The following is a 56,373-nucleotide window of genomic DNA, read 5'->3' as shown; positions in this document are numbered from 1 at the left end:
ACGGCCAGTTCGAGAACACCTTCATGATGTACCTGCCCCGCCTGTGCGAGCACTGCCTGAATCCGGCGTGCGTGGCGTCATGCCCCAGCGGCTCGATCTACAAGCGCGAGGAAGATGGCATTGTGCTGATCGACCAGGACAAATGCCGTGGCTGGCGCATGTGCGTCAGCGGTTGCCCTTACAAGAAGATCTATTACAACTGGCAGTCGGGCAAGGCCGAGAAGTGCATCTTCTGCTACCCCCGCATCGAGGCGGGCCAGCCCACGGTGTGCTCGGAAACCTGCGTGGGCCGCATCCGGTATCTCGGCGTGCTGCTGTACGACGCGGACCGCATCCAGGAAGCCGCCAGCGTGGAGCGCGACCGCGACCTGTACCAGGCCCAGCTCGACATCTTCCTGAACCCGAACGACCCGGACGTGATCAGGCAGGCCCGCATCGACGGCATCCCCGACAGCTGGATGGAGGCCGCCCGCAACAGCCCCGTCTACAAGATGGCGGTGGACTGGAAGGTGGCCCTGCCGCTGCACCCCGAGTACCGCACGCTGCCCATGGTCTGGTATGTACCGCCCCTGTCGCCCATCACGGCCGCTGCCAATGCCGGCCATGTGGGCGTGAATGGCGAGATCCCCGACGTGTCGCAGCTGCGAATTCCTGTGCAGTACCTGGCCAACCTGCTCACCGCTGGTGACACCGGGCCCGTGGTGCGGGCGCTGGAGCGCATGCTGGCCATGCGCACCTACCAGCGCGACAAGCATGTGGAGCAGCGCCAGAACCTGTCGGTGCTCAAGCAGGCGGGCCTGTCGATGGCGGAGGTGGAGGAGATGTACCACGTGATGGCGATTGCCAACTACGAGGACCGCTTCGTGATCCCGTCGGCCCACCGCGAGTACGCCGAGAACGCGTTCGACATCCGAGGTGGCTGCGGCTTCTCGTTCGGCAATGGTTGCTCGGATGGCGCGACGGAAGTCAGCATGTTCGGGGGCAAGAAGCCCCGCACCATCCCGATCAAGGCCACGGTCTGATCGCACACAGGAAGGAATCACAATGTTCAAGAAGAACCCGACCTCCGTGCGCCTGACCCTGCGCGCCCTGGGCTACCTGCTGAGCTACCCCGATGCGCAACTGCGCAGCGTGATGCCGCAGCTCATCGACGCACTGCAGGCCGAGCAGGCCCTCACCGCCGAGCGCATGGACGAGCTGAAGGCCGTGTGCCAGCACCTCGCGGCACTCGACCCGCTCGAAGCCGAAGCCCGCTACGTGGACCACTTCGACCGGGGCCGCCAGACCTCGCTGCACCTGTTCGAGCATGTGCACGGCGATTCGCGTGACCGGGGCCCGGCGCTCATCGACCTGTTGCAGACCTACGAGAAGGCAGGCCTGCAGTTCCAGGCAGAGGAGCTGCCCGACCACCTGCCGGTGGTGCTGGAGTTCGCCTCTACCCAGCCGCCCGAAGTGGCCAGGGAGTTCCTGGGCGAAATGGCCCACATCCTCAACGCCTTGTTCAGCGCCTTGGTGGCAAGGAGCAGCCCCTACGCCAGCGTGGTCGCCGCCGTGCTCGAAGTCTCGGGCCGGCGCGTGCAGTCTGTGGCGCTCACGCCCGAGCCTGCCATGGACGATGTCTGGGCCGAGCCCGAAGCGTTTGGCGGCTGCAGCACCCAGGGCCAGGGCAAGCCTGACCAGCCGCAACCCCTGCATTTTGTTCGTACCCCCCGCGCCGAGCGGGCATCCGAAGGAGTCTCAGCATGACCGCCACCTGGCTCGATACCCTGCTGTTTGGCATCTATCCCTACATCTGCCTGGCCGTTTTCTTCATCGGCAGCTGGGCGCGTTTCGACCGCGACCAATACACCTGGAAGAGCGACTCGTCGCAGCTGCTGCGTACCGGCAGCCTGCGCTGGGGCAGCAACCTGTTCCACATCGGCGTGCTGTTCCTGTTCTTCGGCCACACCGTGGGCATGCTCACGCCGCACTTTGTGTATGAGCATTTCATGAGTGCGGGTGCCAAGCAGATCATGGCGATGGTGACGGGCGGTATCGCGGGCGTGCTGGGCTTCATTGGCCTGTCCATCCTGCTGCACCGGCGCCTGTCGGATGACCGCATCCGCGCCGCATCCAAGACCAGCGACATCCTGATCCTGGTGCTGCTGTGGCTGCAGCTGGCGCTGGGCCTGGCCACCATTCCGCTGTCTGCGCAGCACCTGGACGGCTCCATGATGATGAAGCTGGCCGAATGGGGCCAGCGCATCGTCACCTTCCGCAGCGGAGGGGTGGAACTGCTGGCCGAGGCCGGCTGGATTTTCAAGGCCCACATGTTCCTGGGCATGAGCATCTTCCTGGTCTTCCCGTTCACCCGCCTGGTGCATGTGTGGAGCGGCTTCGGCACGCTGGCCTATGTGCTGCGCCCCTACCAGGTGGTGCGCGCGCGCCGCTTGAACCTGCCGGCAGGCCATATGCAGTCGCAAGACCGCCGCGGCTGAGGCCCACTGTTTACTCTGGATACCAAGGAGCACACCATGAGCGGATGTGGAACCGGGGGCTGCGGCTGCAGCTCCACCGACAAGAGCACAGCGGCCACTGCCAGCACGCTGACCCCCTCGCAAAATGCGGCCTACGAGGCCCTGGCGGCAACGATGGAGGCGGCCCTCCCGCAGGCCGCCCAGGCACCTGTGGCATGCGCTCTGGTGCCCAAGGAGAGGGCCGAGGTGGCGCGCGTCAATGGCGTGGCCCTTCATGCGCCGCACGAGCTGCTGGACGAAGAGACCCTGCGCCAGCGCGCGTGTACCGAACTGCTGCGCCAGGCAGCTCAACAGGCCGGGCTGCTGCCTGCCAGCGATGTGCCAGGTGTTGAAGGCGCGATCAGCGTGGAGGCATCCAACGCCATCGAGCAGTTGCTGGAGCGTGAGCTGGACCTCCCTGACCCTTCCGAAGAAGCCTGCCGCCGCTACCACGAGGCCCACCCTGCGGCCCACGCCCAGGGCGAGCGCGCATTGTTGCGCCACGTGTTGTTCGCGGTCACGCCGGGTGTGGATGTGAAGCAGCTGCGTCTGCGTGCCGAGGCCCTGTTGATCGAGCTGCGCTGCGCCGACGATGGCGGCACCCAATTTGCCAAGGCGGCCGCTCAGTGGTCCAACTGTCCCAGCGGCCAGCGGGGCGGCGACCTGGGTTGGCTCACCCGCGCCGATTGCGCGCCCGAGTTCGCTCGCGAAGTGTTTGGTGGTGGCGCCGAGATCGGCGTGCTGGCGCGCCTGGTGCACAGCCGCTTCGGCCTGCATGTGGTGGAGGTCGTGGCCCGCGAGGCAGGGCAGCAGCCTTCGTTCGAAGAGGTGCGCCAGGCTGTGTCGCTCACCCTGCGCCAGCAGGCCTGGGTGAATGCCTTGCGCCAATACCTGCAACTGCTGGCGGGCGCGGCCCTGGTCGAAGGTGTCTCGCTGGACGCGGCGGATTCGCCGCTGGTGCAGTGACGGGGTGCTCAGGTAACTCCCGTCACAAATCGCAAGTGCCTGCCCATGCCCGACGAGCTACTTGACCGGCTGCGCCGTTTCCATGACGATGCCTTTCCGCAGTACCGGCAAACCTTCAAGGCGCTGGTGGACGAGGGGCAGCACCCGACCACGCTGTTCATCGGGTGCTCCGATTCACGCCTGGTGCCCTACCTGCTGACGGGGGCGGGGCCCGGGGAGCTGTTCCTGGTGCGCAACGTGGGTGCCTTCGTGCCGCCGTACGATGGATCGCACGGGCACCATGGCACCACGGCGGCGATCGAGTTCGCGGTGCTGAACCTGCAAGTGCGGCGCATCATCGTGTGCGGCCACAGTCACTGTGGGGCTATCAAGGCGATGTATGGTGAAGTGTCGCCCGAGGCCCCCAACCTCGACCGCTGGCTGGACCTGGGGCGCGAGGCTTTGCTGCCCGTGCAGCCGGGGCCCGAGGCCCTGCGCCGCACGGAGCAGCGCGCGGTGGTGCTGCAGCTCGAGCGCCTCATGGAGTACCCCATGGTGCGCAGCCGGGTGCAGTCGGGGCAGGTCAGCCTGCATGGCTGGCACTATGTGATCGAGGAGGGCGAAGTCCATGTCTTTGATGTCCAGAGTGGTGGCTTTGTGCCGGCGTCCCGCGCCGACAACAGCGGCACCGGCCCGTACCACCCCTATGTCGAGCACGACGGCCAGATATTGCTCGACGAACCCTGACGGCGGCGCACCGGGGCCTCGGCGCTTCTCCGTGCTTCTCTTGACCGAGCGCAAGACCCTACTGCCATGAACCCCTAACCATCAGTACCCATGAAGCGCGAACCACAGCACCCCCCGGCCACCACCTCACCCCTGCAGCCCATCAGCCTGGATGTGCTGCGCGAAAAGTACCTCAAGCCCGGCGAGACTTCCGTGGACGAGCTGTACGCGCGCGTGGCGCGCGCCCTGGCTTCGGTGGAAGCGCCGCAGCTGCGCCAAAAGTACGAAGCCCTGTTCCTGTCCAACCTCCAGGCCGGCGCCATCGGGGCGGGCCGCATCATGAGCGCGGCGGGCACCGACATCCAGGCCACGCTGATCAACTGCTTCGTGCAGCCCGTGGGCGATTGCATCCAGGGGGTGGACGACGAGGGCTTCCCGGGCATCTACGAAGCACTGCGCGAAGCGGCCGAGACCATGCGTCGCGGCGGCGGCGTGGGCTACGACTTCTCGCGCATCCGCCCCAAGGGCGCGCATGTGAAGGGCACGGCCTCCATGGCCTCGGGGCCCTGCAGCTACATGAACGTGTTCGACCAGTCCTGCTCCACGGTGGAGAGCGCGGGTTCGCGCCGGGGCGCGCAGATGGGCGTGCTGCGCATCGACCATCCCGACGTGCAGGAGTTCATCACCGCCAAGCGCACCCCGGGCCGCTGGAACAATTTCAACGTGTCCGTGGGCGTGTCGGACGCCTTCATCGAGGCCGTGCAGAACGGCGCGCCGTGGGAGCTGGTGCACAAGGCAGCCCCGGGCGCCGCGCTGCAGGCGCAGGGCGCGCACCAGCGCGCCGACGGACAGTGGGTCTATGCCACCGTCCCGGCCCGGCAGCTGTGGGACACGATCATGAAGTCGGCCTACGACTTCGCCGAGCCGGGCATCCTGTTCCTGGGGCGCATCAACGAAGACAACAACCTGCATTACTGCGAGGACATCGCGGCGACCAACCCCTGTGGCGAGCAGCCACTTCCCTCCTACGGTTGCTGCGACCTCGGCCCTGTCATCCTGACCCGGTTCGTGCGCCACCCCTTCGGCTTTGGCGGTGTGGCGGCGTTCGACTTCGATGCGTTCAGCCAGGCCGTGGCGCTGCAGGTGCGGGCGCTCGACAACGTGCTCGATGTGACCTTCTGGCCGCTGCCGCAGCAGCAGGACGAGGCCATGGCCAAGCGGCGCATCGGCGTGGGCTTCACCGGCATGGGCAACACGCTGGCCATGCTGAGCCTGCGCTACGACCAGCCGGAGGGCCGTGCCATGGCGGCGCGCATCGCCGAGCGCATGCGCGATGCGGCCTATGCCGCGTCGGTGGAACTGGCGCGCGAGAAAGGGGCTTTCCCGAAGTTCGATGCGCGGGGCTATCTGGCGGAAGGCACCTTTGCCAGCCGGCTGCCCGCATCCATCCAGGCAGCGATCCGCGAGCATGGCATCCGCAACAGCCATCTGCTGTCCATCGCGCCCACGGGCACGGTGAGCCTGGCCTTTGCCGACAATGCCTCCAACGGCATCGAGCCGCCTTTCTCGTGGATGTACAAGCGCAAGAAGCGCGAGTCGGACGGCAGCACCAGCGAGTACGCGGTGGAGGACCATGCCTGGCGGCTGTACCGCGACCTGGGCGGCGACGTGAACGCGCTGCCCGACTATTTCGTCTCGGCCCTGGCCATGTCCGCGCAGGACCACATCGCGATGATGGAGACCGTGCAGCCCTTCGTGGACACGGCCATCTCCAAGACCGTGAACATCCCGGCCGACTACCCCTACGAGGACTTCAAGGACCTGTACCTGCAGGCCTGGCGCGCGCGGCTCAAGGGGCTGGCCACCTACCGGCCCAACAGCATTCTGGGCTCGGTGCTCGAAACGCATGCGGAGCCTGCGCCCGATGCCGCTGCGGCCGCCCAGCCCGCGCCGGCCGTCCCCGCCGCTGCACCCGTGGACCCGATGCGCACAGTGATCGAGAGCCGGCCACAGGGCGGCCTCTCGGCGGTGGCCGAGAAGCTGGAGTACTGGACGCAGGAGGGCCACAAGACCCTGTACCTCATCGTGTCCTTCCTGCCCGTGCCCACGGGCGTCGGCGCAGGCACCGTGGACCGCGCCATCGAGTTCTTCATGCCCGTGGGGCAGAGCGGCGAATCGCAGCAGTGGATCACCTCCAGCATGCGCATGCTGTCGCTGGCGGCACGCGGCGGTTTCCTGGAGCGTGCGCTTTCCGATATGCGCAAGGTGGCCTGGGACCGAGGCCCCGTGCGGCTTGGGCAGCACCGCAAGGATGACGGCACGCTGGTGCCCATGTGGCACGACTCCGAAGTGGCGGCCATGGCCTATGCCATTCAGAACATCCTGTCGCGCCGCGTGGCCGACCCGGTGCAGCAGCAGCTGCCTCTGGACGAGCCCGCGCCGCCGCCCGTGGCCGTGCCGCAGGCCATGGCGGGCAAGAAGTGCAGCGAATGCGGCGCCCATGCAGTGATCCGCAAGGATGGCTGCGACTACTGTACGCAATGCGGCCATCTGGGGACCTGCGGATGATTGCGCACCGCGGGCGGCAATCTGCTGCAGGGTAGGCACATGCCATGAGCAAGGTCATTCCGGTCGCCGCAGGCAAGCCGTCGGCACAGGCCGTTGCGCAGCAGGACAAGCGCTGGCGCTGGCAGTACCTGGTGCTGGCCCCGCATCGCCTGGGGTTCTTCCTGGCGATGGTGGTGCTGGTGTCCTCGGGGGCCTGGTGGGCGCTGGTGCAGGTGGCGCGCTCCACAGGCTGGTGGGGCATGTACTACGCGATGTCACCCACCATCGTGCACGCGGCGGTGATGGCGTTCGGCTTCATTCCGTTGTTCTTCTCGGGCTTTCTGTTCACCGCGGGGCCCAAGTGGCTGGGCGTGGAGCCGCTGCCCGCGCAGGCGCTGCGCGCGCCGCTGCTGGCGCAGGCGGTGGGATGGCTGCTGTGGCTGGTGGGCGCGCACTGGCGCATTGGCGCGGCATTGGTGGGGCTGGCGCTGGCGAGCGCAGGGCTGGCATGGATGACGGCGCTGTTCTGGGGCCGCATGCGATTGAGCCGCGCCGAGGACCAGTTGCACGCCCGCGTCATCGGTGTCGCATCCGTGCTGGGGTGTGTGTGCATGGTGGCGTTGTGGCTCAGCCTCGCCATCGGCACGCATGCGCTGGCGCGGGCCTTTGTATACACGGGGCTGTGGGGCTTCGTGGTGGTGGTGTATGTCACGGTGGCGCACCGCATGATTCCGTTCTTCACCTCCAGCGCCATGCCCATGGTGCAGGCGTGGCGCCCGTTCTGGGTGCTGTGGCTCATGCTCGCTGCGGCGGGGCTGCAGGTGCTGGCGACCTGGCTGGAATGGGCGGGTGTGCCGGCGAGTGCCGCAGGCCCTGCCTGGATGCTGTTGCACGGCGGCCTGCAATTGGCGGTGGGGGGCGTGCTGGTGTGGCTGGCCTGTGTGTGGGGGCTGGTGCAAAGCCTCAAGAACCGGCTTCTGGCCATGCTGCACATCGGTTTCGTGTGGCTGGGGCTGGCCTTTCTGCTTGGCGGACTGTCGCAGTGGCTGGCCTGGGCGTTTGGCATCGGCACGCTGGGGCTGGGCGCGCTGCATGCGCTCACCATGGGGTGCCTCGCATCGCTGATGCTGGCCATGGTCACGCGTGTCTCGTGCGGCCACAGCGGGCGTGCGCTGGTGGCCGACCGCACTGCCTGGACGCTGTTCTGGCTGCTGCAGGCCGCGACGCTGCTGCGCATCGCGGCCGCGATGCCGGGCGTGTTCGGCGTGGCCTGGGCCTGGCTGTTGCCTGTAGCGGCTGCGCTGTGGGCCGTCACCATGGGTGTCTGGGGCGTGCGGCTCGGCGGCTGGTACGGCCGCTTGCGGGCCGATGGCCGTCCGGGCTGAAGCCTTCTGTCTACCTGTCGAGGATCTGCCATGTCTGTCATTCCCTGGCCCCTGAATCCGCGAGGCGTGGCCAAGCCGACCACGGTGGCGCCTGCCGCACGCGCCAGCGGCATCGATGACGTGGCGGCCATCGCGGCCACGCTCATCCAGTCGCGCCAGACCATCTTGCCCAAGCGCCTGGGAGACCCCGGGCCTGGGGCCGATGAACTGGCGCAGATCCTCCACGCGGCGGCCCATGCGCCGGACCATGGGCAACTGGTGCCCTGGCGTTTCGTGCTGGTCCCGCAGGCGGCCCGGTCGGCCCTGGCCGATGTGTTCGCGGCTGCGCTGCTGGAGCGCGACCCCGCTGCCACGCCCGAGCAGGCTGCGCAGGCGCGTGAGAAGGCGCACCGCGCCCCGGTGCTCATGCTGGCGGTGGTGGACGCGCAGCGCGGCGACCCTGGCATCGACCTGGCCGAGCGTCTGGTGTCGGCCGGCTGCGCAGTTCAGAACATGCTGCTCATGGCCACGGCGCAAGGCTACGGCTCGGCGCTCACCAGTGGCAAGGCGCTCAAGGCGCCGGGCTTGCGGGCTCTGTTCAGGCTGGCGGACTCCGAGCAGGCACTGTGCTTCATCAGCATCGGCACCGTGCAGTCGCGCAAGTCGGTGCGGTCTCGGCCTGCGGCGCGCAGCTATGTGAGCACGCTGGATGCGCAGCAGGGCGTGGTGCCGGGTTTTTGATCCAGGGCATTGCGCACCCTCTTCGCTTTCTTCCTTTCCTTTCTTTTCAACTGCTTTTCTCGTCCATGGACATTTCAAGTTTCGATGACCTGCTGCAGGCCGCGCGCCAGCAGCCCGAGCCGCAGCGCCTGCTGTTCGTGTTTGCGGCGGTGGAATTGCCGGACGACGCCAGCCCGGCCCAGCGGGCACGCTTCGACGCAGGGCAGGGCGGCGCGCTGGTGCCGCTGATGTGCGTGGACAAGACGCCGCAGGAGCTGCCATCGTTCGCCGCGCTGGTGGACGAAGCCCGCCAGTTCACGGCCCCGGGCCGCGACTGGGCCATGGTCTTTGCCGCCGCGATGTCGGGCACCTTGAACAAGGCGCCCACCACCGAGGACGCCGAGGCGCCGCTGCAGCGCATGGTGGATGCCATCAAGCAAGGCGCGCTGGGCGCGTACATCCCCTTTGACCGCCAGGGCCGGCCCGTGCGGTTTGGTTGAGTTGGCGGCCCGCATGACGACCCCACCCGCCCTTGCACGCCAGATCCCGGGTTTCAATGCGCCGGGCGTGGGGTTCGAGCAGCCCTTTGCCATGCTCGAGGCCTGCCACGAGCGCGTTCAGCGCACGCTCGCGTTGCTGGGGCGGTTGCGCGATCATGTGCGGGACCATGGCGCCGACGAGCCCGCCCGCCAGGCCGCCCGCGACGTGCTGCGCTACTTCGACATCGCGGCGCCGCTGCACCACGAGGACGAAGAGCGGCATGTGTTTCCCCCGCTTCTGGCACGGGGGGCGGCCGACGTGGTGGCGCTGGTGCAGCGGCTGCTGCAGGACCACCACCACATGGTGGCCGACTGGGCCGCCGCGCGGCAGCCCCTGCAGGCGCTGGCGGACGGGCGGTGCGATGCCTTGAGTGCCGCCGATGCGGCGGTGCTGGACCGCTTTGCCGAGCGCTATGCCCGCCACATCAAGGACGAGGAGCACGTCGCCTATCCGGCCGCCAGCCACCTCCTGCCCGACGCCACGCTGCAGGCCATGGGGCAGGAGATGGCAGGCCGGCGCCAATCCCCGGTGGCCGGGCGCTCTGGGCCCGTCAGTCCGCGGTAGCTTGCGCCGCGCCTTCGCGCAGCGCTGCCAGGGATAAGCGCTGGCTGCCGTCTCCGGTGAAGTTGCCGGGGGCGAGCCAGCGCTCGAACCCTGCCTTGAGCGCGGGCCATTCGCTGTCCAGGACCGAGAACCAGGCCGTGTCGCGGTTGCGGCCCTTGTAGACGATGGCCTGGCGAAAGACGCCTTCGAACTGGAACCCCAGGCGCGCCGCCGCCTCGCGCGAAGGCGCGTTCAGGCTGTCGCACTTCCACTCGTAGCGCCGGTAGCCCAGGTCGGCGAACACGTAGCGCATCAACAGGTACTGCGCCTCGGTCGAGATCGGGGTGCGCTTGAGCAGCGGCGAAAACATCACATGCCCCACCTCGACCACACCATGGGCCGGGTCGATGCGCATCAGCGACAGCGTGCCCACGGCGCGGCCCGTGCGCAGGTCCATGACGGCGTAGTGCAACGGGTCGTTGCTGGCGGCGGCCTGCTCGCAATGGGCGCGGTAGCTGGCCTCGTCCGCGAACGGACCCACGCCCATGTAGGTCCAGTCGCGGCCATCTGGTGCCTGCGTGTAGGCCGCGTGCAGGTCGGCGGCATGGTGTTCGGCGTTGAGCGGCTCCAGCCTGCAGTAGTGCCCATCCAGGGTATCTCTGGCCGGGCGCGGCCGGGGGCTCCAGCCGGGCTGTGGCGCGCCCACAGGTTGCTGGAAGTCGTTCAGAACAAAAGACGGCATGTGCGAATTCCTTGAAATGCAAATGAATGAAAAGCCGAAGGGGGAAATAGAAGAGCGACAGGAACAGCCGAACCTTAGCTGTGCCGTGGTGTTGTGAAAAGTGCCAGAATTGGTGTTTTTGAAGGTGCCACGCATGCCCGACGCCGGAATCGGCCGCCCCTTTCCTGCTGTCGCGCACAAGCCGGCCGCCGGCGCGCGCGAAGACATGCCAGTCGCGCAGACGCTGCTCGAGCGCGCCCTGAACCGGGGGCCCGGCGCCGAGCCTTTGCGGCGGCAGCTGTTCCAGCGGTTGCGCCAGGCGATCTTCGACGGCCGGCTGGCAGCGGGCAGCGCACTGCCGGGGTCGCGGGCGCTGGCCGAGGGGCTGTCCATATCCCGCAACACCGTGACTGCAGCTTATGAGCACCTGGCAGCCGAGGGCTATGTGGTGTCGGACCGGCAGGGCACGCGGGTCGCTGCGCTCGCGCAAGGGGCGCCGGGGTCATCGGGTGCGCAATGCGCGGCTGTGGCCGTGTTTCCAGCTGCGTGCGCAACGGCTACGGCGGACCGCCTGGCTCTCATCCAGCCGCGTGCCCCCCGTCCCGGCGCTGCCATGGCGCTGAGCCCCGGCATGCCGGCGCTTTCACAGTTCCCTTTGGCCGCCTGGCGCCGTGCGCTCGATCGTGCGGTGCGCGGCGGCGGCCCGGCGGCGCTGGGCTATGGCGATCCGCTGGGCGAGATGGCCCTGCGAACGGCCATCGCGCGTCACCTGGCCGTGGCGCGCGGCGTGCGCTGCACGCCCGCGCAGGTGGTGATCACCGAAGGCGCGCAGGAGGCGCTGGCGCTGTGCGTGCGCCTGCTGTCGAACCCTGGCGACCTGGCCTGGGTGGAAGACCCTGGCTACCGGGGCGCGCGCTCGGCCCTGCAGGGGGGCGACCTGCGCGCCGTGCCGATGCGGGTGGACGCGCAGGGGCTGGTGGCGCATGAGTCCGACTGGGCAGGGCGCACGCCCCGCCTTGTCTACACCTCGCCGTCGCACCAGTACCCGGGTGGCGCGGTGATGTCCGTCGCGCGCCGGCTGGCGCTCATCGACCAGGCTCGGCGGCATGGCGCGTGGATCATCGAGGACGATTACGACAGCGAATTCCGCCATTCGGGCGAGCCGATCGGCGCCATGCAGGGGCTGGTGGACGGCGCGCCGGTGCTCTACGTAGGCACGTTCAGCAAGACGATGTTCCCCTCGCTTCGCCTGGGCTTCCTGGTGCTGCCTGCGGCCGTGCTCGAGGCGGTGCGCCTGCCGCTCGGGGAGATGCTGCGCGGCGGCCAGCGGCACGCGCAGCTGGCGCTGGCGCATTTCATGGACAGCGGCCAGTTCAGCCGCCACCTGGGCCGCATGCGCCGCCTGTACCGCGAGCGCCAGCAGGCGCTGCGGGCCGCGCTGGATCGGCACTTTGCCATGCCCCACCGCATCGAGGGCGGCCACTGCGGCATGCACCTGCTGGTGCGCCTGCCGGAGGATTGCCCGGACCACGCGATCGCGAATGCGGCGCGCGACCACGGCATGGCCCCCTCGCCGCTGTCGGCGTTTGCCCTGCATCCGCTGCCGCAAGACAACGGACTGGTGCTGGGTTACGGCAATACGCCGGTGGAACTCTTCGACCCGCTGGTGCAGAGGCTGTCGCTGCTGGCCGGGGCGTGCAGGCTTTGACGACTGCGGCACCAGACCACCGTCCCGTGCCCTGTCTTTGGCGATGCCTGCCATGCCGGGTGGGCAAGGCCCGGCGGGCAGGCATGCGCAGGGGCGGCGCGATACTTGGCGTTTAGCCTTTGCAAGTGCCTGCTGTCCCTGTGTTTCCGCCGCCGATGTCTCCCCGCTGGAAATTCGCCGTCCGCGTGCTGGCCACGCTGCTGCTGGCATGGGCCGCAGCTGCTGCCTGCGTGGCGATGCGCACACCGCTGCCGTGGATGATCGGCCCGCTGCTGGCCACATCGGTGGTGTCCATCCTGGGCGGCCCTACAGAGAGCTGGGGGCCGCTGCGCAATGCCGGGCAGTGGACCATTGGCGCGGCACTGGGCCTGTACTTCACGCCGCAGGTGGTGGCGCTGATCGGCGGCCTGTGGTGGGCGATTGCGCTGGGCATCGTCTGGGCGCTGTTTCTGGGGTGGCTGTTCGGCGCCTGGCTGTACCGGGTGCATGCCCCGCGCATGCACGGTGTTCCTGCCCCCATGATGCGGGCCACAAGCTACTTTGCGGGCGCCATCGGTGCCGCGTCGGAGATGACGCTGCTGGCCGAACGCGAGAACGCCCGCACCGATCTGGTGGCCGCCAGCCACAGCCTGCGGCTGCTCATCGTCACCGTCACGATTCCGTTCGCGCTCCAATGGAGCGGACTGCACGGACTGGACGTAATGCCGCCCACGGCGGCACGCGTGGTCGACTGGCCTGGCCTGGCGCTGTTGGCGGTACTCACGGGCGCAGGTGCCCTGCTGATGGACAAGCTCGGTCGGGCGAACCCCTGGTTCATGGGGGCGATGCTGGTGTCGATGGGCGTCACGATGGCTGGCATCAGCCTCTCGGCGGTGCCGCAGGCGCTGGTGAATGCGGCGCAACTGGTGATCGGGGTCAGCCTGGGGGTGCGCTTTCGCGCGCAGTTCCTGCACACCGCACCGCGCTGGATGGTGTCGGTGGCGCTGGGCACGCTGGTGTTGATGGGTGTGTGCGCCCTGTTTGCAGGCGCGCTGGCCTGGGCGACCGGGCTGCCATGGGTCACGCTGCTGCTGGGCTCGTCGCCCGGGGGAATCACCGAGATGGCCATCACGGCCAAGGTGCTGCAGCTGGGGGTGCCGGTGGTCACCGCATTCCAGGTGTGCCGGCTGATCGCGGTGCTGATGCTGGTGGACCCGCTGTACCGGAGGATCTATCCGCCCGGTGAGGCCCCGGCCAACGCTTGAGCCCCTGCGGCGCCAGCGCCGCAGGTGACGTCAATGCACAACGACGGGGTTCTGCGCCAGGCCCGCGTAGCGGTCGAGCGCATCTTCCACTTCTTCCTGCGTGGGCGTGTCACGCTGCCAGGCCAGGATCTGTTCCTGGAACATCTCGGCCCAGGAGCCGTCCAGGTACACCTCCTTGCCGGAGCGCTTGTCCACGATCTCAAAACCGTGGCGGGCAAGCTGGGGGGCGGCGGGAGCGGTGTCGTTGAGCACCGGGCCTGTGCTTTTCTCCACGGCGTCGGGCAGCATGTGGACCACCACGAAGGATTCTGAGTCGTAGAGCATGTGCATCGTGTTCCCCTTGTCGATATAAATGTCAGATGACAGCGGGTTGGCAGAGTTCAAGGCCCGAGACGGCTTCCTAGGAGCGCTGGCAAGCTCGTAACGCCTTGTCCAGCACACCGGTTATCAGGGGAAGCCCGCCCCGGGGTGCGGCCCCGGAGCTGCAGTCCAGTATTTCATGAAAAAGTGACGCTGCCGGGCTCGTTCGGCTTTTTTACCCTTGCGGGATGCCGGTGGCGCGAGGACGCAACACCTTTGCTGCGTAGGCCTGGGCGCACGGCGCGCGGCGCCGCTGCGTCCCGCGCTGTTGGGTCCGTCAGGGCGCGCTGCTGCTGCGCAGCAGCAGGTCGGCGAAGTCGCCGTTGGCCTGGGTGAGCTTGATGCGCACTGGCAGGTAGTTGAGGGACGGGGCCACCCACAGCTCGGCCTTCTGGTCGTAGTCCTTGCGGGGCAGGCGCAGCAGCTTCAGGGCGGGGGTGGGGCCTGCGGGCAGGTCCAGCGTTTCCTGCCCTTCCACGGTAAAGGTCCAGCGGTCGGCGTTGCGGGCGCTCACGGTGGTGAGCGTGATCTGCGTGCCGGGCACGAAGCGCGCGGGGTCTGCGGCCAGCATGGCGCCCAGCTGGACGAACAGGCTCAGCCGGTCCTGCGCACCGGGGCCTACGGCGGCCTCTGGCGTGTTGGCGCTGAAGGTCACGCGGCCCTTGGCGTGGTCGAAGTGCGCGGCCTGCTCGCTGCGGGATTTGTCGGAGAACTTCTCGGGCAGCAGCCCCTGGGCCGTGATGGCGCCCACGCTGCGCTGGGTGCGTGTGCCCACCAGGAAGGCGCTGACTTCCTGCCGTGCCTCGTAGCGGCTGCCGTCGTGCTGCCAGAGCAGCTCGGCGCGGGCGTTGTACGCGAATTTCTTGGCCTGGCCGCTCACGTCGAAGGCCAGCCGGGTGGGCGCGGGAATGCGCACGGGTGGCGGAGGAGCGCCCGCGTTGCGGCCGGTGCCGGAGCCGGGGGGCGCGATGTCGATCCCGGCAGCGGTGGTGGTGGGTTCTTCGGCCGGCGGCGCGGAGGCCACGGGCGCTGGCGGTTCGGCCTGGGGGGCCGAGGCAGGGGCTGCCGGGACGGGCGGGGTGGTGTCAGGGACGGGCGCTGCGATGGCGGCGGCCGCGTTTTCGTCGGCACCTGCCACCTGCACGGGGGGCTCGGGCGCGGCCAGTGGCGGATCCACTGCCGGAGCGGTTTCGGCCGTGGCGGGCTTCTTCTTGCGCACCGGCGGCTTGGGCCTGGCGGCCGCAGGCGCAGGGGCGGCGGCCGCTGCGGTGGGCTCCGGGGCCGGTGCGGGCGGAGGCCCGGGTGGGGTGAGCACGCTGCGCGTGCTGAAGATGCGGCCGGCAGCTGGCTGCTGGGGGCTGTCCCAGGCCAGGGGCACGCCGTGCAGCACCAGCCAGTGCAGGGCCAGTACCAGGGCGGTGATGAGGACCAGGGCGCGCCGTGGCATGCAGTGCGTTGTTGCCGGACCGGGGTGAGGCGTCAGGCGCTGCCCGCGCCCAGGTCGCTCGACAGCTGGGCGGCGGCCGCGCGCAGGGGCGCGTCGATGGCGCCGCCCCAGTCCGGGTCGAACGTGGCGATGGAGCCCAGCGTGGTGATGCCCAGCTCCAGGTGGCCATCGGCATCGAACACGGGGGCGCAGAAAGCCACGATGCCGGGCAGCAGCGTATCCACCACGCGGGCGGCGCCGCGTTCGCGCACCTCAACCAGCAGGGCGTTCACCTCGGCCATGGTGGCGGGCAGGTCGGCGCGGCGCATCTTGACGGCCCGTGCCAGCTCGTCTTTCAGCAGCGGGGCCACCACCTCGGGCGCCATGTGTGCTGCAAAGCAGCGGCCCGTGGCGGACGAGAGCAGCGGCATCACGTCGCCCAGGCGCAGGTTGGCGGTCACGGCCTGGGGCGACTCTTCCCAGTGCACGATGGTCGGCCCGTGGTTGCCCCACACGGCCAGCGCCAGCGTGTGGCCGATGCCTTCCATCAGCGCGGGCATGCGCTCGCGCGCCAGGCGCACGGCGTCGAGCCGCGCGAGGGACGCCAGCCCCAGCTTGAGTGCGGCCGGGCCCAGGTCGTAGCGGGCGGTGCGGCTGTCCTGCGTGACCAGCCCCAGGCGCTGGAAGCTCACCAGATACCGGTGCGCCTTGGCCGCGCTCATGCCGGCCGAGGCCGCCACATCCTTGAGCATCAGCGGCCCGCGCGAGCGGGTCAGCCCCTCCAGCAAGGCAAAACCGACCTCCACGGACTGAATACCTGCACGTTCTTTGTCCATGTGCACTAAAATTCGCTAGTTTTGTTTAGTTAAATCAATTTACCCCAGCGTAATTTTCGCTAGGGACCCCTCCACCACCCTGAGACAAAGGTCCTGCCACCATGAAACTTGCTACCTACAAAGATGGTTCGCGCGACGGCCAGCTGGTTGTCGTCTCCCGCGATCTGGGCACGGCCCATTATGCGACCGGCATTGCCAGCAAGCTCCAGCAGGCGCTGGACGACTGGGGCTTCATTTCGCCCCAGCTGCAGGACCTGTACGACCAGCTCAACAGCGGCCGCGCGCGCCACGCCTTCCCCTTCGACCCCGCCCAGTGCATGGCCCCGCTGCCCCGCGCCTACCAGTGGGCTGACGGCTCGGCCTACATCAACCACGTCGAACTGGTGCGAAAGGCGCGCAACTCCGAAGTTCCGGAGAGCTTCTACACCGACCCGCTGATGTACCAGGGCGGCAGCGACGACTTCATCGGCCCCCGCGACGACGTGGTGGTGCCCAGCGAAGCCATGGGCATCGACTTCGAGGCCGAGATCGCCGTCATCACCGGCGACGTAAAGATGGGCACCAGCGCCGACCAGGCGCTGGACGGCATCCGCCTGGTGATGATCGCCAACGACGTGTCCCTGCGCAACCTGATCCCGGCCGAGCTGGCCAAGGGCTTCGGCTTCTTCCAGTCCAAGCCCGCCACCGCCTTCGGCCCCGTGGCCGTGACGCTGGACGAGTTGGGTGACGCCTGGGACCATGGCCGCGTGAACCTCACGGTGCAGTCCACCTGGAACGGCCGCAAGGTCGGCATGTGCGACGCGGGCCCCGAGATGACGTTTCATTTCGGCCAGCTCATCGCCCACGTGGCCAAGACGCGCAACCTGCGCGCCGGCTCCATCATCGGCAGCGGCACCGTGAGCAACAAGGGCATCACCGACGCGAACGGCCGCACCGAGTGGCCCAAGGGCTATAGCTGCATCGCCGAAAAGCGCTGTATCGAGACCATCCAGGACGGCAAGCCCAGCACGGACTTCATGAAGTTCGGCGACACCATCCGCATCGAGGTCAAGGGCAAGGACGGCGCGAGCATCTTCGGCGCCATCGACCAGACGATTGCAGCGCCTGAAGCCTCAGCCTGAGCCGCGACGGCCATTGCCACTGCAACCTTCGCCACGGCCAGCGGCTGTTGGTAGCGGTGGTGGTAGCGGGCGCATGTGCAGCGGCCTTGCTCAGCAGGGCGCACCGCGCGTCCTTCGCGTCGCGCCTGATGGCCCACCCTTCACCCGTTCGGGCTGAGCCTGTCGAAGCCGGGGCCGAGCGATCGAGCCCCGTGTGCAGCCCCCCGGCGGCCGCAGCAGGTGCAGAATATCAATAAAAACAGCCTCTCATGCTTGATAGTCAAGCGTTGATAGCTATCAAATCAATAGTCACCACAAGGAGACAACCCCATGCAACGCAGAACCCTCTTGTCCGCCCTGGCCGCCGCAGGCGCCTCCACGGCCGCCCCCTGGGCCGCCGCACAGCAGGCCGCCTGGCCCGACCAGCCCCTGCGCTGGGTCGTGCCCTACCCGGCCGGCGGCGGCACCGACGTGCTGGCCCGCACCGTGGCCGAAGCCATGCGCCAGACGCTGGGCCAGCAGATCATCGTGGACAACCGCCCCGGCGCGTCCACCAACATCGGCGCGCAGATGGTGGCCACGGCCAAGCCCGATGGCAACACCTTCATGTCGGCCGACAACGCCGTGCTGGCCTACAACGAGCACCTGTTCACCAAGCTGCCGTTCAACCCTGAAAAGGACTTCACCTACGTGGGCGGCATCAGCCGCTTCCCGCTGGCGCTGGTGGTGAATCCGGCGTTCGAAGCCAAGACGGTGAAGGAATTCCTCGCGTATGCGCGCGCCAACCCCGGCAAGCTCAACTACGCATCGCCCGGCAATGGCTCGCCGCACCATCTGGCGATGGAGATGTTCAAGAACCGCACCAAGACCTTCCTCACCCACATCCCTTACCGGGGCGCTGCGCCTGCGCTGCAGGACGTGATGGGCGGGCAGGTGCCCTGCATGTTCCTGGACCTGGCCGCCGGCCTGCCGGTGATCACCTCGGGCAAGGTGCGGGCGCTGGCCATCGGCTCGGCCAAGCGCGTCGCCGCGCTGCCCGACGTGCCCACGCTGGCCGAGGCCGGCGTGCCCAACACCGAGGTGTTCGCGTTCCAGGGCATTCTTGCGCCCTCCGGTTTGCCTGCGGCCATCACGGCCCGCCTGAACGGCGACCTGAACAAGGCCCTGATCAATCCCGCCGTGGTCAAGCGCATGGCCGACTTCGGCATGGAAGCCCTGCCGGGCACGCCCGAGCAGTTCCGCGCGATGGCGCGGGCGGAGTCCAAACGCTGGGGCGAGATCATCAAGGCAGCCGGGGTGAAGCTGGACTGACGGCCTGACCGGCCTTTCTGCGCTGACCGGATCCCGTCTTCCGGTCCGCAGGCAAAAGCACCGTGCCAATCAGGGGGGAGGGCCAGGTGGCGCGGCAGCCTCGCCCTCAGTCTTTCAGGTTGTCGTCTGCGTCCGGGTCCAGTGGTGCATAGAAACCCGCGAACGGCCGGGTGAAGGGGGTGCCATTGAAGGTGTGCGTGCAGCACTTGCACCGGGGCACCAGACTGGACGGGCCGACCACCGGGTCCACCAGTTGCAAGGTGCCGGTATCGTCCACGTACAGGCCGCTGAAATAGCTCGACTCCCCGATCAACACGTAACGCCGCCGCTCATCGCTGCGCAGCGCCACCAGCCAGAAGATGGGGTCGGCGCGATCCAGCCGGGCCACGGCCTCGCTGTACACGCTGGCCCACTCTGCGCCGACTTTCGAGATCAGAAACCTGAAAAGCGGGGTGTAGTCCAACCCCAGCTGGCGCCGCCCGTGCATGGGGCTGCGCACCGCTTCATCCGACCGGGTGGCCCGCGCATTGCGGTCGTCGCTGTAGTCGCCACCTCGCCCGTGGTGCACACGGTGCGCGGTGGTGTTCACCTTGCGGTAGAGCGGCTCCTTCCTGAGTGGACGCCTGTTGGTTCGCTCGTCGGGGTTCATCGGGTGGCGGTTTCCTGTTCGGACTGGGCTGTGGACAACGCTCATTGTCACCGCGTTGCGGTGCGGCGCTCAATGGGATGCCTGGGTGCGACACATTAGCGCAATGCCGGTACTCACTTCAGCGGAAGGTGGCACACCGCTTCCACATTGTTGCCTTCAGGGTCGATGACGAAAGCGCCGTAGTAATGCGCATGGTAGTCGGGCCTGAGGCCCGGGGCGCCGTTGCCCTTGCCGCCCGCAGCGATGGCCGCTGCGTAGAAGGCGTCCACCTGGGCGCGGTTTTGAGCCCGCCATGCCAGGTGGCAACCCGAGGTGGTGGGCGGGCCGCCGTAGGGCGAGGGGCCGTCGATGAACCACACATCGGCCTTCTTGCCATCCGGCTCGGACGCATCCGGGTAGGCAAAGCCCAGCATGTTCGAGCCGTAGTTGCCTTCAAAGCACAGGCTGTAGCCCAAAGGTGCAAGGGCGGCGGTGTAGAAGGCCTTGGCGCGGCCAATGTCGGCAACGCGGAAAGTCATGTGGTCCAGCATGGGGGGCTCCTGAAGTGGTGGGGGTGGGCGTGCGGCTTGCACGCGTCAAATACTGTATTTAAATACAGTATCGATGGCAAGGTTTTATTGCGTCCCCGCGAACCCGATGTCGGGGACCGCCTGGGGGCCCGTTGCCTTCAGTCCCACCCCTGCAGCACCAGCTTGCCGCGCGCCTTGCCGCTCTCGATCAGCGCGTGCGCGCGCTTGAGGTTCTCGGCATTGATGGCGCCGAACCGCTGATCCAGCGTCGTGCGAATCAGCCCGGCGTCCACCAGCTGCGCCACCTCGGTCAGCAGCCGATGCTGGCCGACCATGTCCTCGGTGCCGAACAGCGCGCGGGTGAACATCAGCTCCCAGTGCACCGACACCGACTTGCGTTTGAACTTCGTCACGTCAAGCGAGACGGGGTCGTCGATCAGCGCGAACTGGCCCTGCGGCGCGATGGCCTCGACGATCTGGTCGAAGTGCGCATCGGTCTGGGTGAGGCTCACGATGATGTCCACCGTGGGGTGGCCGATGCGCGCCAGCTCCTGCGCCAGGGGCTTGCTGTGGTCGATGACGTGGTGGGCGCCCAGTTCGCGCACCCAGGCCTGCGTCTCGGGGCGCGATGCGGTGCCGATGACCGTCAGGCTCGTCAGCCGCGCCGCCAGTTGGGTGAGGATGGAGCCCACGCCGCCGCTGGCGCCGATGATGAGCAGGGTCTTGTTCGTCGGCTGCTTGCCGGGTGCCACGCGCAGACGGTCGAACAGCAGCTCCCAGGCGGTGATGGTGGTCAGCGGCAGCGCGGCGGCTTCGGCGAAGTCCAGCGATTTCGGGGCGTGGCCCACGATGCGCTCGTCCACCAGGTGCAGTTCGCTGTTGGTGCCGGGACGGGCGATGGAGCCCGCGTACCAGACGCGGTCGCCGGGCGCAAAGAGCGTCACGTCCGGGCCCACGGCGCGCACGATGCCGCTGGCGTCCCAGCCCAGCACCTTGTACGCCTGGCCTTCGGCGGGTCCGCTGCCCTTGCGCACCTTGGTGTCCACGGGGTTCACAGAGACGGCATGCACCTCCACCAGCAGGTCGCGGCCGGTGGCCACGGGGTCGGGCTGGGTGATGTCGGAGAGGGCGTCCGGGCGGTCGAGGGCGCCGGGGTGGGTGTAGCCGATGGCTTTCATGGCAAAGATCCTGAGTGGTGGTGAAGCAATGACCAATGGTCGGATTTATCGAGTCATTTGCAAATAGGGTGGTGGTTGAATCCATATTCAAAGAAAATTTGCAAATAACCGCCGCGTTCGACTTCGTTGCCTCCCCATGAAAAGTCTGCAGGACCTTGATATCTTCGTGCGCACCGTGGACAGCGGCAGCCTGTCGGCCACCGCGCGGGCGCTCAACCTCACGCCCGCCGCTGCCAGCGCTGCGCTCAAGCGGCTGGAGGCCGAACTGGGCGTGGCCCTCTTCGTACGGTCCACCCGCAGCCTGCGGCTGACGCAGGAGGGCGCGCTGTTTCTCGAGCACTGCCGCCCCGCACTGGCCGCGCTGCACCAGGTGCGTGGTCAGTTGCAGGGCGGGCGGGCCAGTGCCTTTCAGGGCTCGCTGCAGCTTGCGGCACCGTCCGACCTGGGGCGCAACCTCATCCTGCCGTGGCTGGATGCGTTCCAGTCCGAGCACCCGGGCGTCGATATCCGCCTGCAGCTGTCCGACCGAGTGGCCAATGTCTACAGCGAACCGGTGGACGCCGCCTTTCGGTACGGCAAACCGCAGGACTCCGGCTTGGTGGCGCTGCCGCTGGCGCTCGACCACCGGCGCGTGCTGTGTGCCGCGCCGGCCTATGTGCAGGCCCACGGTGCGCCCGACTCTCCGCAGGCGCTGGCCGACCACGCCTGCCTGTGCTTCATGCTCGGCGGTGACGTGCACGACCGCTGGCGCTTCTGGGACACGGCGGGCCAGGAGGTGCTGGTGCGTGTGCGCAGCCGCAATGTGGCCAACGACGGCGACGCCGTGCGCCGATGGGCCGTGCTCGGGCGGGGCATCGCCTACAAGTCGTATTTCGACGTAGCGGATGACCTGGCCGCAGGGCGCCTGGTGCCGCTGTGTGCGGACTTTGTGACCGAAGCCGTGCCGCTGTACCTCGTGGCGCCCAGCCGCCACCAGATCACGCCACTGGTGCGCGCACTGCGCGACTTCATGGCCGCGCGGCTGCAGGCGCTTGCGCGGCAGGCGCCCGGCGCGCAGGGCTAGGGGCGTGTGCTCAGCGGTGTGCCGGCCGGCCCAGGGGCTGTCCGGCTCGCGACGTGCACGCTGGCGGCCATCGCAGCACAATGGCCCGCTCCTGAACGCAGCCCTTTGCGAGCCCACGAACCTACTCTTGCCATCATGCTGAACTTCGACTTCCACAACCCCACCCACATCGCCTTCGGCCAGGGCCGCATCGCCGACCTGGCCAAGCTCGTTCCCGCTGCCGCCAAGGTGCTCATCCTCGTGGGCGGCGCCAGTGCCGAGAAGACCGGCACGCTCGCCGAGGTGCGCACCGCCCTCGGCAGCCGCCAGCACGCCACGTTCAGCGGCATCGAGCCCAACCCCAGCTACGAGACCTCGATGAAGGCCGTGGCGCAGATCCGCGAAGGCGGGTTCGACTTCCTGCTCGCCGTGGGCGGCGGCTCGGTGATCGATGCGGTCAAGTTCATCGCAGCGGCCGTGAAGTTCGAGGGCGCCGACCCCTGGGCCATTCTGGAGCAGCACGGCCGCAACGTCACCGCCGCGCTGCCCTTCGGCGCCGTGCTCACGCTGCCCGCCACGGGCTCCGAGATGAACAACGGCGGCGTGATCACCCACCGCGCCAAGGGCGCGAAGCTGGCTTTTGGCAGCGTGCACACCTATCCCGTGTTCTCGGTGCTCGACCCCACCAAGACATACACCCTGCCGCCCCAGCAGCTCGCCAACGGTGTGGTCGACGCGTTCGTGCACACGGTGGAGCAGTACCTGACCTACCCGGTCAACGCACCCGTGCAGGACCGCTTTGCCGAGGGCATTCTGCAGACGCTGATCGAGATCGGCCCGCGCCTCTTGACCGCGCCCGAGCCCGTGTACGACGACCGTGCGAACCTGATGTGGGCCGCCACCATGGCGCTCAACGGCCTGATCGGCGCGGGTGTGCCGCAGGACTGGGCCACGCACATGATCGGCCATGAAATCACGGCGCTCCACGGCATCGACCATGCGCGCACGCTCGCCATCGTGCTGCCCGCGCTGCTGCACGAGCGCCGGGGCGCCAAGCGCGCCAAGCTGCTGCAGTACGGCGAGCGCGTGTGGGGCATCACCACCGGCACCGACGACGAGCGCATCACCGCCGCCATTGAGCGCACGCGCGCCTTCTTCGAGGCCATGGGCATCGCCACGCGCCTGTCTGGCTACGGCCTGGGCGCCGACACCGTGGGCGCCGTGGTGGCGCAGCTGGAGGCGCACGGGATGCTGCAGCTGGGCGAGCAGCGCGAGATCACGCCCGCCGTGAGCCGGCGGATTCTCGAAGCGGCGCTGTAAGCCAACGCCGCGAACTGCGCTCTGGGAGGGCGCAGCCGAGGGGATTGCGGGTACGGTGAGGGGCTCCACATTTTTCAACCGCACCCAGGAAAGAGACGCCTATGCCCCGCATCCTCATGGTTCTCACGTCGCACGACCAATTGGGCGACACGGGCAAGAAGACAGGCTTCTGGCTCGAAGAGTTCGCCGCCCCGTACTACGTGTTCAAGGACGCGGGCGCCTCGGTCACCCTTGCGTCCCCGCAGGGCGGCCAGCCTCCGCTGGACCCCAAGAGCGACGCGCCCGATGCGCAGACCGATGCCACGCGCCGCTTCAAGGGCGACGCAGCGGCCCAGGCGCAACTGGCCAGCACCTTGAAGCTGTCCGAGGTGGATGCGGCATCGTTCGACGCGGTGTTCTACCCCGGTGGCCACGGCCCGCTGTGGGACCTGGCGCAGGACGCGCGCTCCATCGCCCTCATCGAATCCACGCTGGCAGCCGGCAAGCCACTGGCTGCCGTGTGCCACGCCCCCGGCGTGCTGCGCGATGCCAAGGCGCCCGACGGCACGCCCCTGGTGCGCGGCAAGAATGTGACGGGTTTCACCAACAGCGAGGAAGCCGCCGCCGGCCTGACGCATGTGGTGCCGTTCCTGGTGGAAGACATGCTCATGGCCCACGGTGGCCTGTACACCAAGCAGGCCGACTGGAAGCCGCACGTGGTCACCGACGGGCTCCTGATCACCGGGCAGAACCCCGCGTCGTCGGAGCCTGCGGCGCAGGCCCTGCTGCAGGCGCTGGCGTGATACGGCAGCCCTGACGGGGCACCGCCCGCGCCTTTTGCCCACCGTTTCGCGTCGCCCACGGGCATTTCGTCGCATGCCGCTCCCCGTGCAGTGGGGCCGCGCCTACAGTGCCGCCATGCCGCCACCACACTCCTGCACGGTGGCGGCTTCTGGCACACCCGACGAAAGGCGCACCGTGACCATCCTGCTCCTCCTCCTGGCCCTGCGCTTCGCGGCGCGGCATATCCGCCCCTTCACCGCTGCTGCGTTCGTGGCGCTGGCCACGCTGTCCGGCGCCGCATCGGCCCAGAACGCAGGCCTGCGCACCCTCGTCGTGCCCGGAGACGAGCCGGTGAACGTGGCGCTGTTCTATCCCACCGTGCGCAGCGCTGGCGTGGTGCAGCTGGGCCCCTGGCGGCCCGTGGTGAGCCTGGGCGCACCGGTGTCGGCCGAGCCGCTCAAGGGGCTGATCCTGGTGTCGCACGGCACGGGTGGCAATGAACTCGCGCACCACAACCTGGCCACGCGCCTGGCGGCGGAGGGCTACCTCGTGGCCGCCGTGCGCCACCCGGGCGACAACTGGCAGGACCGCTCCATGATCACCTCGGGCCGCTACTTCGGCGAGCGCCCGCGCCAGGTCAGCCGCGTGCTCGACGCGCTGCTGGCCAGCCCCGAATGGGGTGCCCGCATCCCCGCCGGCCGCATCGGCGCGCTGGGCCACTCTGCCGGCGGCTACACCGTGCTGGCCCTGGCCGGCGCGCAGGCCGAGCCCGCCCGCGCCGCCCAGCACTGCCGCAGCGTGTTGGACGACCCCGGCTTCTGCAGCCTGGCCCAGGGCCCCAAGGCGGCGCAGCCGGCCGCTGCCGCCCCTGCCAGTGCGGCGCCTGACGGCGCATTGGTCTCCGTGCCCGACCCGCGCATCCGCGCCGTCGTCGCCCTGGCGCCCATGGCCGTGGTGTTCACCCCCGAGAGCCTGAAAGCCGTGACCGTGCCCGTGCTGCTGCGGGTGGCCGAGCAGGATGCCGTGCTGACAGGCCCGTACCACGGCGGGCTGGTGGCCGCGAATCTGGCCACCGCCCAGGCGGCCACCGTGCCGGGCGCGGGCCACTTCGCTTTCATGGCCCAGCCCAGCCAGAGCCTGCCGTCCGACGCGGGCGATGCCGCCGCCAACCCTGCGGGCTTCGACCGCGTGGCCTACCACGCGGTGCTGGAAGCGCAGGTGGTGCAGTTCTTCGCGCAGCAGTTGAAGTGAGCGACAAGGGTGGGGCGGCAGGGGTTTGAATGTAAATGGCATCTACCGCTTGTTGGCCATTCTCCTTGTGCTATAAAAATGATAGTGAATGGAGTGAAGTCAAGCAGCGTCCACGGCGGTAGCCACCACGTAGCACCGCTTCAGTTGTCCACTGCGCAGTGCGCCACCGGTGACGCATGAAACGGGCGCGGCCAAGGCCAGTGCGCCCGTGGAACTGGCTTTGCCAGGCCACCGGGTGCGTCCCCCTCCCGTAGCGCGCAGCGCGTAGAGAGAGGGGGAAGGCGCGAAGCGACTCAGGGGGTGTTTCATCTCAATACGGCAGGATTCCCGGGAGTAGCGGCCGGGCTAGCCGCTCGCACCACCACTTGAGCGCCTCGCCCCGGTGCTCGGGCTTCCAGGCCAGCCAGAAGGTCTCATCAGCGCGGGGCTCCTCCACCGGCACCTCCACCAGGATGCCGTTTTCCAGCTCCACCCGCACGCAGGCGCGCGGCACGAAGCCGTGGCCCAGCCCGGCGGCCTGGCAGGCGATCTTGGCCTGCATCGACGGCACGGTGATGCGCCGCTGGCCCGACAGCAGGCCCACCGTGCGGTCCGACAGCGTGCGCGCCCCGTCGCCCACCACCACGGCAGTGTGCTCCAGCAGGTCGCTGCGCGTGAGCGGCCGGCCCATGCGCGCCAGCGGGTGCGACGCGGTCACGCAGAACACGAAGTCCAGGCTGCCCACCGCCACGGCCTTGTAGCCGCCGCCGGCGGGGCCTTCGCCCGCCGCCACGATGACGTCCGCGCGGCCGTCGCGCAGCGCCTCCCACGTGCCGGTCAGGGCCTCGCAGCCGACGCGCAGGCGCGTGCCGCAGTTCAGGTCTTCAAAGGCCGCGATGTCGTCGTTGAACGCACTGGTGGGTATCAGCGAGTCGTGCACCAGCCGCAGCTCGGACTCGAACCCCGTGGCGATCTGGCGCAGGCGCGATTCGAGCTGCCGCGCCGAGGCCAGCAGCCAGCGGCCCTCCTTGAGCAGCTCGTGCCCTGCGGGCGTGAGCGCCACGCGCGGCCCGTTGCGGGTGAACAGGGCCAGGCCCAGCTGCTCTTCGAGCTTGCCCACGGCATAGGAAATGGTGGACGGCACCTTGTGCAGCCGCTCCGAGGCGCCCGCGAACGAGCCGTAGCGGGCAATCGCATCCACCAATTCGATGGCTTCGAGGGAGAGTTTCAGCATGGCAACAGGCCCGGAATTTCGATCATCGAAATTATCGATGATGAATGGCAAAACCTTTCAACCTGCTGCCTTCTCATGCGCCGGATACTTCATCCATCGCAGCACTGAAGCCCAATGAAATACAGCAAATTTCAAACCGGACGCCCAGTGTGAAATTCATCGACAGACATTGAAAGGAAGACACCATGCTCGACATCCGCAAGGCCCAACACCGCGGCAACGCCAACCACGGCTGGCTCCATTCGCGCCACACCTTCTCCTTCGGCCACTACCACGACGCCAACCAGCAAGGTTTTTCCGACCTGCTGGTCATCAACGACGACCGCGTGGCCCCGGGCAAGGGTTTTGGCACCCATCCGCACCGCGACATGGAAATCTTCTCGTACGTGCTGGAAGGCGCGCTGGAGCACAAGGACTCCATGGGCACCGGCTCGGTGATCCGCCCTGGCGACGTGCAGATGATGAGCGCCGGCACCGGCGTGCGCCACAGCGAGTTCAACCACTCGGGCGTTGAGCCGGTGCACTTCCTGCAGATCTGGATCGTGCCCGGCCACCGCGGCGCCGAGCCCCGCTACCAGCAGGTGCACTTCAGCGAGGCCGACAAGCGCGGCCGCCTGCGCCAGATCATCTCGCCCGAAGGGGGCGACGGCTCTCTGGCAGTGCACCAGGACGCCAGGGTCTATGCCGGCTTGTTCAACGGCAGCGAAGAAGCCGCCGAACTCAACGTGGGCCCGGGCCGCAACGTGTATGTGCACGTGGCCCGCGGCAGCCTGGAGGTGAACGGCGAGCGGCTGTCCGAAGGCGACGGCGCCCGCATCCGCGACGCCGGGGCCCTGCGCTTTGCCCACGGCGAAGACGCCGAGGTGCTGGTGTTCGACCTGCGCCCCAACGAGCTGCCCACGATGCCGCACTGAGCGAACGCGGGGTCTGAGGAATGGGTGGGCGATACCGTCCATCCCTGCCTCTCGCCGCGCCCCGGCCGCGCCCCGGCCCGCCGCATTTCCTTTCTCGCGTTTTTTTTGTTCTTCTCGATCTACTTCATCTTCAATTTCCAGGGAGCTCACCATGACCAACGCCCAAACCGCCACCGCAGCCAACGCCACCGCCCGCCCCGTCGCCTACGCCAAGCCTGGCGCCACGCTGCTGAACGCCGGCGACCACACCCTCGTCATGATCGACTTCCAGTCGCAGATGGCCTTTGCCACGCACTCCATCGACGCGATCACGCTGCGCTCCAACGCCGGCCTGGTGGCCAGCGCAGCCGCCGGGTTTGGCGTGGACACCATCCTCACCACGGTGGCCGAGAAGAGCTTCAGCGGCCCCATGTTCGAGGAAGTGACCGCACCGTTCCCGGGCCAGGCGCTGCTGGACCGCACCTCCATGAACACCTGGGAAGACGAGGCCGTGATTGCCCGGGTCAACGCCATCGGCAAGCCGCGCATCGTGCTGGCCGGCCTGTGGACCAGCGTCTGCATCGTGGGCCCGGCGCTGTCGGCCCTGGACCAGGGCTTCGAGGTGTATGTGATCGCCGACGCCAGCGGCGACATCTCGGCCGAAGCCCACAACCGCGCCATGGAGCGCATGGTGCAGGCCGGCGCGCGGCCCATCACGGCATTGCAGTACCTGCTGGAGCTGCAGCGCGACTGGGCGCGGGGCGAGACGTACGACATGACGACGGGCATCGCCAGGAAGTTCGGCGGCGGCTATGGCCTGGGCATCACCTACGCCAAGACCATGTTCAACGCCCAAGAAGCCTAAAAAATGGGTGCATTGGCCTACTGCGCGACCCGATCCCGCACCTGCGGTTCTCGCCGTACGCTTGTACGGCTGCGGTCCTCGGCGCAGGCTCGGGCCGCTCGCTACGGCCACTGCACCCTTTTTTGCGCTCTGCCATTGCTCAAATCTTTGAAGTCCGAACACCATGAATTCACCCGCCCAAACCCCTGACCTCATCCTGCGCAATGGGCGCTTCACCACGCTGGACCGCGCCAACCCCACGGCCAGTGCGGTCGCCATTGCGCAAGGGCGCTTCACGCACGTTGGCGACGACCGCGAAGTGATGGCGCTGGCCGGTGCGGGCACGCGGGTCATCGACCTGGGCGGGCGCAGCGTGCTGCCGGGGCTCATCGACAACCACCTGCACATCATCCGCGGCGGCCTCAACTTCAACATGGAGCTGCGGTGGGACGGTGTGAAGAGCCTGGCCGACGCCATGGCCATGCTCAAAGCGCAGGTGGCGGTGACGCCCGCGCCGCAGTGGGTGCGCGTGGTGGGCGGCTTCACCGAACACCAGTTTGCGGAAAAGCGCCTGCCCACGCTGGCCGAGCTGAACGCCGTGGCGCCCGACACCCCGGTGTTCATCCTGCACCTGTACGACCGCGCGCTGCTCAACGGCGCCGCGCTGCGCGCCGTGGGCTACGGCAAGGACACGCCCGCACCACCCGGTGGCGAGATCGTGCGCGACAGCGCGGGCAACCCCACGGGCCTGCTGCTGGCCAAGCCCAACGCGGCCATCCTGTATGCCACGCTGGCCAAGGGCCCCAAGCTGCCGCACGACTACCAGGTCAACTCCACGCGCCACTTCATGCGTGAGCTCAACCGCCTGGGCGTGACCGGCGCCATCGACGCGGGCGGTGGCATGCAGAACTACCCGGACGACTACGACGTCATCCAGGAGCTGGCCGATGCCGACCAGCTCACCATCCGCCTGGCCTACAACCTGTTCACGCAAAAGCCGAAGCAGGAAAAGGAAGACTTCCTGAACTGGACGGCCACCTCGCAGTACAAGCAGGGCACGGACTACTTTCGCCACAACGGCGCGGGCGAGATGCTGGTGTTCTCCGCCGCCGACTTCGAGGACTTCCGCCAGCCCCAGCCCGAGCTCGCGCCCGGCATGGAAGGCGAGCTGGAAGAGGTGGTGCGCATTCTCGCGCAGAACCGCTGGCCCTGGCGCATGCACGCCACCTACGACGAGACCATCGAGCGGGCGCTCAACGTGTTCGAAAAGGTCAACCAGGACACGCCCCTGGCCGGCCTGAACTGGTTCTTCGACCACGCCGAAACCATTTCGGAAAAGTCCATCGACCGCATCGCCGCCCTGGGCGGCGGCGTGGCCGTCCAGCACCGCATGGCCTACCAGGGCGAGTACTTCGTCGAGCGCTACGGCGCTGCCGCGGCCGAGGCCACGCCCCCGGTCAAGCGCATGCTGGAGAAGGGCGTCAACGTGTCCGCCGGCACCGACGCCACCCGCGTGGCCAGCTACAACCCCTGGGTGTCGCTGTCCTGGCTCGTCACCGGCAAGACGGTGGGCGGCCTGCAGCTCACGCCGCAGCGCAACTGCCTCACCCGCGACCAGGCCCTGCGCATGTGGACCGAGAACGTCACCTGGTTCAGCAACGAGCAGGGCAAGAAGGGCCGCATCGAAGCGGGCCAACTGGCCGACCTCGTCGTGCCCGACCGCGACTTCTTTGCCTGCCCCGAGTCCGACATCGCCGACACGACCGCCCTGCTCACCGTGGTGGGCGGCAAGGTGGTCTATGGCGCGGGCGACTTCGCGCGCTTCGACGACGCGGCCCCGCCGCCCGCCATGCCTGACTGGTCACCCGTGCGCACCTTCGGCGGCTACGGCGCCTGGGGCGCCCAGGGAGGGCCGGACGGCGCGCCGCTGCAGGCCGTGCTGCGCAACGCTGCCGCGAACTGCGGTTGCGCCAGCAACTGCAACCTGCACGGCCATGCCCACGCCACGGCCTGGAGCAGCAAGCTGCCGGTGTCCGACCTGCAGGGCTTCTGGGGCGCCCTGGGCTGTGCCTGCTGGGCGGTGTGACGGTGCAGCACGCATTGCAATCGGCCGCCACCGCGCCCTGGGTGCAGACGCTGGCGCTGCTGTGCCTGTGCGCCGCCTACCTGCAGGGCGGCATCGGCAAGGCCCGCAACTTTGCCGGCGCCGTGGCCGAAGTGCGCTCGCTCGGCCTGGCGCCCGCCGCGCCCATCGCGGCCGCCACGCTGGTGCTGCAGCTCTCGGCCTCGGCGCTCATCCTTTCGGGCTGGTACCGCTGGCTCGGGGCGCTGGCCCTGGCGGGCTTCACCGTGCTCGCCGCTTTGCTGGCGGACCGCTTCTGGGCTGCACCGCCCGCCGATCGGCAGCGCAGCGCCAACGCATTTTTTGAACACTGGGGCCTGGTGGGCGGCATGCTGCTCGTCGCCTGGCACGACCTCGGAGGCCACCATGCCTGATCACAGCCCAATCAAACCCGACACCACCACCACACCGGGCAGCTTTGCGCCGCTGGCCATTCCCGTCTTTGCGGTGCTGTGGACCGCCACGGTGCTGGGCAACATCGGCAGCTTCATGCGCGACGTCGCCAGCGCCTGGATGGTGACCGAGCTCTCGTCCAGCCCCACCGCGGTCGCGCTGATCCAGACCGCCGCCACGCTGCCGGTCTTTCTGCTCGCCATTCCCGCGGGTGTGCTGTCGGACATCCTGGACCGACGCCGTTTCCTCATCGGCGTGCAGGTGCTGCTGGCCGCCGTCAGCGGTACGCTGCTCATCCTGGCCAACACCCACACGCTGACGGTGGAGTGGCTGGTGGCGCTGACCTTCGTGGGCGGCATCGGTGCCGCGCTCATGGGCCCCACCTGGCAGTCCATCGTGCCCGAGCTGGTGCCGCGCAGCGAACTCAAGAGCGCCGTGGCGCTCAACTCGCTGGGCATCAACATTGCACGCGCCATCGGCCCGGCGGCGGGCGGCCTGCTGCTGGCCAGCTTCGGCGCGGCCATGGCCTACGGCCTGGACGTGCTGAGCTATGTGTTCGTGATCGCCGCGCTGCTGTGGTGGAAGCGCCCCAAGGCCGAGGCCTCAGGCCTGAACGAGCAGTTCTTCGGCGCCTTCCGCGCCGGCGTGCGCTACGCCCGCGCCAGCCGCGAGCTGCATGTGGTGCTGCTGCGCGCGGCCCTGTTCTTCCTGTTCGCCAGCTCCGTCTGGGCGCTGCTGCCACTGGTGGCGCGCCGCATGCTGGGCGGCACGGCCGGCTTCTACGGCGTGATGCTGGGCGCCGTGGGCGCGGGCGCCATCCTGGGCGCCGTGCTGCTGCCCCGCTTGCGCCAGCGGCTGGATACCGATGGCCTGGTGCTGCTGGCCTCGCTGCTCACGGCTGCCGTCATGGGCGTGCTGACGGTGGCCCCGCCCCAGTGGGCCGCCGTGGCGCTGATGCTGGTGTTGGGCCTGGGCTGGATCATCGCGCTGACCACTCTCAACGGCGTGGCCCAGGCCGTGCTGCCCAACTGGGTGCGCGGCCGGGGCCTGGCCATCTACCTCATGGTCTTCAATGGCGCGATGGCCGCCGGCAGCCTGGGCTGGGGCCTGATCGCGGGGCAGGCCGGTTTGCCCGCCACGCTGCTGATGGGCGCGGCCGGGCTGGTGGTGGCGTCGCTCATCTTTCACCGTGTGAAGCTGCCCACCGGCGAGGCTGACCTGCAGCCGTCCAACCATTGGCCCGAGCCCCTGCTGGCCGAGCCCGTGGCGCACGACCGGGGCCCGGTGATGGTGCAGATCGAATACCGCATCGCCAAGCCCGACCTGCCCGCCTTCCTGCAGGCCATGCAGCGCCTGTCGGCCGAGCGCCGCCGCGACGGCGCCTATGCCTGGGGCGTGGCCGAACACACGGGTGAGCCGGGCCGCGTGATCGAGTGGTTTCTGGTTGAATCCTGGGCCGAACACCTGCGCCAGCACCACCGCGTGTCCAAGGCGGATGCGGACCTGCAGGCCGAGGCGCTGCGGTTTCACCAGGGGCCGGGGCGGCCGGTGGTGCATCACTTTCTGGCGCTGGGGGCCGAGGATGCCGAAGCTGAAGCAGGCAATGGCGATGCCCGTGCAGCCCCAGTGTCATGACTCTCTGGTCAGCGTCGAATGGTTGCGCGCGCGGAGGGCTCACTGGTTGCTGACAGAACGCTCATAATTCTCCGTCCATCAGCCTTGAGAACCCCCTTGCTTCCACAACATTTGCCCCGCCTGCACCAGCCTATCTCCTGGCTGTCGTTGCGGCCAGGGGGGCACACAGCCCCTGAAGTATTGGCTCAACGCCCAACCTTCGCCGACGGCGAGTCTGCTGGCGAGAACGCCCTATGACGGCTCTGCAAGCGCCATCCGAGCTGCTGACACGCATTCGCCAGATCTGGGAGTCTGCGCGCACACAGGCGGCCCGCTCGGTCAACACGGCGCATGTGTGTGCCAACTGGTTGATTGGCCAGCAGATCGTCGAGGCCGAGCAGGGCGGCGCCAAGCGTGCAGCGTATGGCAAGGCATTGCTCAAAGCGCTGTCATCGCAATTGATGGCGGACTATGGGGACGGGTTTTCCGTCAGCGCGCTGCAGTACATGCGCAGTTTCTTCCTGGCTTACCCCGACCTGCTGGCAAAACAACACGCACTGCGTGTTGTTTTGGATGTGGGACAGATTCAGCACGCAGTGCGTGGTGAATTGGGTGCGGATACCGATGGCGATTGGCGGCCCGGAGCCCTGCACCCGGGCTTGTCATGGACGCACTACCGCACGCTGCAGAAGGAGGGGCGCCGCGCAGTGCGTGACTTCTATGAAATCGAGGCGGTGAACAACGGCTGGTCTGCCCGCCAGTTGGAGCGGCAGATGCACTCTTTCTTGTTCGAGCGGCTGGCCAAGAGCCGCGACAAGCAAGGGCTGCTTGCGCTGGTCAGCGAAGGGCAGATACTGGCCCAGCCTCACGATGCCATCAAAGACCCCTATGTGCTGGAGTTTTTGAATCTGCCGGAATCACACCGCTTGGTGGAGTCGCGCATCGAAGAAGCCTTGATCAACCAACTGCAATCGTTCCTGCTGGAGTTGGGCAGCGGCTTTGCTTTCGTGGGGCGGCAGCGCAGGCTGACGCTGGACGGAGACCATTTCTACCCCGACCTGGTGTTCTATCACGTCAAGCTTAAGTGCTATGTCGTGATCGACTTGAAGGTGGGCAAGCTCACCCATGGCGACTTGGGCCAGATGCAGTTGTATGTGCACTACTACGACCGCGAAGTCACCGGCCCGGGCGACAACCCAACGATCGGGCTGCTGTTGTGCAGCGAAAAGAACGACGCGGTGGTGCGCTACGTGCTCGGTGACCAGAGCGAGCAGATATTTGCGAGCCGCTACCAGTTCGCCCTGCCCAGCGAGGACGCCTTGCGCGCAGAAATTCAGCGCGAGCTCGAACAGTGGGAGCAAGCGGCTCCCAAAGCGACGCGCAAAGCGAGCGTGCCCCGTACGTCGAGCCAGCCAGCAGATGCGGGTGAAGCCGTCCAGCGAGTAAAACCCGCGAAGGCAACCGAGGCGGAGGTCAAGCCCAAGGTACCGGTCAAACCGGTGAAGGTTGCAAAGCCCCGCACAAAAACCTCAGGGTCAAAGAGCCGACTCCAGTGATTCGGAGCGGGTCTGGCGCTTCTACGCAGCCGGTGCCCAGATCTGCTGCATCCGCCGGCTGCATTGTCGGGGCACTCAGGAAGACACCGCCGGTTCAGCGCAAGTCTCCACCTCCACCAAGCAGTCATAGAACGTCGGCGCCCGCCCCAGGTCCGTCAGTGCCTGGCTCGTCACCTCGTTCACATTCGTCCCGTCAAGCCCCAGCTTGCGCCACCAGATGCCCAGGCCGTTGACCACGCCGGGCCGTGCGCGGCGGGAGACGGTGGCGTGGCACTGGTAGCTGCCACGGTCGTTGAACACGCGCACCACGGCGTCGTTGGCGATGCCGCGGGCTTCGGCGTCGTCGGGGTGGATCTCCAGGATCGGGCGGCCTTCGATGTTGCGCAGGCTCGTCACGTTCACGAAGGTGGAGTTCAAGAAGTTGCGCGCGGGCGGCGAGATCATGGCCAGGGGGTAGCGTGCGTCGGTGCCCTGCAGCTCGTAATTGGGCAGGTGGTCGGGCAAGCCATCCAGGCCCTGGGCGGCCAGGCGGGCGCTGTAGAACTCGCACTTGCCCGACGGTGACGGGAAGTTGCCTTCGGCAAACAGCGCATCGGGAATGGCCACCGTGGCAAAGCCCTGGGATTGGAGCAGCGCGTAGTCCACCGCATCGCCAAACGCCTGGCGGCACAGGGCCTCGTCGGTGTCGGCAAAGCAGGGGTCGGCAAAGCCCATGCGCGCGGCGAGGTCGCGGAAGATCTGGGCGTTGCTGCGGGCTTCGCCCAGCGGCTGGATGGCAGGGCGGTTGAGTACCACGTCGGTGTGGCCGTAGGACAGGTGCACGTCCCAGTGTTCGAGCTGCGTGGTGGCGGGCAGGATGTAGTCCGCGTAGTCGGCGGTGTCGGTCTGGAAGTGCTCCAGCACTACGGTGAACAGGTCTTCGCGTGCGAAGCCGCGCACGACCTTGCCCGAGTCGGGCGCCACGGCCACGGGGTTGCTGTTGTAGACCACGATGGCTTCCACCTTCGGGCCGAAGGTGGGCGAGGCCTCGCGCAGCAGGTCGTCGCCGATGGTCGTCATGTTGATGGTGCGCGGTGTCTTGGCGGGCAGCAGGTCGGGCCGCTGCAGCACGGCGCGCTGCGCGGGAAACTGCCCCGAGCTGGACAGCAGCATGCCGCCCGCGCGGTGGCGCCAGGCGCCGGTAAGAGCGGGCAGGCAGGCCACGGCGCGCACCGCGTTGCCGCCGCCGCGCACGCGCTGCATGCCGTAGTTCAGGCGGATGGCGGCGGGCTTGGTGGTGCCGTAGTCATGGGCCAGCTGGCGGATCTGCTCGACCGGAATGCCGCAGATCTCGGCGGCGCGCTCTGGCGGCCACTGCAGGGCACGCTCGCGCAGTTGCTCCCAGCCGAGCGTGTAGCGGGCGATGTAGTCGTGGTCCAGCCAGTCGTGCGCGATCAGCTCGTGCATCAGCGCCAGGGCCAGCGCGGCGTCGGTGCCGGGGCGCAGGGCGATGTGCTCGTGGCACTTGTCGGCCGTCTCGCTCTTGCGGGGGTCGATGCAAACGAGCCTGGCGCCATTGCGTTTGGCCTGTTGCGCGTAGCGCCAGAAGTGCAGGTTGCTGCCGATGGAGTTGCTGCCCCAGATCAGGATGAGCTGCGATTCGGCGAAGAACTCCACCTTCATGCCCACCTTGCCGCCCAGGGTTTGCGTCAGGGCCTCCGCACCTGCCGATGCACAGATGGTGCGGTCCAGCAGCGACGCCCCTAGCTGATGGAAGAACCGGCGGTCCATGCTTTCGCCCTGGACCATGCCCATGGTGCCGGCATAGCTGTAGGGCAGGATGGCCTCGGGCGCGCGGGCGGCGATGGATTGCAGGCGCTGCGCGATATCGGCCAAGGCGTTGTCCCAGCTGACAGGCTCGAACAGGCCGCTGCCCTTGGCGCCCGTGCGCTTGAGCGGAGTGAGCACGCGCTCAGGGTGGTAGCTGCGTTCGGTGTACTTGCTCACCTTGGCGCACAGCGCGCCGTCGGTGTGCCGGTGGTCGGGGTTGCCCTGCACGCGGATGGCCACCCCGTTGTCGTCCACGGTGGTGATCAGGGCGCAGGTATCCGGGCAGTCGTGCGGGCAGGCGCCCCGCACCTGAATCGGGCTGGAGGGTAGGGGATTGGCGGCAGAAGGCGTGGACATGGGTGGGGCGATCGTTAAACTGCCAGAGGGTTGGAAACAGCGTGCATATACAACCAACATCCATCAAACCGTGCGCCGTTTCCCTGGCAGGCTGCTTGGGAAAAATTTCCGGCGGCAGCGTCGAGGAGGTCAACCTCGTGATTTTTGACAAGAAGAGGGATTTCACCATGAAGCAAATGGCATTGGGGCGCAGGCAGTTTTCCATCGGGGTGGGGGTTGCTGCGCTTGGAGGCTTTCACACGGCGCAGGCCCAGAGCGAAGGCCGCATCGTGCTGGGCCAGTCCGCAGCGTTCACCGGGCCGGCCGCCCAGTTGGGCGTGCAGTTCAACCAAGGCGCCAAGCTCTTTTTTGACCAGCTCAACGCCCAGGGCGGCGTGGGCAAGCGCCCCATCGAGATCCGCACGCTGGACGACGGCTACGAGCCCGAGCGCTGCGCGGAGAACACGAAGAAGTTCATCGCCGACGACGTGTTCGCTCTTTTCGGCTACATCGGCACGCCCACCAGCCTGGCCGCGCTGCCGTTGTTCACGCAGGCCAAGCTGCCGTTCTTCGGCCCGTTCACCGGAGCCGAGGCGCTGCGCCAGCCGTTCAACCGGCTCGTCTTCCATGTGCGTGCCTCGTACTATGACGAAACCGCGCTCATCGTGCGCCAGTTGACCAATCTGGGTCTCAAGAGGATCGCGGTGTTCTACCAGAACGATGCCTATGGCAAGGCGGGGCTTGACGGCGTGAACAAGGCGCTGGCCGATCTGAAGCTGGCGGCCGTGGCCACAGCCACGGTCGAGCGCAACTCGGTGGAGGTCAAGGCCGCCACCGACAAGCTCATGGCCGCCAAGCCCGATGCCGTGGTGCAGATCGCTGCGTACGCTGGCAGCGCGGCTTTCGTGCGCTCTGCGCGCAAGGCAGGGTTTGGCGGCACGTTCTACAACGTCTCCTTCGTGGGCACGCAGGCCCTGGCCGACGAATTGGGCAAGGACGGCGCGGGCGTCGTCATCTCGCAGGTCGTGCCCTCGCCCTACCAGCCCTCGCGCCAGATCACGCGCGAGTTTCTGGAGGCGATCAAAAAGGGCGGCGACAAGGTGCAGGCCAACTACTCCAGCATGGAGGGCTACCTGGCCGCGCGGGTGTTCGCCGAAGGACTGCGCCAGGCCCAGGCCAGCGGCAAGATCACGCGCGAGAGCTTCATCACCGGCACCGAGGCGATCGGCAGCCAGACGATCTCGGGTTTTCCGGTGGCCTTCAGCGCCACCAGCCATGCGGCGTCGAAATTTGTGGAGATGTCGATGCTGACCGGCGACGGAAGAGTGAGGACTTGAGCTCGGATGGATGCGGGTTCGCGCCCCGTCATTCAATACCCGGAACCGTTCGGGCTGAGCCTGCCGAAGCCTTGCGCGGCGCTTCGACAGGCCTGTCCTGAGCATGTCGAAGGGCTCAGTGTGAACTGCTGAGTATTTTTGAAAGTAGGGCTTCCCGGATTTGACTAGTCGATCGACGTAGTGCGCGCCAGCCCCTGCATGAAAGCTTCGCAGCGGCCGAGCTGTTCCAGGCTCACATACTCGTCGGGCTGGTGGGCCTGGCGGATGCTGCCGGGGCCGCAGACCACGGTGGAGATGCCGGCGTTCTTGAAAAGGCCGGCTTCGGTGCCGAAGGCCACGAGGGTGGTGCTCTTCTCGCCCGAGAGAGCCTGCGCCAGGCGCGTGACCGGGTCGTCCTTGCTGCCCAGGAAGCTCGGGATCTCGCAGATGGTCTCGAATGAGAAACCGGCTGCGGGCGCAATCTGCTGCATGCGCGGCTCCAGCGATTTGGCATACGCCACCACCTCGGACTGCATCTGCGCGGCGTTGGCCGTGGGCAGGTCGCGGAACTCATAGCGGAACTCGGCATCGCGCGGCACCACGTTGTCGGCGATGCCGCCGTGGAACTGGCCCACGCTGGTGGTGGAGAACGGAACGTCGAAGCCTTCGAAGCGGGGCTCTTCGCGCTCGAAGCCTTCACCCATGTCGCGCAGGCGGCCGACCACGCGGGCCGCCATCTCGATGGCGTTGACCGAGTGCGGCGTGAGCGAGGAGTGCGCCTCCTTGCCGCGCACGCAGCACTTGTAGCGGTACACGCCCTTGTGGGCGATGGCGGGCACCATGCTGGTGGGTTCGCCCACGATGCAGGCCAGGGGCTTGATGTCGGCGTCGCGCAGGTCGGCAATCAGCTCCTTCACGCCGAAGCAGCCGATCTCTTCCTCGTAGCTGAAGGCCAGGTGCACGGCGAATGGCGCGCTGCTGTTCAGGAATTGCTCGGCCTGCGATACGGCGATGCCGATGAACGCTTTCATGTCGGCGCTGCCACGCCCGTACAGGCTCGGGCCCTCGGGGCCGTCCTTGATAAGTGCACTGAGCGGATCCATCGTCCAGTCCTGCCCATCCCACGGCACGGTGTCGGTGTGGCCCGACAGGATGATGCCCGCCGGCTTGCCCTCGCCCAGGGTGGCGAACAGGTTGGCCTTGGTCTTGTCGTCGTTGAAGGTGAGGCGGCTCTTCACGCCCAGGCGGGCCAGGTGGTCGCGGATGAAATGGATCAGCTCCAGGTTGGAGTTGTGGCTGACGGTGTTCATGCGCACCAGGGTTTGTGCAAGTTCGAGGGCGTGGGGGGAAAGCATGGTGTGGACTGGTGATTAACCCGGGTTGGCACGTGAGTTGCTCTCGGGCTAGACTGTGAGATCGTAAGGATACATATCATGAACGTTATTGATTCCATCGTCACGCAGGCGGCCAGTATTGCCGCCGTGCGCCGGGACATCCACGCACATCCCGAGCTGTGCTTCGAAGAGGTGCGCACCGCCGACGTGGTGGCGCACAAGCTCACCGAATGGGGCATCCCGATCCACCGGGGCCTGGGCAAGACGGGTGTGGTGGGTATCGTCAAGGGGCGTGACGGCGGCGCCAGCGGCCGGGCCATCGGACTGCGTGCCGACATGGACGCCCTGCCGATGCAGGAGTTCAACACCTTCGCGCATGCCAGCAAATACCAGGGCAAGATGCACGCATGCGGCCACGACGGGCACGTGGCCATGCTGCTGGCCGCGGCGCAGCACTTCGCCAAGCACCGCAACTTCGATGGCACCGTGTACCTGATCTTCCAGCCTGCGGAAGAGGGCGGTGGCGGTGCCCGCGTGATGATCGAAGAGGGCCTGTTCGAGCAGTTCCCCATGCAGGCCGTATACGGCATGCACAACTGGCCTGGCATGCCCACGGGCACCTTTGCCGTGAGCCCCGGCCCGGTGATGGCGTCGACCAGTGACTTCAAGATCACCATCCGCGGCAAGGGCGGCCATGCGGCCCTGCCGCACACCGGCATCGACCCGGTTCCGATCGCATGCCAGATGGTGCAGACCTTCCAGACCATCGTCAGCCGCAACAAGAAGCCGGTGGATGCGGGTGTGATCTCGGTCACCATGATCCATGCCGGCGAGGCCACCAACGTGGTGCCCGACAGCGTGGAGCTGCAGGGCACCGTGCGCACCTTCACCACGGAGGTGCTGGACCTGATCGAAAAGCGCATGCGCCATGTGGCAGAGCACACCTGCGCAGCGCACGATGCCACCTGCGAGTTCGAGTTCGTGCGCAACTACCCGCCCACCATCAACTCGCCCGCCGAGGCGGAATTTGCCCGCAAGGTCATGGTCGATATCGTGGGCGATGCCCTTGTGCTGGACCAGGAGCCCACCATGGGGGCCGAAGACTTCGCCTACATGCTGCAGGCCAGGCCCGGCGCGTATTGCTTCATTGCCAACGGCGACGGCACGCACCGCGAGATGGGCCACGGCGGTGGCCCCTGCATGCTGCACAACCCCAGCTATGACTTCAATGACGACCTGATTCCGCTGGGCGCGACCTTCTGGGTCAAGCTCGCCGAAGAGTGGCTGGCGCAGCCTGCGGCCTGACGCTCCGCCCTGCCCACCCTGTGGTTCCTGAACCGGGCGCGCCTTGCGGGCCCGGTCCCTGCCTTTTCTTTTCTTCACCCCCTCAGAAAGCCCCGCCCATGATCGGCATCGCCAGCGCCTTTTCGCCCAGCTACGCACAGGCCCGCAAGAAGTTTCTCGAGGCCGCAGCCGCTGCCGGCCTGCCCACCGAGTCGCATGTCCACCCGCTCAAGGGCCGTGACGGCGAAGACCTGGCGATGGACGTGGTGCGTGACGGCCCGGCCGATGCCAAGAAGCTGCTCATCGTGAGCAGCGCTTGCCACGGCGTGGAGGGCTACTGCGGCAGTGGCGTGCAGGTGTTCGCGCTGCACGACCAGGAGTGGCGCGACAAGGCGCGCGCGGCCGGTGTGGCCACGCTGTACATCCACGCGCTCAACCCCTACGGCTTCTCGCATGTGCGCCGCTTCACGCACGAGAACGTGGACCTGAACCGCAACTTCCAGGACTTCTCCCAGCCCCTGCCGGTGAACAAGGCCTACCGCGAGGTGCAGCACCTGCTGTTGCCAGAGCAATGGCCGCCATCGGCCGAGAACGACGCCGCCCGGCAGCAGTACATCGACACGCACGGCGAAGCCGCCTGGCAGGCCGCCATTACGCAGGGCCAGCACGAGTTTCCGCAAGGCGTGTTCTTCGGTGGCACCGAGCCCACCTGGAGCAACCTCACACTGCGCCAGGTGCTGCGCCAGCACGGAGCCAAGGCATCGAACATTGCCTGGATCGACCTGCACACGGGCCTGGGCCCGAGCGGCCATGGCGAGCGCATCTATGCCGGCAAGGACGACGCCAGTTCGGTGGCGCGCGCCCGCGCGTGGTGGGACGGCGGAGGCGCCACGCCGGTCACGTCCATCTACGACGGCTCCTCGACATCGGCCTTCCTCACCGGGCTGATGTGGAACTCCATCTATGACGAATGCCCGCACGCCGAGAGCACGGGCATCGCGATGGAATACGGCACCGTGCCGGTGCTGGAGGTGATGGATGCGATCCGCGCCGAGCAGTGGCTCAACCTGCACCCCGAAGCGCCCGCCGAGCAGCATGCACAGATCAAGGCACAGATGCTCGCCGCGTTCTACACCGATACCGACGTGTGGAAGGGCCAGATCGTGAGCCAGGCGCGGCAGTCTATGTTCCAGGCGGTGGACGGGCTCGCGTCCTGATGCCGGGCGGGCACTCGGCGGCGCGCCGCGCTCGCTGAGCCCGTTTCGGCAACCGCAGCGGCTCCTGCCGCTGGGCGGCTACCATCGCCCTCAAAAACCAGGAGACACCATGGCCATCGACCATGACGCTGGTGCGGGGCCTGGCGCATGCCGGTAAGCCCGCCCCCTTTGCCGGCAGCTGCACCGGCGCACGCGCCCGGAGGCGCAGCACTTGACCCGCTGCGCGCGCTCAGCCGCAGCCTGCTGCAGCTGTCGCAGCAGGCCCAGAACGCGCAGCCCCAGGACTTGCTGCACATGGCCATGCAGACGCTGCGGGGCCTGGTGGCGTTCGACTCGGCGTGGTGGGGCGAGGTGTCGGCCGGCGACCCGCAGGCGGGGCCGCGCAACTGGCTGCACGGCAGCATCGGCCTGAGCCGAAACTTCGCCGAGGAGTGGAACGCGCTGGCGGCGGTGGACATGTTCGCGCAGCAGTCCATGCAGCGCCTGGGCGAGGTCATCCGCGAGCGCGATGTGGTGGCGCATTTCCCTGAGCATCCGGCAGTGCTGGCTTTCAGCGAGCGCCACGGCCTGTACCACTGCATGGCCCTCACGGCCGAGCTGCCGCGCAGCGGGCTGATGTTCTTCGTTTCCATCTACCGCCCGCCAGGTCGGCCGGAGTTCTCGGACGGCGAGACCGCGCTGTTCGGTGAGTTCGTCGTGCACCTGCTGCAGCACTGGCACCACCGCCTGCAGCGCCTGCAAAGCGATGCCCCCGGTCGCCCCTGGGACAGCTTCGCGCTGGCTCGGCCTTCCGGCGAGCTGCTGTTCGCGGGCTTGCGCATCAGCCTGGCGCTGGGGGCGGCAAGCCCCGGCTGGAACGGCACGCACCTGCCCGCGGCCGTGGCGCAGGCTCTGCCAGGTGCGCCGTGCACCCTGGCTGTGGGCAAGGGCTGCCGCGTGCGCCTGGAGCCCTGCGGCCCGCTGGTGGCGATGAGTATCGTGTCGCGCGAGCACAGGCAGCCGCTGGCGCCGCGTGAATTGAGCACGGCCATGCTCTATGCCCAAGGCCAATCGCACAAGGACATTGCGGCCGCATTGGGCCTCACGCCCGCCACCGTGCGGACCTACCTGCGCACCGCCTATGCCGCGCTGGGTGTGCGCAACAAGCTGGAGCTGGTGACGGCGCTGCGCAACGCGTAGCGGTCCCCGGCCGCTCAAGACCAGCCCTGAGGGCATCCGGGCCCGGCTGCGGGGGTGGCGGCGCGCTCGGTAGTTTCCCGCTCCCTCTGCATTTGCAGGGGCTGCAATGCGGTGGCCTTTCCCTATCGTGCGGACCGGAGACCCCGGCGCCGGGGTCTCCCAAAACCACCATCACAGGAGACTTCCGCATGTTCCCGAACCCCCGCCGCGCGAGCGCGGCATCCCGCCACCAGGCCACTCCCCAGGCCATGTCCCCAGGCCGGTGGGCCACGGGTGCCCTGGCCGCCACCGCAGCCCTCGCGCTCAGTGCCTGTGGAGGCGGTGGCGACGCCAGCCCCCCGCTGGCCACCAAACCCCTGGCCGAAGCCTGCGCCGCCTACACCTCCGCCGCGTTGCCCCATGGCGCCAAGGTCACGCGCACCGAGCTGCGCAAGGCCGACAGCACGCTGCCCGACGCCTGCATCGTGCGCGGGCAGATCGTCTCGTCGCCCGAGTCCACCATCAACTGGGCAGTGGAGTTGCCCACCCTCGCGCAGTGGAACGGCAAGACGCTGACCATCGGCGGCGGTGGCTTCGACGGCTTCATCCCCACCGACGACCCCTGGTACCAGCAGCTGGTGGGGCCATCGGCCAATCCGTATGTGAAGATCAGCTCCGACTCCGGCCATCAGGTGCGCGGTTTCGCCTGGGGCAACAGCGATGTCGCCCTGCGCAACCATGCGTTCGACGCCAACCACTTCGTGCTGGACGTCGGCACGACCATCGCCACCGAGTTCTATGGCAAGCGCCCCGTGCGCCGCTACCACATGGGCCATTCCAACGGCGGGCGCTCCGGCCTCATCGCCACGCAGAAGTACCCCAAGGACTATGACGGCGTGGTCGCCATGGAGCCCGCCATCAACCAGCAGGCGCACCAGGTCAACCTGGGCCCCACGGTGCTGCGGCACATCTTCAAGAGCCGCGACAACTGGCTCAGCCCCGCCAAGATCGCGCTCTACGCCAAGGCCGAAACCGCCGCCTGCGATGGCCTGGACGGCCTGAAGGACGGCATCATCGGCAACGTCGAGGCCTGCAGCTATGTGCCCACCGACCTGCTGTGCAAGGGGGCTGACAGCGACACCTGCCTGACGGCCGGGCAGATTGAATCCATCCGCCTCATCTACAGCGACCACCGAACGCCCGTGACCCTGTCGCGCGGCGCGGTGGGCTATCCGCGCTACGGCCGGGGCGGGGCGTCCACCTCGGACTGGCAGTCGTACATGTTCGGCACCAGTTTTGATGCCCCTGATTCGTTCAACCACATGGCCGTGACCGAAGCCGCGCGCCTGGTGGAGGGCAACCCCAACGCCAACATCCTGACCCACGACCCGACCCAGTACCAGGCGCAGTACGCGCGGCTGGCCGGGATGATCGACGGCACCGACCCGGACATCTCAGCCTTCGCCGACAACGGCGGCAAGCTGCTGATCTGGTATGGCCTGGGCGACACCTGCGTGTCGGTGTACCGCACGGCGGACTATTTCGACTCGGTCAAGCAGCGCCTGGGCGCCAGCAAGGTGCAGGGCTTTGCGCGCATGGTCACCTCGCCCTCCAACGGGCATGACCTGGACGGCGCGGGCACCGAGCCGCGCTCCATCGATCTGCTGGCCGCCATGGATGCCTGGGTGGAAAAGAGCACGGCGCCCGACAAGCTGGTGGCCACGAAGTTCGCACCCGGCACCACCACGCCGGTGGCGCAGCGCCCTGTGTGCGAGTACCCGAAGTTCCCGCGTTACAACGGTACGGGCGACCCGGCCAAGGCCGAGAGCTTTACCTGCTCTGCTGCGTAGCAAGCACCGCCGTGCGGGCGAGGTCGATGAAGGCCCGCACGTAGTCGATGGAGGTGTCCATCTCGCGGGCCCCCAGAAAGATCTGCTTGGCGATGCCGCGCGCGCCCAGCCGCACGGGCACCACGTCCATCTTGGCGGCGTACTCTTCCACCAGCCAGCGCGGCAGGGCGGCCACCCCGCGGCCGCTGGCCACCATCTGCAGCATGATGTCGGTGGTCTCGATGGTTTTGTGGCGCTTGGGCGTGACGCCGGCCGGCAGCAGGAACTGGCTGTAGATGTCCAGGCGCTCGATGTCCACGGGGTAGCTGATGAGCACTTCCTGTGTCAGCTGCCGGGGCTTCACATAGGTCGCCGACGCCAGCGCATGGCCCTTGGCCACAACAAGCACCTGCTCGTAGTCGAACACGGGTTCGAACCTCAGTCCGGGTTTGAACAGCGGGTCGGGCGTGACCAGCAGGTCGATCTCGAAGCCGAAGAGCGCACCGATCCCGCCGAACTGGAATTTCTGCTTGACGTCCACGTCCACGTCCGGCCATGCGGCCAGATAGGGGGACACCACTTTGAGCAGCCACTGGTAGCACGGGTGGCATTCCATGCCGATGCGCAGCGCGCCGCGCTCGCCCTGCGCAAACTGGCCCAGGCGCTCTTCGGCCAGGTCCAGCTGCGGCAGCACGCGGTTGGCCACGGCCAGCAGGTACTGGCCGGCCTGCGTGAGGCGCAGGCTCCGGCCTTCGCGCAACCACACGTCGGTGCCCAGCTGCTGCTCCAGCTTCTTCATGCTGTGGCTCAGCGCCGACTGGGTGAGGTTCAACACGCCCGCAGCGGCCGTCAGCGACCCTTGTTTTTCAACTTGCTGAACAATGCTCAGGTGAATGCGTTCCAGCATTTGAATGATCCAGATTCATGGATTTATGAAATAAGACCATTTTACTTCATGGGTCGCCGCCACTAGCATTGCCTCCCATGAACGCACGCACAGCACACCCAGCGCATCCTCTGCGCATCGTCGCAGTCTCCGGCGGTTTGCAGCGCCCCTCCAGGTCCGCAGCCCTGGCAGAGCACCTGCTGGACCTGATCGCCGACGAAGTCCCCTGCGAACAGCGCTTGGTGGACGTAGGCCAGCTCGCACCGATGTTCGCTGGCGCGGTGGGGCGCTCTCAACTGCCCGAGGCGATGGAGCGGGAGCTTGCAGCGGTCGAGCAGGCCGATGTGCTGGTGGTGGCGACGCCCGTGTACCGCGGCTCCTATCCGGGCTTGTTCAAGCACTTCTTCGACTTCGTGGGTCAAGACGCCTTGATCGACAAGCCTGTGCTGCTGGCCGCCACCGGCGGCAGTGAGCGCCATGCCCTGGTGATCGACCACCAGCTGCGGCCGCTGTTCAGCTTCTTCCAGGCGCGCACCTTGCCGCTGGGTGTGTATGCGACCGACAAGGATTTCGTGGACTACCGGCTGCGGGACGATGCCCTGATCAACCGGGCCAGCCTGGCCGTCCAACGCGCCTTGCCGCTCCTGCCGTGGGCACGCCACGCCCAAGCCTCGCGGGCGGGTGTTGTGGCTCTGGCCTGACGCAGGAACCGGCTCTTCATTTCCGAATATTCAAGCCACTGGACCGCCATGAACGACGAATTCAGCTTCACCCTCAAAAGCCTTCGTTTCGATGAAAACTATGAGCCATCGGACAGCACGCGCATCACCACCAACTTTGCCAACCTGGCGCGCGGCGCCCGCCGGCAACAGAACCTGCGCAACACGCTCAAGATGATTGACAACCGCTTCAACGACCTGGCGCATTGGGACAATCCCACGGGGGACCGCTACAGCGTCGAGCTGGAGATCATCTCGGTCGAGATGAGCCTGAATGCCGATGCGGGCACTGCGGCATTTCCGCTGATCGAGATACTGAAGACCTGCATCCTCGACAAGTCAGCGAACCAACGCATTCAGGGCATCGCGGGCAACAATTTCTCGTCCTACGTGCGCGACTACGACTTCAGCGTGCTGCTGCCGCAGTACAACGCCCACCGCGCAGAATTCGGCACGCCCCCTGATTTTGGCGAGCTGCACGGCAGGCTGTTCCAGCAGTTCGCCCACTCACGCCTCTACAAGGAGCGTTTCGCCAAGCCGCCGGTCATCTGCATCAGTGCATCGACCAGCAAGACCTACCGACGCACCGGCAACCAGCACCCGGTGCTGGGCATCGAATACCAACAGAGTGAGCCGTCTTCCACCGACCACTACTTCGCAAAAATGGGGATGCAGGTCCGATTTTTCATGCCCGCGAATGCCGTCGCGCCCCTGGCTTTCTACTGTCACGGCGACCTGCTGGGCGACTACACGAGCCTGGAGCTGATCGGCACCATCAGCACGATGGAAACCTTTCAAAAAATCTACCGTCCCGAGATATACAACGCCAATTCAGCGGCAGGAAAGCTCTACCAGCCGAGCCTGAAGAACCAGGACTACTCGTTGACGCAGATCGTGTATGACCGGGAGGAGCGCAGCCAACTGGCGGTCAAGCAGGGGAAGTTTGCAGAGGAGCACTTCATCAAGCCGTACAAGAACGTCTTGGAGCAATGGGCTGCTGCATCTACTGCTGCTGCCCACGCCCACTGACCACTCGGCTTTCACCACCACCGGGCCCAAGTCCCGGAATATGCTCACCCACCCCTTCGTTGCTTTTAAGGAATCGTCAGATGTTTGAAACCTCCATCGCCGGCAGCCTGCCCAAACCCGCCTGGCTGGCAGAAACCCATAAGCTCTGGCCCCAGTGGGTGGTCGAGGGTGATGCGCTGGCCCAGGCCAAGGCCGACGCCACGCTGCTGTGGATCAAGGCCCAGGAGGATGCGGGCCTGGACATCGTGGGCGACGGCGAGCAATCGCGCCAGCACTTCGTGCACGGCTTCCTAGAACAGGTCGAAGGCATCGACTTCGAGCACAAGGTGAAGATGGGCATCCGCGACAACCGCTACGACGCGATGGTGCCGCAGGTGGTCTCAGCCCTGCGCCTGAAGGGCCGCGTGCACGCCGTCGAGGCCCAACTGGCACGCGCGCACACCAAAAAGAAACTCAAGTTCACCCTGCCGGGCCCGATGACCATCGTCGACACCGTGGCAGACCGCTTCTATGGCGACAAGGTCAAGATGGCCTTCGCATTTGCGGAGCTGCTCAACCAGGAAGCGCTCGCGCTGCAGGCCGATGGCGTGGACATCATCCAGTTCGACGAGCCCGCCTTCAACGTCTACATGAAGGACGCGGCCGACTGGGGTGTGCAGGCGCTCGAACGCGCGGCGCAGGGCCTGACCTGCAAGACGGCAGTGCACATCTGCTACGGCTACGGCATCAAGGCCAACACCGACTGGAAGAGCACCCTGGGCGCCGAATGGCGCCAGTACGAAGCCGTGTTCCCCGCGCTGGCCAAGAGCAGCATTGACCAGGTGAGCCTGGAATGCATCCATTCCCACGTGCCGCCCGACCTGATGAAACTGCTGGCCGGCAAGGACGTGATGGTCGGCGTGATCGATGTGGCGAGCGACGTGGTCGAGACCCCAGAGGAAGTAGCGGACACCATCGCCCGGGCGCTGGAGTTCGTGCCCAAGGAGCGGCTGTTCCCTTGCACGAATTGTGGACTGGCGCCCATGGGGCGGGACGTGGCGTGGCGCAAGCTGAAAGCGCTGGCAGACGGCACGAAGCTTGCCAAGGAGCGACTCGTCGCAGCGTAACGCCTGCCCGGTGGTTGTGGTGGTGGTGCCCCGCCATCCCGATTGACCCCCCGGTGTGCATGGCGCCCAGTGCACTTGCTGGGTAACTCCGGGAACTGTCGGAAACTGAAGTGGCCGCACATGCGGCCACTTCAAATTTAATAGCTGCTAGCGCTTATCCACTAAGCGGTAGAGCCCAATTTAACGCTCAAGATGCCAGTGCGCGCATCTCCGCGATCAGGTCCGACTTGCCCTCGAAGCCGATGCCCGGCAGCGGCGGCAGCGTGACATAGCCGTTGTCCACCTTCACGCCGTCCGGGAAGCCGCCGTAGGGCTGGAACAGGTCCGGGTAGCTCTCGTTGCCGCCCAGGCCCAGGCCCGCGGCAATGGCCAGCGACATCTGGTGGCCGCCGTGCGGGATGCAGCGGCTGGGGGACCAGCCGTGTTCCTTGAGCATGTCGAGCGTGCGCAGGTACTCCACCAGGCCGTAGCTCAGTGCGCAGTCAAACTGCAGCCAGTCGCGGTCCTTGTGCATGCCGCCGTGGCGGATCAGGTTGCGCGCGTCCTGCATCGAGAACAGATTCTCGCCCGTGGCCATGGGGCCTTGGTAGACCTCGCCCAGCTTCGCCTGCAGCTCGTAGTCCAGCGGGTCGCCGGCTTCCTCGTACCAGAACAGCGGGTACTGCGACAGGGCCTTGCCGTACTCGATGGCCGTCTTCAGATCGAAGCGGCCATTGGCGTCCACCGCCAGTTGCTGGCCCGGGCCCAGGATCTTGAGCACCGACTCGATGCGTTCGCAGTCTTCGGCCAGCGTGGCGCCGCCGATCTTCATCTTGACCACCGAGTAGCCGCGCGCCAGGTAGCTTTCCATTTCGCGCTGCAGCGCCTCGAGTCCCTTGCCGGGGTAGTAGTAGCCGCCTGCCGCGTAGACGAACACACGCGGGTTGGGCGTGCCGTTGCCGTAGCGCTCGGCCAGCAGCTGGAACAGCGGCTTGCCCGCTATTTTTGCCGTGGCGTCCCACACCGCCATGTCGATGGTGCCCACGGCCACCGAGCGCTCGCCGTGGCCGCCGGGCTTCTCGTTGATCATCATGCGGGCCCAGACCTTGTGCGGGTCGATGTTTTCGCCAGTGGCGTCGAGCAGGCTGGCGGGCTCGGCCTCCAGCACGCGCGGGATGAAGCGGTCACGCATCAGCGCGCCCTGGCCGTAGCGGCCGTTGGAGTTGAAGCCGTAGCCGATCACCGGCTTGCCGTCGCGGATCACGTCGGTGACCACGGCCACGAGGCTGAGCGTCATCTTCGAGAAGTCGATGTAGGCGTTGCGGATGTCCGATTTGATCGGGCGTGTCGATTCGAGGATGTTGACGATCTTCATGGTGTCGTAGTGGTTGGCGGTTGAAACGAAATCTTTGAACTGAACCCACCGTTCGGGCTGAGCCCGTCGAAGCCTTGCGCGGCGCTTCGACAAGCTCAGCGTGAACGGTTCAAGTGGATGAATTCATAGAGGAATAGATGACAAGAAAGCGACTCAGCGGGCGAGCGACGAGCCCCCGCAAATCGCGATGTCCTGCCCCGTGATGGCGGCAGCAGGGGCGGAAAGAAGAAAGCCCACCAGCGCGGCGATCTCGGCCGGCTTGATCAGGCGGCCGATGGGCGGCAGGCGCGGCGCGCTGCCCTGGCGCGCGGGGTCGCTCAGCATGCCGGTGGCGGTGGCCGCAGGCGAGACCACGTTCAACGTCACGCCCTGGGCGGCCACCTCGGCCGCCCAGCTGCGCGCCAGCGCAATCAGCGCGGCCTTGGTCGCGGCGTACTGACCGCGCCCGGCCATGCCCTGCGCCACGCGGCTGCCAATGAACACCACGCGCCCCTGGCCGCGTTGCGCCATGCCGGGCACGATGGCGTCGGCAAGGCGGGTGGCGGCGTCCACGTGCAGGCGCCACATCAGTTCGCCGCCCGCATGGTCGAGCTGGCCCAGCGGCCCCACACGCAGCACGCCGGCCGCATGGACCAGCGCGTCCACGCCGGGCAACGTTGCGGCCACGCGGGCGATGTCTGCGCCATCGACCAGGTTGACGGCGATGTGGGTGAACGATGGATCGACGATCGACGGCTGCGCAACGTCCAGACCGCTCACACGCCAGCCGTCTGCCAGCAGCGATTCGGCGATGCTGCGGCCTATGCCGCTGCTGGCGCCAGTGACTACGGCGTGGCGGGCATTACTCGACACGGATGTTCCCTTCGGTCACGATTTTTTGCGACCGCTCCATGTCGCTGCGCTGGAACTTGGCGAAGTCCTCCACGCTGCCCGGCGTGGTTAGCAAACCCTGCTCGCGCAGCTTGGGTGTCATCTCGGCCAGGGCCTTGTTCACCTCGGTGTTCAGCCGCTGGGTGATGTCGGCCGGCAGCTTGGCCGGACCCCACAGGCCATACCAGCTGTAGAACTCGTAGCCCGGAATCGTCTCGCCCACCGTGGGCACGTCGGGCAGGCTGGCTGCGCGCTGCGCGGAGGTGACGGCCACCACGCGCAGCATGCCGCTCTTGTGGTACTGCAGCGAGCCGAGGATGGGGTCGATGAAGCCGTCGATCTGCCCGCCGATCAGGTCCTGGAACGCGGGCGCCGTGCCCTTGTACGGCACGATCAGGTAGTCGAGTTGGCCGGCGCGCTTGAGCAATTCGGTCGACAGGTGCCCGGCCGATCCGATGGAGCCCACCGCAAACGTCATCTTGCCGGGGTTGGCCTTGGCATAGGCCATCAGCGACTTGATGTCGGTGACCGGCAGGTTCTTGTTGATGGCCACCGACAGCGGTGCCTTGGCCACCAGCGCCACGGGCGTGAAGTCCTTGACCACGCCGTAGGGCACGGACTTCATGGTCATGGGTGCGGTGGTGAAGGTGGATGCGTTGAACAGCAGCGTGTAGCCATCGGCCTGCGCCTTGGCCACCACGTCGCCGCCGATCACGCCGTTGCCGCCGGGCTTGTTCTCGACGATGAAGTTCTGGCCCATCTGTTCGCCCAGCTTCTGCGCGAGTTGACGGCCCACGGTGTCCAGCGTGCCGCCCGGCGGAAAGGGGATGACCACCCGCACCGGCTTGGTGGGGTAGGCCTGTGCAAAGCTGCCGGCTGCCATGGCGAGCGTGGCGGTGCCCAGGGCCGTGCGCAGGGTGATGCTGAGAAATTGATTGCGTCGCATGGTGTCTTGTCTCCGGTCTTTTTGTTCGAGAACTACCAACGCGGGGGACTCAAAATCCCCCGCCCACATCCATCACTCAGCGCTTGAGCAGACCGGCCTGCTTCACCGCAGCGCGCAGGGCCTCGACTTCCTTCGCGTTGGGCGCCTCGGTCGGTGGGCGCACCGTGGCGTCGTCCAGAACACCGGCCAGGTACATGCCGCCCTTCATGCGGGCGTGGGCCTCGCCCGTGGGTTCGCCGCCGCCGTACACAGCGTCTTTCAGCGGCGTGATGACAGCCTGCACGGCCATGGCCTTCTTCAAATCACCGGCCTTCACGGCGTTCCACAAATCGATGATGAGCTGCGGAATGAAGGTGGCAAAGCCCACCAAAGCGCCGTCCACGCCCTGCACCATCGAGGCCAGCAGGTACTCGTCGTGGCAGGTCAGGATGGCCTTGGACGCATCGGCCTCGCGGATCGCCTGGATGTCGCGGGCGTACTTGTTCATGTCGCGCTGGCCCACCTTGAAAGCCTGCAGATAGGGCAGCCGGGCCAGGTCCGCCAGCAGCTGCGACGAGTACGAGGCGCGTGTCCAGGCAGGGTAGACGTGGCAGACCAGGTCGGCGCTGGGAGCCGCCTTGTGGATGGCCTCGAAATACTGCAGCGCGTGGCCGGGTGTGAAGCCAAAGCGCAGCCAGTGGTGCGGGGGCATCACGTCCAGCGCCACGGCGCCGGCTTCGACGGCGGCGCGGGCGTGCTCGGCCGCATCGGCCAAACCTTCGCACACGATGGAGGAGATGACGGGCATGCGGCCCTTGAGCTCGTCCGCCACGATGCGGGTGACCTCGGCGCGCTCGGCCGGCGTCAGCGAGAAGACCTCGCCCGTGTGGCCGTTGGTCATGATGGCGACCACGCCGTCGTGGCCCGCCAGCCAGCACGCGAGCTTGCGCAGTGCGGGTTCGTCGATGCGGTGGTCCGGCGTGAAGGGGCACGAGATGGCGGGGATGATCCCGCGATAATTCGAGATGGCAGGCATGTTTTCTTGTCTCCGTGTTGGAAGGCTGTGAACGACGGGGTGGATCATTTCCCGCCCGCTGCCCGCGGTCCAATACTTCAATTGCATACAACTATCGCAAGGCAGGAACGCACCCATGGGCCCTGGCAACCGACCGCTGGATCTGGAGTGGCTGGAGGACTTTCTGGCCCTGGCCGAGACCGGCAATTTCTCGCGCGCGGCCGAGGCGCGTTCCATCGCCCAGCCCGCTTTCAGCCGCCACATCCGCGCCCTGGAGGAGTGGGTGGGCGTGGAGCTGTTCGACCGCAGCGCCCACCCCGCGGCGCTCACGCCGGCCGGCCAGCGGTTCCTGCCGCTGCTGGAGACCATCCTGGCCAACCTGGAGGCCGCCCGCATCAAGGCGCGCGCCGCGCACGATGTGGCCGCCGCCAGCCTGCGCTTTGCGGCCACGCATGTGCTGTCGCTCACCTTCTTTCCGCGCTGGCTGGTGGGGGTGGAGGCGCGGCTGCAGATGGGCCCCATCCAGACCATGTCCGACAGCTCGCACGCCTGCGAAGACCTGATGCTGCAGCGCCGCGTGCAGTTCGTGCTGTGCCATGGCCACCCGGACGTGCCGGGCCGGCTGGACGAGGCGCAGTACCCCGTACTGCGCCTGTCGGACGATGTGCTGCTGCCGGTGAGCGCGCCCGCACCCGCGTCGCCGGGCCAGCCGCTGCACGCCATCGTGCAGCAGGACCCGGTGCCCGTGCTGGCCTACAGCGAGGCCTCGGGGCTGGGCCGCATCATGCGCTCGCGCATGCGCCACCTGTTCAGCGAAGGGCCGGACGCGGCCATGCCGCAAGGGGTGGCGGTGGTGTTCACAGCCCACCATGCGGTGCTGCTCAAGACCATGGCGCTCGAAGGCCGTGGCGTAGCCTGGCTACCCGAAAGCCTGATTGCCGACGAGCTCAAGGCCGGCACTCTGGTCGCTGCGGGCGGCAGCGACTGGAGCCTGCCGGTGCAGATCCGCCTGTACCGCCAGCGCGCCGAGATGTCGCCGATGGCCGAGGCGGTGTGGGAGCTGTCCGCGTCGCTGGCGGCGAGCTAGGCACGCGCTCCGTGCCTCCACGGCGCCAGAACCAAACCGTTCGGGCTGAGCCCTTCGCCAGTCTCAGCCAGAACGGTCAAGGGGATGGATGCCGAATCAATCAATCACCCAGTCGGGCGCCCTGCGATGCGCCGTGGCGTGTTTCGCGGTCGTACTGCTTTTCGCGCTCGGCACGCTCGCGCAGAAGGCGGTGGCCCAGCGCGTTGGCCTGCCGCTCCAGCGTGGCGCAATCGGGCGCGGTAGGCAGCTGCGCAATGCCCTGGTCGATGGCGTGGGCCGCGTCGCGGCCGAACTGCACGTGGCCTTGCTCGTGCCGCGACAGGGCGGGCAGGTAGCGGTCGAACAGCGCGCGTTGCTGCGGGGTTGCGCGGCGCAACTCGGGCAGTTGCACCTCGGTGCGCAGGCGGGTGGTGACTTCCGTGATGCGGCAACGGTCCGAGGCATCGGACTGCCAGCGGAAGGTCCAGCGCACATTCCAGCGCGTGTAGCCATGGAACCGCTTGCCATCCACGCTGATGGGCGTGGCTGCGTTGAGCGCCTGGCGCAGCGTGTCGGAAGGCTGGGCGTACACCGGGTAGGGGCGCTCGACGTGCTCCTGGGCCACTGCAGCCTGCGCGCCGGCCGCTGCGGTGTACAGCGCCAGGAGCAGGGCGGCGGGCTTTGCGGCCGTGGCCGCCGTCGCGTTCATTCGCCCCAGGGCAGCATCAGCGTGAGCAGCGACAGCTGCGCGAATTCGGGCGTGAACGCATCGATGATGCGCTGCGGCTCGGGGCACAGCGCGGTGTCGGTGATCACGCCGAACTGCACGCCGCCCCCGTAGCTCAGGATGGAGACCCCCAGGCCAATGTCGCCCGACTGCGGCACCCAGAACATGCACTGCGTGACGCGCGCGCCGCACAGCGTGAGTTGTTCCTTGGGGCCCGGCACGTTGGTCATCACGGCGGTGGTCTTGCGGCCGAAGAGGTTGAGCAGCGCGTCCTGCGCGGGCTTGATCATCAGGCCCGCAACAGCCAGCATCGCAAACGCCAGGATGGGCTGGGTGCTGCCCTTCAAGGCATTCATGCGCCGACGCACCTCGTACACCCGCTCCACCGGGTTGGCCATGCCGATGGGCAGCACCAGCGGCACCAGGCCGAAGCGGTTGCCCAGTTTCCAGGCCTCCTCCATGGGGCGCAGGTTGACGGGGATCATGGCGCGAATCTCTTGGCCTGTGGGGTCGTCGCCCTGGCTGCGCAGGTAGCCGCCGATGGCGCCGGCCACGCACGACAGCAGCACGTCGTTGATGGAGCAGTTGAGCGCCTTGCCGATGGCCTTGACCTCCTCGAGCGGTATCGGCGGGCACCAGGCCACGCGCTTGGCCTGGCCGGGCTGGCCCTTCAGGCGCGTGGGCGAGTCGTCGGGCATCAGCGCCAGGGCCGCCGCATCGCTGACCAGCTGGTAGGCCACGCGCGCCATGTCCATCGTGCCCGACAGGCCGCTTTGCATGGTCTTCTCGGGGTCGCCCAGCATCTGCAGCGACTTGGCGGCGCTGTCGCCCGCCAGGTCCAGCGCCTTCACGGTCATGCCGGTGAAGGGCTTGATGAGCGTCTCGGCGATCCAGTCCTCGGCCGTGGCGGCCTGTTCGCGCTGTTTGCGGGTGCGCCTGGGCGGCTCGGCGCCGCCGTCCACGATGGACATCGTGACCGAGATCAGCGCGATGCCGTCCGCGATGCAGTGGTGGATGCGCACGATGAGCGCGCTGCCTGGTTGGCCGTCGTCGCCCGTGAAGTCCTCGATCAGGTGCATCTGCCACAGCGGGCGGCGCGGGTCCAGCGGCTGCATGGCGAGTTCGCCCACGCGGTCCTGCAGCGCGCGCTGCATGCTCTTCTCCCCCTTCTTGATGGTGAGCTTCTCGCGCAGCACATGGGCTGCGATGTCGAAGTTGCGGTCTTCCACCCAGGTGGCGCCCGCCGCGTCTTCCACGACCCGCTGGCGAAAGCGCGGGTACTGCAAAAGGCGCTGTTGCACGCGTTCGCACAGGGCTTCCCAGCCGATGCCGGGCGACAGCGTCCAGACGCCGTTGATCATCATCAGGTTGCTGGCCGAATCCATGCGCAGCCAGGCGGTGTCGACCTTGCTCATGCGTTCGCCCGACAGGCCCAGCATGCCGGTGGCGGCGCGGCGCATGTTCTTTTGCACCACAGTGGCAGCCTTGCGGGCCGCCGGGGGCAGGGCCTGGGCTGCGCGGAGGGCCACGTCGGGGGCCTGGGCGCGTACCTTGCTCAAAGGGCTGGCGGCAGCGTGTTGCGGGGCCGTGGTGCTGGGGGAGGGAATGCGGGTCACCATCAGATGTACACCTGTTGTTCGTTTTTGGGGGCTTGCCTCTATGGATGCACCGCTGGCCGCAGCGTGCAGCCCGTAAGATACAACGCAGCAAACCCTTGCCGACACCGTTCTTTCCCTCCCCCATACGAATCCACGCAGGAGCAAACCCATGGCCGATCTGAACGCCACCTTCGAAGCCGCCGTCGCCAATTCCAAGAACCTCAGCGAGCGCCCCGACAACGCCACGCTGCTCAAGATCTACGCGCTGTACAAGCAGGCCACCGCCGGCGACAACGCCGAGAAGAAGCCCAGCTTCTCCGACATGGTGGGCCGCGCCAAGTGGGACGCGTGGGAAAAGCTCAAGGGCACCGAAGCCGATGCCGCCAAGCAACAATATGTCGACCTGATCACGTCGCTGCAGTAAGCAGCTGGTCCCCCACAGCAAAAGCGGCCCAGGCCGCTTTTGCTTTTTCTGGGGGGCACTTGCCTCGGAGACCCCAATCCGATCCTCCATCCGTTCGGGCTGAGCTTGTCGAAGCCTTGCACGCGCGGGGCACGCCCCGGCTTCGACGGGCTCAGCCCGAACGGTGGTGGAGGGCTGGAGAGGTGGAGATGAGGGCATGTGAAGACCGAGGTCATTGGCCCATCAAGCACCATCTGAGAAAAATCAGGCCCTACCGCTTGCTGGATAAGCGCCAAGCGCTTCAATTTTTATAGCATCGTAACCCAGCTCGGCCAGGAGCTCTGCATTGTGCTCGCCCACGCTGGGCGGCGACAGCCGCACGCCCGGGCGCTGGCCGTCCATGGACAGGGGCAGCAGCACCGTCTGGCTGGCGCGGCCGTCGGGCAGGGTCATGGGGGCG

General features: G+C 67.6%; 51 protein-coding genes and 1 pseudogene (2 of these 52 cut by a window edge). 34 read left to right on the top strand and 18 right to left on the bottom strand.

The window, feature by feature from the left end; all coding sequences use genetic code 11:
* From narH to KW835_RS14630, 10 genes are all read left to right on the top strand, one after another.
* Nucleotides 1-1,022: the 3' portion of a nitrate reductase subunit beta gene (narH, locus tag KW835_RS14675; RefSeq protein ID WP_218383593.1), read on the top strand. The gene continues 502 nt to the left of window position 1, outside the view; 1,022 of the gene's 1,524 nt are visible here — the last part of the coding sequence; the start codon falls outside the window, past its left edge; the stop codon is at nt 1,020-1,022.
* 22 nt (nt 1,023-1,044) lie between these two features.
* Nucleotides 1,045-1,746, top strand: a complete 702-nt coding sequence (gene narJ, locus KW835_RS14670; protein WP_218383587.1) for a nitrate reductase molybdenum cofactor assembly chaperone — start codon at nt 1,045-1,047, stop codon at nt 1,744-1,746.
* Entirely contained in the window at nt 1,743-2,477 is a 735-nt protein-coding gene (gene narI / locus KW835_RS14665) for a respiratory nitrate reductase subunit gamma (RefSeq protein WP_218383585.1), read from the top strand. Before narJ ends, narI begins: the two co-directional genes overlap by 4 nt.
* Nucleotides 2,478-2,513: 36 nt before the next feature.
* Nucleotides 2,514-3,461: a peptidylprolyl isomerase gene (locus tag KW835_RS14660; protein WP_255593541.1), complete on the top strand. Its 948-nt coding sequence runs from the start codon at nt 2,514-2,516 to the stop codon at nt 3,459-3,461.
* 45 nt (nt 3,462-3,506) lie between these two features.
* Nucleotides 3,507-4,187 carry a carbonic anhydrase gene (locus KW835_RS14655; RefSeq protein WP_218383583.1) on the top strand — a complete coding sequence of 227 codons (681 nt, stop codon included), beginning with the start codon at nt 3,507-3,509 and terminating at the stop codon, nt 4,185-4,187.
* 90 nt (nt 4,188-4,277) lie between these two features.
* Nucleotides 4,278-6,734 (top strand): adenosylcobalamin-dependent ribonucleoside-diphosphate reductase, encoded by a 2,457-nt coding sequence (locus tag KW835_RS14650; protein WP_218383581.1) that lies wholly within the window; start codon nt 4,278-4,280, stop codon nt 6,732-6,734.
* A gap of 44 nt (nt 6,735-6,778) precedes the next feature.
* On the top strand, nt 6,779-8,098 hold the full coding sequence (locus KW835_RS14645; RefSeq protein ID WP_218383579.1) for an NnrS family protein: 1,320 nt from the start codon (nt 6,779-6,781) through the stop codon (nt 8,096-8,098).
* A 30-nt stretch (nt 8,099-8,128) separates the two neighbouring features.
* Nucleotides 8,129-8,818, top strand: coding sequence for a nitroreductase (locus tag KW835_RS14640; protein WP_218383577.1), 690 nt, complete (start codon nt 8,129-8,131; stop codon nt 8,816-8,818).
* Between the two features lie 65 nt (nt 8,819-8,883).
* The gene (locus tag KW835_RS14635) at nt 8,884-9,297 is read left to right on the top strand and encodes a ribonucleotide reductase subunit alpha (RefSeq protein ID WP_218383576.1); all 414 of its coding nucleotides are present in this window, start codon (nt 8,884-8,886) and stop codon (nt 9,295-9,297) included.
* Between the two features lie 13 nt (nt 9,298-9,310).
* Nucleotides 9,311-9,901 carry a hemerythrin domain-containing protein gene (locus KW835_RS14630; RefSeq protein ID WP_255593540.1) on the top strand — a complete coding sequence of 197 codons (591 nt, stop codon included), beginning with the start codon at nt 9,311-9,313 and terminating at the stop codon, nt 9,899-9,901.
* Here KW835_RS14630 and KW835_RS14625 read toward each other — a convergent pair.
* A pseudogene (locus KW835_RS14625) lies at nt 9,900-10,622 on the bottom strand (GNAT family N-acetyltransferase); the annotation flags it as partial. The gene KW835_RS14630 and the pseudogene KW835_RS14625 sit on opposite strands and share 2 nt — an antisense overlap.
* Nucleotides 10,623-10,827: 205 nt before the next feature.
* Between KW835_RS14625 and KW835_RS14620 the strand changes: the two are divergent.
* Complete coding sequence (locus KW835_RS14620) at nt 10,828-12,309, top strand: PLP-dependent aminotransferase family protein (protein WP_218383770.1); 1,482 nt, start codon at nt 10,828-10,830, stop codon at nt 12,307-12,309.
* A 155-nt stretch (nt 12,310-12,464) separates the two neighbouring features.
* Complete coding sequence (locus tag KW835_RS14615; protein ID WP_218383572.1) at nt 12,465-13,553, top strand: AbrB family transcriptional regulator; 1,089 nt, start codon at nt 12,465-12,467, stop codon at nt 13,551-13,553.
* Nucleotides 13,554-13,583: 30 nt separating this feature from the next.
* On the opposite strand, the gene KW835_RS14610 is transcribed toward KW835_RS14615, so the two are convergent.
* The 3 genes from KW835_RS14610 to KW835_RS14600 form a co-directional block, all read right to left on the bottom strand.
* Nucleotides 13,584-13,883 (bottom strand): DUF3567 domain-containing protein, encoded by a 300-nt coding sequence (locus KW835_RS14610; protein WP_218383570.1) that lies wholly within the window; start codon nt 13,881-13,883, stop codon nt 13,584-13,586.
* A 307-nt stretch (nt 13,884-14,190) separates the two neighbouring features.
* Nucleotides 14,191-15,360 (bottom strand): DUF3108 domain-containing protein, encoded by a 1,170-nt coding sequence (locus KW835_RS14605; protein ID WP_218383569.1) that lies wholly within the window; start codon nt 15,358-15,360, stop codon nt 14,191-14,193.
* 32 nt (nt 15,361-15,392) lie between these two features.
* Entirely contained in the window at nt 15,393-16,175 is a 783-nt protein-coding gene (locus KW835_RS14600) for an IclR family transcriptional regulator (protein WP_218383567.1), read from the bottom strand.
* A 101-nt stretch (nt 16,176-16,276) separates the two neighbouring features.
* Here KW835_RS14600 and KW835_RS14595 point away from each other — a divergent pair, with 101 nt between their 5' ends.
* Both KW835_RS14595 and KW835_RS14590 read left to right on the top strand, forming a co-directional pair.
* On the top strand, nt 16,277-17,296 hold the full coding sequence (locus KW835_RS14595; RefSeq protein ID WP_218383565.1) for a fumarylacetoacetate hydrolase family protein: 1,020 nt from the start codon (nt 16,277-16,279) through the stop codon (nt 17,294-17,296).
* Nucleotides 17,297-17,605: 309 nt separating this feature from the next.
* On the top strand, nt 17,606-18,586 hold the full coding sequence (locus tag KW835_RS14590) for a tripartite tricarboxylate transporter substrate binding protein (RefSeq protein ID WP_218383563.1): 981 nt from the start codon (nt 17,606-17,608) through the stop codon (nt 18,584-18,586).
* A 106-nt stretch (nt 18,587-18,692) separates the two neighbouring features.
* Here KW835_RS14590 and KW835_RS14585 read toward each other — a convergent pair whose 3' ends face one another.
* The 3 genes from KW835_RS14585 to KW835_RS14575 form a co-directional block, all read right to left on the bottom strand.
* The gene (locus KW835_RS14585; RefSeq protein ID WP_255593539.1) at nt 18,693-19,235 is read right to left on the bottom strand and encodes a hypothetical protein; all 543 of its coding nucleotides are present in this window, start codon (nt 19,233-19,235) and stop codon (nt 18,693-18,695) included.
* 113 nt (nt 19,236-19,348) lie between these two features.
* Nucleotides 19,349-19,765, bottom strand: a complete 417-nt coding sequence (locus KW835_RS14580; protein WP_218383562.1) for a VOC family protein — start codon at nt 19,763-19,765, stop codon at nt 19,349-19,351.
* Between the two features lie 137 nt (nt 19,766-19,902).
* Complete coding sequence (locus tag KW835_RS14575) at nt 19,903-20,922, bottom strand: zinc-binding alcohol dehydrogenase family protein (protein ID WP_218383561.1); 1,020 nt, start codon at nt 20,920-20,922, stop codon at nt 19,903-19,905.
* A 136-nt stretch (nt 20,923-21,058) separates the two neighbouring features.
* On the opposite strand from KW835_RS14575, the gene KW835_RS14570 reads away from it, so the two are divergent.
* From KW835_RS14570 to KW835_RS14555, 4 genes are all read left to right on the top strand, one after another.
* Nucleotides 21,059-21,985 (top strand): LysR family transcriptional regulator, encoded by a 927-nt coding sequence (locus KW835_RS14570; protein ID WP_218383557.1) that lies wholly within the window; start codon nt 21,059-21,061, stop codon nt 21,983-21,985.
* A 135-nt stretch (nt 21,986-22,120) separates the two neighbouring features.
* Complete coding sequence (locus KW835_RS14565; protein WP_218383555.1) at nt 22,121-23,284, top strand: iron-containing alcohol dehydrogenase; 1,164 nt, start codon at nt 22,121-22,123, stop codon at nt 23,282-23,284.
* 101 nt (nt 23,285-23,385) lie between these two features.
* Complete coding sequence (locus KW835_RS14560) at nt 23,386-24,066, top strand: type 1 glutamine amidotransferase domain-containing protein (RefSeq protein ID WP_218383553.1); 681 nt, start codon at nt 23,386-23,388, stop codon at nt 24,064-24,066.
* A gap of 175 nt (nt 24,067-24,241) precedes the next feature.
* Nucleotides 24,242-25,297: a hypothetical protein gene (locus KW835_RS14555; protein WP_339385557.1), complete on the top strand. Its 1,056-nt coding sequence runs from the start codon at nt 24,242-24,244 to the stop codon at nt 25,295-25,297.
* 310 nt (nt 25,298-25,607) lie between these two features.
* Here KW835_RS14555 and KW835_RS14550 read toward each other — a convergent pair whose 3' ends face one another.
* Nucleotides 25,608-26,510 (bottom strand): LysR family transcriptional regulator, encoded by a 903-nt coding sequence (locus KW835_RS14550; RefSeq protein ID WP_218383551.1) that lies wholly within the window; start codon nt 26,508-26,510, stop codon nt 25,608-25,610.
* A 185-nt stretch (nt 26,511-26,695) separates the two neighbouring features.
* On the opposite strand from KW835_RS14550, the gene KW835_RS14545 reads away from it, so the two are divergent.
* The 6 genes from KW835_RS14545 (at nt 26,696) to KW835_RS14520 (ending at nt 33,932) form a co-directional block, all read left to right on the top strand.
* Nucleotides 26,696-27,424: a pirin family protein gene (locus tag KW835_RS14545; protein WP_218383549.1), complete on the top strand. Its 729-nt coding sequence runs from the start codon at nt 26,696-26,698 to the stop codon at nt 27,422-27,424.
* 151 nt (nt 27,425-27,575) lie between these two features.
* On the top strand, nt 27,576-28,268 hold the full coding sequence (locus KW835_RS14540) for a hydrolase (RefSeq protein WP_218383547.1): 693 nt from the start codon (nt 27,576-27,578) through the stop codon (nt 28,266-28,268).
* Between the two features lie 163 nt (nt 28,269-28,431).
* Complete coding sequence (locus tag KW835_RS14535; RefSeq protein WP_218383545.1) at nt 28,432-30,333, top strand: amidohydrolase; 1,902 nt, start codon at nt 28,432-28,434, stop codon at nt 30,331-30,333.
* Nucleotides 30,334-30,335: 2 nt separating this feature from the next.
* A complete protein-coding gene (locus KW835_RS14530; protein WP_218383765.1) occupies nt 30,336-30,743 on the top strand; it encodes a DoxX family protein in 408 nt (135 codons plus the stop codon).
* Complete coding sequence (locus tag KW835_RS14525; RefSeq protein ID WP_218383544.1) at nt 30,736-32,397, top strand: MFS transporter; 1,662 nt, start codon at nt 30,736-30,738, stop codon at nt 32,395-32,397. Before KW835_RS14530 ends, KW835_RS14525 begins: the two co-directional genes overlap by 8 nt.
* 233 nt (nt 32,398-32,630) lie before the next feature.
* On the top strand, nt 32,631-33,932 hold the full coding sequence (locus KW835_RS14520) for a YhcG family protein (protein WP_255593536.1): 1,302 nt from the start codon (nt 32,631-32,633) through the stop codon (nt 33,930-33,932).
* Nucleotides 33,933-34,007: 75 nt separating this feature from the next.
* Here the strand turns inward: KW835_RS14520 and KW835_RS14515 are convergent, their stop codons facing one another.
* Nucleotides 34,008-36,098 carry a molybdopterin-dependent oxidoreductase gene (locus tag KW835_RS14515; RefSeq protein ID WP_218383542.1) on the bottom strand — a complete coding sequence of 697 codons (2,091 nt, stop codon included), beginning with the start codon at nt 36,096-36,098 and terminating at the stop codon, nt 34,008-34,010.
* Nucleotides 36,099-36,265: 167 nt separating this feature from the next.
* Here KW835_RS14515 and KW835_RS14510 point away from each other — a divergent pair, with 167 nt between their 5' ends.
* Nucleotides 36,266-37,414, top strand: a complete 1,149-nt coding sequence (locus KW835_RS14510; RefSeq protein WP_218383540.1) for an ABC transporter substrate-binding protein — start codon at nt 36,266-36,268, stop codon at nt 37,412-37,414.
* A gap of 164 nt (nt 37,415-37,578) precedes the next feature.
* Here the strand turns inward: KW835_RS14510 and argE are convergent, their stop codons facing one another.
* A complete protein-coding gene (gene argE / locus KW835_RS14505) occupies nt 37,579-38,748 on the bottom strand; it encodes an acetylornithine deacetylase (RefSeq protein WP_218383539.1) in 1,170 nt (389 codons plus the stop codon).
* A 78-nt stretch (nt 38,749-38,826) separates the two neighbouring features.
* Between argE and KW835_RS14500 the strand changes: the two genes are divergently transcribed.
* The 4 genes from KW835_RS14500 (at nt 38,827) to KW835_RS14485 (ending at nt 44,236) form a co-directional block, all read left to right on the top strand.
* Nucleotides 38,827-40,032, top strand: a complete 1,206-nt coding sequence (locus tag KW835_RS14500; protein WP_218383537.1) for a M20 aminoacylase family protein — start codon at nt 38,827-38,829, stop codon at nt 40,030-40,032.
* Nucleotides 40,033-40,130: 98 nt separating this feature from the next.
* On the top strand, nt 40,131-41,228 hold the full coding sequence (locus KW835_RS14495) for a M14 family metallopeptidase (protein WP_218383536.1): 1,098 nt from the start codon (nt 40,131-40,133) through the stop codon (nt 41,226-41,228).
* A gap of 168 nt (nt 41,229-41,396) precedes the next feature.
* A complete protein-coding gene (locus tag KW835_RS14490) occupies nt 41,397-42,407 on the top strand; it encodes a helix-turn-helix transcriptional regulator (RefSeq protein WP_255593535.1) in 1,011 nt (336 codons plus the stop codon).
* Nucleotides 42,408-42,595: 188 nt separating this feature from the next.
* On the top strand, nt 42,596-44,236 hold the full coding sequence (locus tag KW835_RS14485) for a tannase/feruloyl esterase family alpha/beta hydrolase (RefSeq protein WP_255593534.1): 1,641 nt from the start codon (nt 42,596-42,598) through the stop codon (nt 44,234-44,236).
* Here the strand turns inward: KW835_RS14485 and KW835_RS14480 are convergent.
* Nucleotides 44,217-45,122 (bottom strand): LysR family transcriptional regulator, encoded by a 906-nt coding sequence (locus KW835_RS14480; RefSeq protein WP_218383533.1) that lies wholly within the window; start codon nt 45,120-45,122, stop codon nt 44,217-44,219. The genes KW835_RS14485 and KW835_RS14480 overlap by 20 nt on opposite strands.
* A gap of 77 nt (nt 45,123-45,199) precedes the next feature.
* Here KW835_RS14480 and msuE point away from each other — a divergent pair, with 77 nt between their 5' ends.
* From msuE to KW835_RS14465, 3 genes are all read left to right on the top strand, one after another.
* Nucleotides 45,200-45,802, top strand: a complete 603-nt coding sequence (msuE, locus tag KW835_RS14475; protein ID WP_218383531.1) for an FMN reductase — start codon at nt 45,200-45,202, stop codon at nt 45,800-45,802.
* 48 nt (nt 45,803-45,850) lie between these two features.
* Nucleotides 45,851-46,849, top strand: a complete 999-nt coding sequence (locus KW835_RS14470) for a DUF1852 domain-containing protein (RefSeq protein ID WP_218383529.1) — start codon at nt 45,851-45,853, stop codon at nt 46,847-46,849.
* 80 nt (nt 46,850-46,929) lie between these two features.
* Nucleotides 46,930-47,955: a methionine synthase gene (locus KW835_RS14465; RefSeq protein ID WP_218383528.1), complete on the top strand. Its 1,026-nt coding sequence runs from the start codon at nt 46,930-46,932 to the stop codon at nt 47,953-47,955.
* A gap of 187 nt (nt 47,956-48,142) precedes the next feature.
* On the opposite strand, the gene KW835_RS14460 is transcribed toward KW835_RS14465, so the two are convergent.
* The 4 genes from KW835_RS14460 to KW835_RS14445 all read right to left on the bottom strand — a co-directional run bounded on the left by KW835_RS14460 (nt 48,143) and on the right by KW835_RS14445 (nt 52,140).
* Complete coding sequence (locus tag KW835_RS14460) at nt 48,143-49,309, bottom strand: mandelate racemase/muconate lactonizing enzyme family protein (protein ID WP_218383522.1); 1,167 nt, start codon at nt 49,307-49,309, stop codon at nt 48,143-48,145.
* Between the two features lie 153 nt (nt 49,310-49,462).
* Nucleotides 49,463-50,161 (bottom strand): SDR family oxidoreductase, encoded by a 699-nt coding sequence (locus tag KW835_RS14455; protein WP_218383520.1) that lies wholly within the window; start codon nt 50,159-50,161, stop codon nt 49,463-49,465.
* The gene (locus KW835_RS14450) at nt 50,151-51,125 is read right to left on the bottom strand and encodes a tripartite tricarboxylate transporter substrate binding protein (protein WP_218383518.1); all 975 of its coding nucleotides are present in this window, start codon (nt 51,123-51,125) and stop codon (nt 50,151-50,153) included. Before KW835_RS14450 ends, KW835_RS14455 begins: the two co-directional genes overlap by 11 nt.
* 76 nt (nt 51,126-51,201) lie before the next feature.
* The gene (locus tag KW835_RS14445; RefSeq protein ID WP_218383510.1) at nt 51,202-52,140 is read right to left on the bottom strand and encodes a dihydrodipicolinate synthase family protein; all 939 of its coding nucleotides are present in this window, start codon (nt 52,138-52,140) and stop codon (nt 51,202-51,204) included.
* Between the two features lie 115 nt (nt 52,141-52,255).
* Here KW835_RS14445 and KW835_RS14440 point away from each other — a divergent pair, with 115 nt between their 5' ends.
* Nucleotides 52,256-53,206 (top strand): LysR family transcriptional regulator, encoded by a 951-nt coding sequence (locus tag KW835_RS14440; RefSeq protein WP_218383508.1) that lies wholly within the window; start codon nt 52,256-52,258, stop codon nt 53,204-53,206.
* Nucleotides 53,207-53,306: 100 nt separating this feature from the next.
* On the opposite strand, the gene KW835_RS14435 is transcribed toward KW835_RS14440, so the two are convergent.
* Together KW835_RS14435 and KW835_RS14430 are read right to left on the bottom strand one after the other, a co-directional pair.
* Nucleotides 53,307-53,894 carry a DUF922 domain-containing Zn-dependent protease gene (locus tag KW835_RS14435; protein WP_218383506.1) on the bottom strand — a complete coding sequence of 196 codons (588 nt, stop codon included), beginning with the start codon at nt 53,892-53,894 and terminating at the stop codon, nt 53,307-53,309.
* On the bottom strand, nt 53,891-55,531 hold the full coding sequence (locus tag KW835_RS14430) for a wax ester/triacylglycerol synthase family O-acyltransferase (protein WP_218383505.1): 1,641 nt from the start codon (nt 55,529-55,531) through the stop codon (nt 53,891-53,893). Before KW835_RS14430 ends, KW835_RS14435 begins: the two co-directional genes overlap by 4 nt.
* 148 nt (nt 55,532-55,679) lie before the next feature.
* Here KW835_RS14430 and KW835_RS14425 point away from each other — a divergent pair, with 148 nt between their 5' ends.
* Nucleotides 55,680-55,934 carry an acyl-CoA-binding protein gene (locus tag KW835_RS14425; RefSeq protein WP_218383503.1) on the top strand — a complete coding sequence of 85 codons (255 nt, stop codon included), beginning with the start codon at nt 55,680-55,682 and terminating at the stop codon, nt 55,932-55,934.
* 243 nt (nt 55,935-56,177) lie between these two features.
* Here KW835_RS14425 and KW835_RS14420 read toward each other — a convergent pair whose 3' ends face one another.
* A protein-coding gene (locus KW835_RS14420) for a CaiB/BaiF CoA-transferase family protein (protein ID WP_218383501.1) crosses the window boundary here: on the bottom strand, nt 56,178-56,373 show its final stretch. The gene runs 1,034 nt beyond the window's last position; the window shows 196 of its 1,230 coding nt (coding positions 1,035-1,230); the start codon falls outside the window, past its right edge; its stop codon occupies nt 56,178-56,180.

The sequence above is a fragment of the Acidovorax sp. sic0104 genome, from assembly GCF_019219095.1.
Taxonomy (GTDB): domain Bacteria; phylum Pseudomonadota; class Gammaproteobacteria; order Burkholderiales; family Burkholderiaceae_C; genus Acidovorax.
This window is presented reverse-complemented; position numbering and strand designations above follow the sequence as displayed.

Coding starts and splice junctions, on each gene's coding strand:
- narJ (WP_218383587.1), top strand. CDS start 1,045: ATGTTCAAGAAGAACCCGACCTCCGTGCGCCTGACCCTGCGCGCCCTG.
- narI (WP_218383585.1), top strand. CDS start 1,743: ATGACCGCCACCTGGCTCGATACCCTGCTGTTTGGCATCTATCCCTAC.
- KW835_RS14660 (WP_255593541.1), top strand. CDS start 2,514: ATGAGCGGATGTGGAACCGGGGGCTGCGGCTGCAGCTCCACCGACAAG.
- KW835_RS14655 (WP_218383583.1), top strand. CDS start 3,507: ATGCCCGACGAGCTACTTGACCGGCTGCGCCGTTTCCATGACGATGCC.
- KW835_RS14650 (WP_218383581.1), top strand. CDS start 4,278: ATGAAGCGCGAACCACAGCACCCCCCGGCCACCACCTCACCCCTGCAG.
- KW835_RS14645 (WP_218383579.1), top strand. CDS start 6,779: ATGAGCAAGGTCATTCCGGTCGCCGCAGGCAAGCCGTCGGCACAGGCC.
- KW835_RS14640 (WP_218383577.1), top strand. CDS start 8,129: ATGTCTGTCATTCCCTGGCCCCTGAATCCGCGAGGCGTGGCCAAGCCG.
- KW835_RS14635 (WP_218383576.1), top strand. CDS start 8,884: ATGGACATTTCAAGTTTCGATGACCTGCTGCAGGCCGCGCGCCAGCAG.
- KW835_RS14630 (WP_255593540.1), top strand. CDS start 9,311: ATGACGACCCCACCCGCCCTTGCACGCCAGATCCCGGGTTTCAATGCG.
- KW835_RS14620 (WP_218383770.1), top strand. CDS start 10,828: ATGCCAGTCGCGCAGACGCTGCTCGAGCGCGCCCTGAACCGGGGGCCC.
- KW835_RS14615 (WP_218383572.1), top strand. CDS start 12,465: ATGTCTCCCCGCTGGAAATTCGCCGTCCGCGTGCTGGCCACGCTGCTG.
- KW835_RS14610 (WP_218383570.1), bottom strand. CDS start 13,883: ATGCACATGCTCTACGACTCAGAATCCTTCGTGGTGGTCCACATGCTG.
- KW835_RS14605 (WP_218383569.1), bottom strand. CDS start 15,360: ATGCCACGGCGCGCCCTGGTCCTCATCACCGCCCTGGTACTGGCCCTG.
- KW835_RS14600 (WP_218383567.1), bottom strand. CDS start 16,175: ATGGACAAAGAACGTGCAGGTATTCAGTCCGTGGAGGTCGGTTTTGCC.
- KW835_RS14595 (WP_218383565.1), top strand. CDS start 16,277: ATGAAACTTGCTACCTACAAAGATGGTTCGCGCGACGGCCAGCTGGTT.
- KW835_RS14590 (WP_218383563.1), top strand. CDS start 17,606: ATGCAACGCAGAACCCTCTTGTCCGCCCTGGCCGCCGCAGGCGCCTCC.
- KW835_RS14585 (WP_255593539.1), bottom strand. CDS start 19,235: ATGAACCCCGACGAGCGAACCAACAGGCGTCCACTCAGGAAGGAGCCG.
- KW835_RS14580 (WP_218383562.1), bottom strand. CDS start 19,765: ATGCTGGACCACATGACTTTCCGCGTTGCCGACATTGGCCGCGCCAAG.
- KW835_RS14575 (WP_218383561.1), bottom strand. CDS start 20,922: ATGAAAGCCATCGGCTACACCCACCCCGGCGCCCTCGACCGCCCGGAC.
- KW835_RS14570 (WP_218383557.1), top strand. CDS start 21,059: ATGAAAAGTCTGCAGGACCTTGATATCTTCGTGCGCACCGTGGACAGC.
- KW835_RS14565 (WP_218383555.1), top strand. CDS start 22,121: ATGCTGAACTTCGACTTCCACAACCCCACCCACATCGCCTTCGGCCAG.
- KW835_RS14560 (WP_218383553.1), top strand. CDS start 23,386: ATGCCCCGCATCCTCATGGTTCTCACGTCGCACGACCAATTGGGCGAC.
- KW835_RS14550 (WP_218383551.1), bottom strand. CDS start 26,510: ATGCTGAAACTCTCCCTCGAAGCCATCGAATTGGTGGATGCGATTGCC.
- KW835_RS14545 (WP_218383549.1), top strand. CDS start 26,696: ATGCTCGACATCCGCAAGGCCCAACACCGCGGCAACGCCAACCACGGC.
- KW835_RS14540 (WP_218383547.1), top strand. CDS start 27,576: ATGACCAACGCCCAAACCGCCACCGCAGCCAACGCCACCGCCCGCCCC.
- KW835_RS14535 (WP_218383545.1), top strand. CDS start 28,432: ATGAATTCACCCGCCCAAACCCCTGACCTCATCCTGCGCAATGGGCGC.
- KW835_RS14525 (WP_218383544.1), top strand. CDS start 30,736: ATGCCTGATCACAGCCCAATCAAACCCGACACCACCACCACACCGGGC.
- KW835_RS14520 (WP_255593536.1), top strand. CDS start 32,631: ATGACGGCTCTGCAAGCGCCATCCGAGCTGCTGACACGCATTCGCCAG.
- KW835_RS14515 (WP_218383542.1), bottom strand. CDS start 36,098: ATGTCCACGCCTTCTGCCGCCAATCCCCTACCCTCCAGCCCGATTCAG.
- KW835_RS14510 (WP_218383540.1), top strand. CDS start 36,266: ATGAAGCAAATGGCATTGGGGCGCAGGCAGTTTTCCATCGGGGTGGGG.
- argE (WP_218383539.1), bottom strand. CDS start 38,748: ATGCTTTCCCCCCACGCCCTCGAACTTGCACAAACCCTGGTGCGCATG.
- KW835_RS14500 (WP_218383537.1), top strand. CDS start 38,827: ATGAACGTTATTGATTCCATCGTCACGCAGGCGGCCAGTATTGCCGCC.
- KW835_RS14495 (WP_218383536.1), top strand. CDS start 40,131: ATGATCGGCATCGCCAGCGCCTTTTCGCCCAGCTACGCACAGGCCCGC.
- KW835_RS14485 (WP_255593534.1), top strand. CDS start 42,596: ATGTTCCCGAACCCCCGCCGCGCGAGCGCGGCATCCCGCCACCAGGCC.
- KW835_RS14480 (WP_218383533.1), bottom strand. CDS start 45,122: ATGCTGGAACGCATTCACCTGAGCATTGTTCAGCAAGTTGAAAAACAA.
- msuE (WP_218383531.1), top strand. CDS start 45,200: ATGAACGCACGCACAGCACACCCAGCGCATCCTCTGCGCATCGTCGCA.
- KW835_RS14470 (WP_218383529.1), top strand. CDS start 45,851: ATGAACGACGAATTCAGCTTCACCCTCAAAAGCCTTCGTTTCGATGAA.
- KW835_RS14465 (WP_218383528.1), top strand. CDS start 46,930: ATGTTTGAAACCTCCATCGCCGGCAGCCTGCCCAAACCCGCCTGGCTG.
- KW835_RS14460 (WP_218383522.1), bottom strand. CDS start 49,309: ATGAAGATCGTCAACATCCTCGAATCGACACGCCCGATCAAATCGGAC.
- KW835_RS14450 (WP_218383518.1), bottom strand. CDS start 51,125: ATGCGACGCAATCAATTTCTCAGCATCACCCTGCGCACGGCCCTGGGC.
- KW835_RS14445 (WP_218383510.1), bottom strand. CDS start 52,140: ATGCCTGCCATCTCGAATTATCGCGGGATCATCCCCGCCATCTCGTGC.
- KW835_RS14440 (WP_218383508.1), top strand. CDS start 52,256: ATGGGCCCTGGCAACCGACCGCTGGATCTGGAGTGGCTGGAGGACTTT.
- KW835_RS14435 (WP_218383506.1), bottom strand. CDS start 53,894: ATGAACGCGACGGCGGCCACGGCCGCAAAGCCCGCCGCCCTGCTCCTG.
- KW835_RS14430 (WP_218383505.1), bottom strand. CDS start 55,531: ATGGTGACCCGCATTCCCTCCCCCAGCACCACGGCCCCGCAACACGCT.
- KW835_RS14425 (WP_218383503.1), top strand. CDS start 55,680: ATGGCCGATCTGAACGCCACCTTCGAAGCCGCCGTCGCCAATTCCAAG.